Genomic DNA, 57,671 nt, shown 5'->3' with positions numbered 1-57,671 from the left:
AAAGCGAACGCGGTTTAAAACCGTATCGTAAGAACATCCAGGCCGTTTTGCAAAATCCTGCATCGGCCTTGAATCCAAAACTAAGGATAAAAGATTCACTAATGGATCCATATCTTCAATTTGGCAGCCAGGTCAATATGAAACATTTTACGTATACAGGTGAAGCGAACTTTATCAGACAGCTGCTGGAAACCGTGGAGCTTCCAAAGAGTTTTGCTGAACGTTACCCGCATGAGCTAAGCGGCGGACAAAAGCAGCGGGTGACCATTGCCCGCGCGATCAGCATTGAACCGGCCCTCATTATATTGGATGAACCGGCTTCAAGCCTGGACGTTCTGTCACAAGCGGCGGTGCTGAAATTGTTAGACGGGCTTCGGGAGACTTTGAACATTTCTTACCTTTTTATTTCTCATGATCTATCGGCTGTACAGGAGATGAGCCAACGTATCATGGTGATGAAAGGAGGGGGGATTGTGGATTCTTTCGAAAACGAACAGCTTTTTTGCAGCGATCGCCATTCATACACAAAAGAACTGATTTCGATGTTTGAATAAGTTATTATTTGATTTTTAAATCGTGATGAACGAGTTGCTTCGGCAATTCGTTTTTATTTAGGGAAAAAAAGATATTCCTATAAACTTACTTGACATTATAAACTTATTAAAATATAATAACTTACATAAAGTAACTAACAAAAGGAGAATTCATACATGAATAAAAATGATGCAGGTCAAGTTTTTTTAAGGGTGATTTTAGGTCTTACTTTTTTCATTCACGGAGTTTCAAAGTTTCAAGGGGGCATAGGGAATACGGCTGGATTTTTCGATAGTCTTGGCATTCCTGGCTTCATGGCATACATCGTTGCAGGAATCGAATTGATCGGTGGAATTGCGGTTATACTGGGTTTGGGAACACGAATCGTTTCCGTCCTATTTGCGGTCATTATGGCGGGGGCGATCTTCACGGCAAAATTACCTGCCGGTTTTCTTGGAAACGGGCAAGTGGCGGGCTACGAACTGGACTTGGCGCTGCTGGCCATGTCTGTCTATCTAGCGTGTGCAAACCGCACGGTTGTTTCTTTGGATCATTTGATTTTCAATAAAAAAGGGAAGTGACAATATGGATAAAAATTTTCATCAAAAACCAATTACTTTTGTTGGCGAAGTCAGTATAAATGTTTTGGATTTGAATAAGGCCATTCTGTTTTATCAAGAAATCATCGGTCTTCAAGTATTGAAGAAAGCCGACCGGCAAGCTGTTTTAACGACAGACGGAAAGACCCCGTTGCTGACACTTGAGCAGCCTGCGGATGTGATTCCGAAAGAAGGGCGGACGACGGGCTTATATCACTTTGCCCTTTTGCTGCCAAGCCGAGCCGACTTATCGATTTTTTTACGACATTTACTTCAAACGAAATATCCATTTGGAGCGGCGGATCATGAAGTGAGTGAAGCGCTGTACATTACCGATCCGGATGGCAATGGCATTGAAGTATACTCTGACCGGCCATCCACTGATTGGAGATGGGCCAGTGGGGAAGTCGCTATGGGCACGGATCCGTTGGATGGGAATGACCTTCTGGAAGAAAGCGATGGTGAGTGGAGCAAACTCCCTGCAGGTACTTTAATGGGGCATATACATCTGCATGTAGCGGATTTACGTAAAACGGAGGAGTTTTACATGCAGGGTCTTGGGTTTACCGTTGTGAATCGATATGGAGGAGCGCTCTTTACTTCAACCGGCGGATATCATCATCACATCGGGTTGAACACATGGAATGGCGTTGGCGCCCCAGCTCCAAAGGAAAATAGTGTGGGGCTGAACTGGTATACTCTCGTTTTTGCAGATGAAGATGCGAGAAACAAAGTAACGGAGCAACTGAAAGGAATCGGAGCTGCCGTCACGGAAAAAGAAGGGTTTTTCGCAGTAACAGATCCATCTGGCAATGAGATTCATTTAGTCGTCTGAATTTAAAGCAGAAAGCAAGGGTGAGGATAATGGGATTCTTAAGTAGATTATTTGGAAATAAAGAAACCGCGGCAGGGGAGAATGAAAAAATGACAAAAGTATTATTCGTTAAAGTGAATGATCGTCCAGCAGATCAGGCAATCAGCTCGAAAATGTATGACACATTCTTAAAAGCATATAAAGAGACACACCGTACAGATGAAGTGACTGAGCTGGATTTATTTAAAGAAGAACTTCCTTACTATGGAAATACGGCGATAACCGGGTTGTATAAACGCAACCAAGGTCTTGAACTGACAGCCGAAGAGGAAAAGGCGGCCGAACTGGTTGACCAATATTTAAATCAATTCCTGGCCATGGATAAAGTGGTATTCGCTTTCCCTCTATGGAACTCAACGGTTCCAGCACCGCTAATCACATACCTTTCCTATTTGGCACAAGCCGGTAAAATGTTCAATTATACGGCGGAAGGTCCTGTCGGGTATGCTGGTGATAAAAAAGTCATGCTATTGAATGCCCGCGGTTCTGATTATGCATTAGAAGGAATGGCTTCTGCTGAAATGGCCGTGAATTTAGTGAAAAATATCATTGGCCTATGGGGAATCAACAATCCTGAGGTCGTGGTCATTGAAGGCCATAATCAGTATCCGGATCGGACACAAAAAATCATCGCGGATGGTTTGGAAAACGTTGCAAAAGCGGCTGAAACATTCTAATTGCGAGTGGAATGAATAGCAGGCAAAGAAGGCCCTCCATATTAATGGGGGCCTTTTTTGTGCGGGAATGATGTTATTTGACCTGATACTTTTTCAAGCGATATTGAAGGCTTTGGCGGCTAATATTCAATGCCTTGGCAGCTTGGGAGATATTCATGCCATGTTCTTTTAAGATTTTCTCCAAATATTGCTTTTCAGTATTGGCGATATAATCATCAAGAGATAAGGTCGACTCCTGTAAATCTCCATTTGCATGATTCTCTTTTCTTTCGGGATGAATGTCTTCCAAATGGGCTTTCTTCCTAAATAAAGTCGGAAGGTGGGTGATGGCAATTTTTGTATCGCCAGGTTCCATTAAATTCATGGCCCCCTCAATGATATGTTCAAGTTCCCTTACGTTCCCGGGCCAGTCGTAATCATAAAAAAGCGAGTAGACCTCTTCGCTGATCCCTTCAATATTCAATTCGAACAGCGCATTGAATTTCTCGATGAAGGATTGCGCCAGCAAGGGAATATCCTCTTTCCGTTCACGAAGAGGCGGGATGAATAACGAAACGACACTTAATCGATAATATAAATCCTTTCGTAAATGATCATTTGCAATGGCATCTATTGGATCTTCATTTATCGTTGCTATGACCCGTACGTCAATATTTTTATCTTTTGTATCCCCAACACGGCGAATCGTCCTTTCTTGAAGGGCCCTTAATAATTTCGCCTGCATATTCGGATTTAAGGAATTGATTTCATCAAGAAGGATGGTCCCGCCTTGTGCCTGTTCGAATAAACCTGGCCTTTCAATCGATCCGGTGAAGGCCCCTTTCTTCGTACCAAAAAGAATTCCTTCAATAAGACTATCTGGCAGGGCAGCACAGTTTTGGCTGATGAAAGGATGTGTCGAACGGCTGCTGCCATTATGGATGCTTTGGGCAAAGAGTTCTTTTCCCGTTCCCGTCTCCCCGACAATGAGGATGGAGGATGCCGTCCTGGTCGAACGCTTGCTTTTTTCAATGACTTCCAAGAAATTCTCACTCGTTCCGATGATGCTGTCAAACGTATATTTCGTATCGCCTTTATTCAAGATATTATCTTTAATGATTCTTTCAAGATTCGTTATATCCTTTGCCACTTCAATGGCTCCGATGATATTTTGATTCTGATCCAAAATAGGAAACGTATTATTGATTGTTGTAATTTCCTGTCCGAGATTATTGAAGTAGGTCTGCTTCGAGTTTTCGGTTTTCCTTCCAGAATGAAGCGCCCGTATTAATGTGCTCTCTGTTTCTTCCTTGAATATAAAGATCTCGTGAATCTTTTTCCCTAATACCTCTTCTGAATCCATGCCTTCTATTTCAGCCATTTTCTTGTTATATATAATGGTCCGCCCTTTTATATCGATTATATGTAACCCGATATCGATTACGTCCACTAGTGAATGGAGGATGGTTTGGAAACCTTCTATTTTAATGATTTGATCTAAATGCATGAATGCCTCCCGTTTTTCTTCTTTTCTTAGAGCTATTGTAGAGGAATTGAAGCAAAGGCGCAAATAAAATTTGCACAGCAAGAATATTTTGCATTGAAGTGCAAAGATATTTTGCGGAAAAAGTGCAAAAACGCTGTTTTTTATGGTTTTTCTAGTTGGCATGAATTTTGCATTAATAAAAAGTGTAAGGTTTAAGCGACAAAAATAGGGATTAGAGCAAAAAATAATGGCATACTATGTCAATTTTGCCCCAAAAGTGCTGAATTTCATTGCATTTTAAAAGAAAAAACATTATTTTTTTCGAAAAAATGAAAAGTTGGCACGGAACTTGCTTGATTAATAAGGGAGAAGTAAAAACATAAACTTTAGGGAGATGAGCCATAATGGTCCAACCATATAAACACGAACCATTTACTAATTTTAAAATCGAAGAAAACAAAGAAGCTTTTCAAGCGGCATTGAATGATGTAGCTAATGATTTAGGGAAGAAATATCCGCTGATCATTAATGGGGAAAAAGTGTTTACTGATGAAGTCATTACCTCTGTAAACCCAGCAAATAAAGAAGAAGTTATTGGAACTGTATCCAAAGCGAATAAGGATCTTGCTGAGCAAGCTATGCAAGCGGCAGATAAGACATTCCAAACTTGGAGAAAAACTAACGCGGAAGTGCGTGCAAATATTTTATTCAGGGCTGCAGCCACCGTTCGGAGAAGAAAACACTATTTCTCGGCACTATTGGTTAAAGAAGCAGGGAAGCCTTGGAATGAGGCGGATGCAGATACAGCGGAAGCTATCGACTTCATGGAATACTATGCACGTCAAATGCTGAAGCTTAAAGACGGCATGCCAGTGGAAAGCCGTCCGATTGAACATAATGCTTTTAATTATATCCCACTTGGTGTCGGTGTCATCATCTCACCTTGGAACTTCCCGTTTGCGATCATGGCAGGCATGACGACGGCTGCTCTTGTTTCAGGTAATACAGTCTTATTGAAACCGGCCAGCACAACACCGGTCATTGCAGCTAAATTCATCGAAGTGTTGGAAGAAGCGGGCTTGCCTGCAGGAGTCGTGAACTTCATTCCAGGAAGCGGTGCCGAAGTGGGCGATTATTTGGTAGATCATCCTCGTACACGTTTCATCAGCTTTACCGGATCTCGTGATGTTGGAATCCGCATTTATGAGCGTGCTGCAAAAGTTCATGAAGGTCAAATCTGGTTAAAACGTGTCATTGCTGAAATGGGCGGTAAAGATACGATCGTTGTTGATAAAGAGGCTGATCTGGAATTGGCGGCACAATCAATCGTCGCTTCTGCATTCGGATTCTCCGGTCAAAAATGTTCTGCTTGTTCACGTACCGTCGTAGTGGAAGATGTATATGACCAAGTCTTGAATCGTGTTATTGAATTAACGAAAGAAAAAATCGTCGGGGAACCAACGGATGTAAACAACTTCATGGGTCCGGTTATCGATCAAGCAGCTTACGACAAAGTCATGAGCTACGTTGAAATCGGTAAACAAGAAGGGAAACTTGTTGCAGGGGGAGAAGGAGACAATTCAAAAGGTTTCTTCATTCAGCCAACTATCATTGCCGATGTGGATGAAAACGCACGTGTCATGAAAGAAGAGATTTTCGGACCAGTGGTTGCATTCTGTAAGGCAAAAGATTTCAATCATGCAATCGAGATTGCCAATAACACGGATTATGGATTAACGGGTGCGGTCATCTCGAACAATATTGAACATATTGAACAAGCGCGTGAGGATTTCCACGTAGGTAACTTGTATTTCAATCGCGGCTGTACTGGTGCCATTGTAGGATACCAGCCATTTGGCGGATTCAATATGTCAGGTACAGATTCAAAAGCGGGCGGTCCTGATTATTTAGTTCTTCATCTTCAAGGAAAAACAACATCTGAAACGCTATAAATTTTAGGGGGAATCAACATGACAACATTAACGGATAAATTAATCGAGCAAACAGAACAATATGGTGCAAACAATTATAATCCACTTCCAATCGTCATTTCGAAGGCTGAAGGAGTTTGGGTGGAAGATCCTGAAGGCAACAAATATATGGATATGCTTAGTGCCTATTCAGCAGTGAACCAAGGCCACAGGCATCCGAAAATCATCGACGAATTAAAAAAACAAGCTGATCGCGTAACATTAACATCCCGTGCATTCCATAGTGATAAATTAGGCCCATGGTATGAAATGGTTTCTCGCATTACGCAAAAAGACATGGCATTGCCTATGAATACGGGGGCTGAAGCTGTTGAAACAGCAATCAAGGCTGTTAGACGCTGGGGTTATGATGTTAAGGGAATCGCAGAAAACCAAGCTGAAATCATTGCTTGTGTCGGGAACTTCCATGGCCGTACAATGGCAGCGGTGTCCTTATCATCCGATGAGGAATATAGAAGAGGCTTCGGACCGATGCTGCCAGGGATCAAGCTTATCCCTTACGGCGATCTTGATGCATTGAAAGAAGCGATTACACCGCAAACGGCTGGATTTTTAATCGAACCGATTCAAGGTGAAGCGGGAATCATCATACCGCCACAAGGATTCTTAAAAGAAGCTTACGACTTATGTAAAGAAAATAATGTCCTATTCGTTTCTGATGAAATTCAGTCAGGACTTGGACGTTCAGGAAAAATGTTCGCCTCTGACTGGGATGGAGTAGTTCCGGATATGTACATTTTAGGTAAGGCGCTGGGCGGCGGGGTTTTCCCAATCTCTTGCGTAGCTGCAAACCGTGAAATCCTTGGCGTATTCAATCCTGGTTCCCATGGTTCTACATTCGGCGGCAATCCATTGGCATGTGCGGTTTCCATCGCTTCATTGGAAGTTCTTGAAGAAGAGAAGCTTGCGGAACGTTCATTGGAGCTTGGACAATACTTTATGGATAGTTTAAAAGAAATCAAGAATCCAATGATTAAAGATATTCGCGGCAGAGGCTTATTCATCGGAGTCGAATTAACAGAAGCAGCAAGACCTTATTGTGAGCAGCTTAAAGAAGAAAAACTGCTATGTAAAGAAACACATGATACAGTTATCCGTTTTGCTCCGCCATTAGTGATTACAAAAGAAGACTTGGATTGGGCAATCGAACGTATTAAAAGAGTTTTATCCTAATATACCTATGAGGTGAATTCCATTGAGTACAACTGTCAAAGAAGAAAAAGAAACTGCCAGCTTGCTTGATTCAACACAGGTCGTAATCAAGGAGGCGCTTGATAAGCTTGGCTATTCTGAAGAAGTGTTCGAGCTTTTGAAGGAACCTCTTCGGATGCTGACCGTCCGGATTCCAATTAAGATGGATGACAATACGACGAAGATTTTCACTGGATACCGTGCCCAGCACAACGATGCTGTCGGTCCGACGAAAGGCGGAATCCGTTTTCATCCCGAAGTCGATGAGGAAGAAGTCAAGGCACTTTCAATGTGGATGAGTTTGAAATGCGGAATTGTGAATCTGCCATATGGCGGAGGAAAAGGCGGCATCATCTGTGATCCGCGCCAAATGTCCATCGGTGAATTGGAAAGGCTTAGCCGTGGATACGTTCGGGCAATCAGCCAAATAGTGGGGCCGACAAAAGATATTCCGGCCCCGGATGTTTATACGAATTCACAAATCATGGCATGGATGATGGACGAGTACAGTAGAATAAGAGAACACGATTCTCCTGGTTTCATTACAGGTAAGCCACTGGTACTGGGCGGTTCACACGGTAGGGAAAAGGCGACTGCACAAGGTGTCACCATCTGTATCGAGGAAGCGGCAAAGCGTAAGGGCATAGAATTGAAAGGTGCACGCATCATCGTTCAAGGGTTTGGGAACGCAGGAAGCTTTTTGGCCAAATTCATGCATGATGCAGGTGCGAAAGTGATTGGTATATCGGACGCATATGGTGCCATTTATAACCAGGATGGTCTGGATATCGATTACTTACTTGATAAAAGGGATAGCTTTGGAACGGTAACGACACTATTCGATAATACAATCACCAATCAGGAACTTCTGGAACAAGATTGTGATATTTTAGTGCCTGCTGCCATTTCCAATCAAATCACCAAAGAAAATGCACATCTTATCAAAGCCCAAATTGTCGTGGAGGCAGCGAATGGACCTACCACATTGGAAGCAACCAAGATCTTGACGGAACGCAATGTGCTTCTCGTACCTGATGTATTGGCAAGTTCAGGCGGTGTGACAGTTTCTTACTTTGAATGGGTTCAAAATAATCAAGGTTATTATTGGGAAGATGCTGAAGTCCAAACCAAATTAAAAGAGTTATTGGTCAATTCATTTAATCAAGTATACGAAATGTCCGAGACAAGAAAAGTGGATATGAGGCTGGCAGCGTATATGGTGGGTGTCAGAAAAATGGCAGAAGCCTCAATATTCCGTGGCTGGGTATAAGCTTTAGTCAAATAATGGAGAGTGGAGGAGTGATTCCGTGTTAAAACCGATTCATACCATCGAGTGTGCTCAGGATGGGACCGTCGAACAAGTTTACGTTCAAAAGAATTCCTATGTTTATGAATGGGAGAGGCTCTTTTTAGTGAAAACGGATGATGGGAAATTGATTGATGTTTCAATAGGTGCCAGCGGTCACATTACTGAAATTAATGTTTCGGCAGGGGATCCTATTAATAGAAAGCTTCCTTTAGCTTTGCTCCAAGACGATTTTGTTATAACTGGCTCTGATTGATTATAGGAAAGAGGGTGTTCCAAAGGCGGAAGCGATTTCCGCTTTGGGATGCTCTTTTTTTGTTGTGATCATTTAAATGGTGATGATAAAGCCAGGAAAAAGTTTGAAAAGAAAAAACGCCCTGTTTCATGGTAAAATATCAGAATGATTGGACAATGCATCAAGCAGTTTCAAACCAAAAAGCTACAAAGTGAATGGACCGATCTGCGGGAATTGTCTTGGGTTGAATATGTAAAGTTGAGAGGAGGCTCGAAGGGTGAATATGGATGTGGATATATTCAGGCGATTAACCGATTTTGATAATGTTTTGGTCGTAGATGATAAAGGGATGATCATTTTTTATGATATGGCAGATTTAAATGTCCTTAAAGAGCTTGGGATAAGGCCGGAAGAATTCATGGGGAAGAGTGTCACTTCCTTTTATAAAAACATCACGAACGAAAATAGTACGCTCATGAATGTGCTAAGGACGGGAAAACCGTTATGTAATATAAAACAAGAGATGATTACCAAAACGGGAGAGGTCATCGAAACGATCAATTCCACATTTCCGATAGCCGAAAACGGTAAAATCATTGGGGCCGTGGAATTCTCTAAGCGATTCTTTTCCAAAGATGCCATCCAACATTTGGACAAATATTCGAGCCATAAAATCTTCAGGAGAAATAATACCGTTTATACGGTCGATGATATAATCACGGTTAACCCTAAAATGGAAAGCATTAAAGATAAACTTGGAAGGATTGCGCTAACGACCTCAAATGTGTTGATCGTTGGGGAAACGGGCACAGGGAAAGAACTTATCGCCCAGGCGATCCATAATTTAAGCGATCGATTTGGAAAGCCCTTCATTTCACTTAACTGCAGTGCGGTTCCTGCAAGTTTATGGGAAAGCACTTTGTTTGGTACGAATAAAGGGAGCTTCACCGGGTCGGAAGATATGCCGGGTCTATTCGAACAGGCCGAAGGCGGAACTTTATTTCTGGATGAAATCAATTCCTTGGATATTGATCTTCAGGTGAAGCTTCTGAAGGCGATAGAAGAGAAAACGATCAGGAGACTGGGCGGAAAGAAAAATATCCGCTTGGACATTAGGGTGATTTCAGCAACGAATGAGGTACCGGATATTTTACTGGCTGAGAAACGGCTGCGGGAAGATTTATTCTATAGAATTGGTGTCGTGCAGATTGACTTGCCAAGTTTGATGGAAAGAAAAGAGGATATAGAGGTCCTTGTGAATCATTATCTGAATTTTTACAACAATACGATGAATATATATATAGACGGTGTTCAGGATGAAGTGCTCCAATGCTTCAAAAGATATCCATGGCCAGGGAATATCAGGGAATTGAAAAATGCGGTCGAGACGGCATATAATCATGTCCAGTCCAGTAGAATCACTCTTGATGATATTCCTGGAAGAATCAGAGATTATACGGAAGCTCCAATGGCTGAAGACAACAATCTTAATGTGGATTCCTTAAAAGATGCGGTTCAGCAATATGAAAAAGAGATCATTGTGCGTCAATTGAAAAACACGAATGGGAAAATTGCGGAATCTGCCAGACAGCTTGGCATCTCCAAACAATTATTGAAATATAAAATGGAAAAACATAAATTACGGTAAAAATTTTTTTACGCTAGGGGGAAAAATTTCACCACTTCTTAATGGATTTGGATAATCAAAGGGTCAAGATTCTATACGCTAAATAGAATCGTGGCCCTTTTTGCCTTGTATGTAGCGTCATAGGTTAGTATGGATAAAAACTATTAAGATTGGCACGGAATTTGCTTAATACTTAATAGTAGGATAGGCGTATTAAAAGATGTTTCATTGAGTGATAAAAAAAATAGAGGTGAATGGATGAATACAAACAAGAAAAAAGTACGTGACAGCCTTATTTTTGGTTTTGCTTTATTTGCCGTATTTTTTGGGGCTGGCAACCTGATTTTCCCTCCGTCGATCGGACTTGTATCAGGGTCGGATTGGCCTGTGGCGCTAGTTGGCTTCATTCTTACGGGAATCGTACTCCCTATACTGGGAGTTGTGGCGGTACTGAATTCAAAAGGGAAATTCGAAGAACTGACAAGGCCGATAAGCCCCTGGTTTTATAAGGTATTCAATCTGGTCGTCATGATAGGGATTGCGATGCTCGTCACTGTACCCCGGACGGCCGCTACGACCCATGAGATGGGGGTTCATACATTGTTCCCGAATGTACCATCTTTCGTGACGATGATCGTTTTCTTTGGATTGAATTTTTATTTTGCCAGCGATCGATCCAATCTCATTGATAAAGTCGGACAAGTGCTAACGCCTGCTCTGTTCGCGATTCTTCTTTTTATCGTCATCAAAGGCACTTTCGACCCATTGGGGGCGCCTGTAAATACGGAAATTCAAAATCCGTTTGGCCACTCCTTTTTTAGCGCTTATCAGACGGGTGATGTGTTCACGGGCCTTCTTTGTGCCTCGGTTTTCATTGGCTCGATTGCAGCAAAAGGATATGAGGAACCTTCCAAAATGAAGAAAGTGGTCCTGAATGGAACCATAGTGGCTGGTTTTGGGTTGCTCATCATATACGGAGGGCTTCTGTATATCGGTGCTACAGGAAGCGGGTTATTCCCGGAGGACATGGAAAGTGCGCAGCTGGTGACGGGCCTGGTTTATAATCTGCTTGGTGATTACGGCACGATTGCATTGGCTATAGCAGTTTCATTAGCGTGCCTTACCACCTCGATTGGAATAACTGCTTCGATAGCAGACTTCCTTAGCGGGTTGACGAAACAAAAAGTGAGTTATCGCAATTGGGTGATCGTCGTTTGTGCCACTGGAGTGTTGATGGGGCTAATGGGTGTCGAAAAGATCATTGACTACTCCGTACCGTTATTCATGGGAATTTACCCTGTTTCGATTGTGCTTGTCTTACTTGGCGTTTTCCGCAGATACATACCAAACGCGGGAGCCTATAAGGGGTCGGTCCTGGCCACTTTCATCATCAGTTTATGCGAAACATTGGAAAGCATAGGCATCCATATGGGATTCATGAATGATTTCATTTCCATCATTCCATTCAGTTCGTATGGGTTTGCCTGGCTCATTCCGGCAGTACTGGGATTCGTGGCGGGAACGTTCATCCACGGAAAACAGGCTCAGGAAATTCCTTCAAGCCCCATGAATGGCGAAAACCATTCATCTTAAATGTTGTGAAACGGCATAAGTTTAAGTGTGGAAATAAATGGAGGGTTAAGCTTTCATCATTTGATTTTACTTATTAAGGAGAGGGAAAGTATGAATGCGAATAAACGAAATATGAATTTTATTTATATAAATGGAAAAATATTTACAGCGAATCCGAAACAACCTTATGCGAGTGCCATGGTTGTTCGTAATGGGCGCATCGAGTGGGTTGGAGAACAGTCAGAGACAGATGGAATGAATGGGGAACGGATCGATCTTCTAGGGCGGCGGGTACTTCCCGGACTAATTGATGCACATCTGCATCCGCTATTTTTAGCTAAGGCAGCCAAGCAAATTCCATGTATGCCCCCTGTCGTTGAATCGATTGAGGATTTGATCAAGGCTGTTCATGAACAGTGTAAATCCCATAATTTAGGCGATTGGATTGAAAGCTGGGGATATGATGAAGGGAAATTGACCGAAGGACGGTCCCCTTCACGCTACGATTTGGATAGGGCGACAACGGACGTCCCTGCTGTCATAACCCGGACCTGCGGCCATATTATCGTCGTCAACAGCAAGGCATTGGAATTGGCCGGGATCACGAAGGACACGCCAAATCCAGCAGGGGGGGAGATTGACAGGGATTCAGAAGGGGAGCCGACAGGGATATTACGGGAAAATGCAAAAGAATTGGTCAATAAAGTGATGCCGGTTCAAACATTTGAAGAAGAAACAGATGCTCTTGCCGAACTGAGTCCCAAATTATTATCGCATGGGATCACTGCAATCACTGAACTCCTGGCAAGGACCCAGCCGATCGATTACTTGGATATGTATAGGGCAGCAAGCGAAAAGGGCCTAAAGCAACGTACAGTTTTATACTATATTTGGGAAGATATGAAAAATGATATGATCCTAGATAAGGGTAAAACAAACAGAGAAAGCCAGAATCATATAGGTGGGGTTAAGTTATTCTCGGATGGCAGTGTGTCGGGTCAAACGGCGTGGGTCGATCCGCCATTTTTAGGGGAAGAAAAGAACCATGGCATACAGATGACATCAGAGGCAGAGTTGTTAAGTGCAGCTGAAGCAGCCAGGAAAAACAATATTCAATTGGTCATACATGCAATGGGGGAGCAAGCGATCGATTTGATCGTGAATACCTTTTATGGAAAAACGGGATGGATCGCGGATGGTCCATCGATAAGGATCGAACATGCAGCCATGCCTACAAAGCAAGCACTTCAGCGGGCAGCTGAAACGGGTATCGCTTTTGTTCCCCAACCAATCTTCTTATATGCCGAAATCGAAAGCTACCTTAATAATCTGGGTGCAGATCGCACAAGGCGAACCTACCCCATCCAATCCATGTTAGAAGCAGGCATTAAACTGGCATTCTCTTCAGATGCACCTGCAACGGCATGGGTCGATCCGGTCAATCCGTTCGTTGGAATCAAGGCAGCCGTAACTCGTGTTGCCTATGACGGTACGGACACAGGTCAGGATCAGCGTGTAGATGTGCCTACTGCGATTACACTATACACGCGGGCAGCTCAGGAGATAACGAGAATCCCGGATGTCGGCCAGCTCACTCCGGGCTATCATGCAGATTTCATTGTGCTCGACCAAGATATTTTGGCGATCAGACCGGAGGAAATCGATAGGATTACAGTGGAAGAAACCTATATGGGCGGTTCTTTGGTTTATCAAAAAGAAAAGACGATAACTAAATAGAAGAAATAGGGACGAAAAGGGGGCAGGTTTCCTTTTCGTCCCTTTCACTTTCTTGGTACGGATGTTCAATAGTAGTAAAAAAAATTTTACGCTAGAGGGTAAAATTTTTTACACTTCCATGCGAGGAAGCCTGGAATCGATGTTGCCGTTTGAGTGTATAAGGCGCAAAGGGTTTGCTGAAATCCTATTTTTCAAGGAGCGGGAAGGTTAATTGCAGGAAATTAATAATTGGCACACAACTTGCTGATTTACTGGATGGATAGATCTTATAGTTCATATTTGAGGAGGAAATGGTCATGCAAAGTTTGAAGTTATATCCGGAAATAAAAAGTGTAAGAGAAGATGTGATTGCTTGGCGACGTCATTTTCACCAGCATCCGGAATTATCTTATCAAGAAGAGAAGACATCGCAATTCGTATACGAAACCCTGTTGTCCTTTGGAAACCTTGAAGTTACACGTCCGACAAAATACAGTGTGATGGCCCGCTTGATTGGTACACAGCCTGGAAAAACATTAGGCATCCGTGCAGATATGGATGCGCTGCCGATTGATGAAGAGAACTCTTTCGATTTTAAATCCAAAACACCAGGTGTCATGCATGCTTGCGGTCATGATGGTCATACGGCGATGCTTCTTGGTACGGCGAAAATCCTTTCCGGAATGAAAGATAGCCTGAAAGGTGAAGTCCGCTTCTTTTTTCAGCATGCCGAAGAGTATTTTCCTGGGGGAGCGCAGGAAATGGTAGATGCAGGCGTTATGGAAGGTGTGGATATCGTGATTGGTGCCCACCTCATGTCCACCTTTGAAGTCGGGAAAGTTGGCATCGTGTATGGCCCGATGATGGCTGCGCCGGATGGTTTCTTTCTGACCATCAAAGGAAAGGGAGGCCATGGTTCTGCACCTCATGAAACGATTGACAGCATCGCGATCGGTGCCCAGGTCGTTACGAATCTTCAATATATCGTGTCCCGCAATACAGATCCGTTGGACAACTTGGTTCTCTCCATCGGAAAGTTCGTTGGAGGGGAAGCGGCCAATGTCATTGCAAACTCCGTAGAGATTAGCGGGACGGTTCGAAGTTTTGATTTGAAATTCCGGGAATCCATGCCAATTCTTATGGAAAGGGTAATCAAAGGCATTACGGAAGCACATGGTGCCTCTTATGAATTTAACTATCTAACTGGATATCGGCCAGTCATAAATGACAATGAAGTCACCAAGCTCATTGAAGAAACTGTCCGTGAAGTTTATGGAGAACATTCTGTCGACCATCAAAAACCGACGATGGGGGCTGAGGACTTTTCGGCTTTCCAACAGAAAGCACCTAGCAATTATTTCTTGATAGGAGCCGGGAATAAGGAAAAGGGAATCACCTATCCCCATCATCATCCGCGTTTTACTTTTGACGAAGATGCCATGGAGTACGGTGTTAACATTTTTATCCATGCTGTTCGGAAAATTTTAGGTTAGTATTAAATGAGTGGCAAGGTCTATCTGGGAGAAGGAAAATAGAACTAGATTAACGAAAGTACTTTTAACGATAAATACAAGCGCCTTCGCTGACCGTACACCCTCCTAACAGGGTATGGTTTCGCGAAGGTATTTTAATTTGGAAGGGCATATTGCCATATTCCCCTTCATAAACTGTTATGGAACAAACAAGCCAGTAGACCAAGGGCAAGAAAGGAGTTGATCATGGTTGCTCGAAACCGGTTCAACCGCTTGACTCTATCCGTGTGAGCTTTCTAGGAATTTAAGCCCGCGACTAGAAATATTATGAGATTTAGACATCAAATAAATAGTGGTTTTTCTGAATCTATCCATATTTACAATAAAGGAACATTCAGAATTCTGCCGTTTAAAAAAGGGGAGTTAAATCAGAGTATGAGAATCTCAGAATTAAAGAGGAAAGCCCTTCAGTCGTTGGGAGGTAAATGGGGAGTAACTGTTTCGCTTATGTTGCTCTTGTTCTTGATCAACCTCATTTTACCTTTAATTGTCGAAGTGATCGGAAGCGGTGGGTTTTCACAATGGCTCATGCAGGAAGAAACACCATTATGGACTGATATCTTCAGCATGGTCTTTTCCATTGCCCTAATCCCGCTTACCATTTCAACCACTTGGTTCTACCTGAATTTGGTTAGGGAAGAAAACCCTGATATTCCAGAAGTATTCGCTATCTATAAAGATGGAAAAACCTCTTTCAAGCTTATTGGGGCATCCATCTTACAAGCAATTTTCATTTTTTTATGGTCATTATTATTAATCATTCCGGGTATCATCAAGGCTATCGCTTATTCGCAGCAGTTTTTCTTATTGAAGGATCATCCTGAATACACGGTGCTTGAAGCCATTACAGAGAGCAGAAAAAGAATGAAGGGCTTGAAATGGAAGTATTTCCTTATGCACCTAAGCTTCATCGGGTGGGGCATCCTTTGCATGTTCACGCTGGGAATTGGTTTACTATGGTTGATTCCTTATGCAGGAACAACAACTGCTGCATTCTATAACGAATTAATTGTGCCTCAAGAAGATATTGACGACGATCAACAAATAGAGGGATAAAAGATCAACCGATAGCAAATAGCTATCGGTTTGAATTTGTAGACAAAAGGGGTTTTACCTAAAATTTAAAACAAAGTTGATTGGAACGGAAGGTGCGAGACTCCTGCGGGAAAAGCGCGTCGAGGGGAGACCCCGCAGGCGCAAGGCGCCGAGGAGGCTCCCGGACCGCCCGCGGAAAGCGAGTGCCCTACGTTCCAATCGACGTTCGAGGTTTTATAAACCCTCATAAAAACTGAAACAAACTTGATTTCATCGATTTTGTCTAAAGTCTGCAACCGATAGCAAATAGCTATCGGTTTTTTATTCCCGATTCTCCTTAAAAAGGTTAAATTGTTCATTTTTCCTGGTGTATAATAGAATATTGAGAATGCCATTTAGGGGGATTACATAGTGAGTGGTTTTAATATTGCGGATCTGATATACCAATTGTTGTGCCTTGTATTTCTAATCCTGATAATCGTTGGGACCGTATCTCTTTTCCGTTCCATGAAGCAACGTAAAACCAGACTGGATATCATGGAAAAGAAAATGGATGATTTACATGAACTGATTAAAAGGGGCAAAAATTGACGGCAGCATCGTTCAGACTGCAGGCAAACTCGAAGAAAAGCGAGTTTGCCTGCAGTTTTTTTATTTAAAAAACGTTCCAGTTGATTGGAGCGGGTGTTCGAGACTCCTGCGGGAAAAGCGTGTCCAAGGGAGACCCCACAGGCGCAAAGAGCGCCGAGGAGGCTCCCGGACCGCCCGCGGAAAGTGAGTGCCCTACGTTCCAATCAACGTGATTTTACAAACTCCGGTAATTATAAAATAATCTATACTGAAATAACTTAGTAAAAGCACTGTCTCCGAATTTGAAAAAGAGGATTGGATTTTGAGCATCAATTGAGAGACATAAAAAAATAGAAAAAGAAAGTAAATTGTAAAAAATAAGCAGTTTTACATAGGGGTGTTGGGATTGTGGTGCAAATTTCATGTACGGCTGCTGGTATGGAAGATGCATGGTTTGTTGCGGCTTTTTACCCTATAATGGAATAGATGTGTATTTAAGGATTCGGTGAAAAGTCTATCAGGAATGCTCGACCCTATAACAAATCGACGGAGATGGAGAATGCTGAACATTCGATCCTTTTGTTAGGTAACTTTTGAGAAGTGGGAGGAGTCGGTATCATGAAAGAAGTTATTGCAGTAAAAGAAATTACTAGGTTTAAAACACGGACGGAGGAATTTAGTCCGTACGCTTGGTGCAAACGGATGCTAGAAAATGACCCCGTGAGTTATCACGAAGGAACGGATACGTGGAATGTTTTTAAATATGAAGATGTGAAGCGGGTTCTCAGTGATTATAAATATTTTTCAAGTGTTCGGAAACGGACTACCATATCGGTTGGTACGGATAGTGATGAAGGTTCTGTGCCTGAAAAGATCCAAATCACTGAAGCTGATCCACCTGAGCATAGAAAACGCCGTTCACTGCTTGCCGCAGCATTCACACCTAGAAGTCTTCAAAACTGGGAACCTCGCATTCAGGAAATTGCAGATGAATTGATCGGAGAAATGGATGAGGACACGGAAATCGATATTGTGCAATCATTGGCGAGTCCGCTTCCGATCATTGTCATGTCGGATTTAATGGGCGTTCCCTCAAAAGATCGTTTATTGTTTAAGAAATGGGTGGATATCTTATTCCTTCCGTTTGATATAGAAAAACAAGAAGAAGTAAATGAATTAAAGCAAGTGGCAGCAAAAGAATACTATCAGTATTTGTATCCGATTGTAGTGCAAAAACGATTAAACCCGACAGATGATATCATCTCAGATCTATTGAAGTCAGAAGTGGATGGGGAAATGTTTACGGATGATGAGGTTGTCCGGACGACCATGCTGATTTTAGGAGCGGGGGTCGAGACAACAAGTCATTTACTGGCCAATAGCTTTTATTCCTTGCTATATGATGACAAAGAAGTGTATCAAGAGTTACATGAAAACCTGGATCTGGTTCCGCAGGCGGTCGAAGAAATGCTCCGTTTCCGATTCAATCTTATTAAATTGGATCGCACCGTAAAGGAAGATAACGATCTATTGGGAGTGGAATTGAAAGAAGGCGATAACGTGGTTGTTTGGATGAGCGCAGCTAACTTGGACGAAGAGATGTTTGAAGATCCTTTCACCCTTAATATCCACCGCCCTAATAATAAGAAACACCTTACCTTCGGAAATGGCCCTCATTTCTGCCTGGGAGCGCCGCTAGCCAGACTGGAAGCAAAGATTGCGCTAACTACATTCCTGAAGAAATTCAAGCATATTGAAGCGGTGCCATCATTCCAGTTAGAAGAGAATCTTACCGATTCAGCAACCGGGCAAACTTTGACATCACTACCGCTTAGGGCGTTCCCTACAGTTTAAAAAACGAAAAAACCTTGTGCACTAACCTGCACAAGGTTTTTTTCTTTTTAGTAGGGAGGCATGGCATACATGTTCCTGCCACTTCCTGAAACGTTCGACAGGAAATCTTATAGTAACCTGAAGTTGAGGTGACAATGACGAATAGAGTAATATGATAAAGTAGCAAATTTTGTGCCAGGCATGTTCCCCGAATTAGGTTGGCTGGCAATCAAGCATTTACATGCATCATGCAATGAAGAAGATATGATAAAATAGAAAGTTCCATATGAAACGGTTTTAAAAAGTGAAAGGATGTTATGATGAAATTAAAGCAGCAATTAACCATTGCCTTTATAATAAGTGTACTTTCTTTAATCGGGTTCAGTTTCATGGCATTTACCATAAGTGCAAATGAATACCTGAAATTTGATGAAGATGTGATTTCCTTGGTGCAAGGATTTGAATCTCCCCTTCTGACGGACATCATGAAGTTCTTTACCTATATAGGTTCAACCGGTTCCATATTCATCCTTTCCTTGGTCATTTTGTTTTTCTTATATAGAGTTTTGAAGCATCGTCTGGAACTAGTCCTATTCACTGCAGTCATGGTTGGTTCACCTCTTCTCAATTTGATGGTTAAGCTATTCTTTCAACGCGCCCGTCCCGATTTACATCGGCTCATTGAAATAGGGGGGTACAGTTTCCCAAGTGGACATGCCATGAATGCATTCTCTTTATACGGTATTCTCACGTTTCTGCTATGGCGTCACATTACGGCTAGGTGGGCAAGGATTCTATTGATTCTGTTCAGCATGATGATGATCCTCTCGATCGGTATAAGCCGAATATATTTAGGGGTCCATTATCCTAGTGATATCATTGCCGGATATTTGGCGGGTGGTTGTTGGATTGCGATTTCCATTTGGTTTTTCCAAAGGTATCAAGACCGGCGGAAGAACAAAGATCGTTAATAAAGAGAACAAGGTTATTGCAAGATAACCAGCCGGCAGGTAACAGGCCAGCTGTTGATTCAAAAAAGTTAGGAGCGTATTAAATGGAAAACTGGATTACGGAATTCATGAATGATTTTGGGTATATGGGAATCTTTCTATTAATAGCATTGGAAAATATTTTCCCGCCGATCCCGTCTGAGGTCATTCTTACTTTTGGCGGTTTCATGACGACAACAGCGAATATGACGATTATGGGCGTCGTGATCGCATCGACTATAGGGTCAGTGGCAGGGGCAGTCGTCCTTTATGGAATTGGTTTACTTCTTGATGTGAAGGTTATTGAAAAGTTCGTGGAAAGGTGGGGCCATATTCTTAGGTTAACGGTATCGGACGTCCACAAGGCGAATTCATGGTTTGACAAGTACGGGTCATGGACCGTGTTTTTCTGCAGACTGGTTCCGCTTATCAGAAGTCTGATCTCGATTCCGGCAGGCATGTCCCATATGAGCTTTTGGCTCTTTCTGCTTTACACAACATCCGGAACATTAATTTGGAACATCATCTTAGTGAATATCGGGGCAGCTGTTGGATCTTCGTGGGAAGATATTGTAGGGTATATGGACATTTATTCCAACATCGTTTATGCGATATTGGCCTTGCTATTCATTATTTTCGTTGTTTTGATTTTTAGAAGGAATAAAGGCAAAGTATAATTTCAGTTTAGTTGATTGGGCCGTTAGAGTCGGCACTTTCATTACATAACCGAAATGAACACCAAAGGCTGTCATTGCGACAGCCTTTTTCTTATGGAAGGAAGACAGCTGAACTCAGAATAAAGGGGGAGTGCTTTGGACAAAATGAGTGAAACGAAAAAGGAATGAGGTTCGGTGCTATGGCTTCTTTTTTCAAACAAAAGAGACAAGTTAAGCAACAAAGTGAAAAGAAAAAGGAAGATGAAAATCAATCCAAAAGCAAAACGCCTGATTATATTGAAAGTTCCATTTCTGCCAATCTGGAAATCGTGAAGAAAAAGACGGGAAACAGTCCGGACATCATTATCCGAACGCTGAAAATCGGTCAAAATCCGGAGATGAAAACAACTATCTTGTATGTGCAAGGCCTGATTGATAATCCAAGCGTTACGGACTTTTTAATTGAGTCAATCATGAAAAATCCTCATCTATCAGAAAAAATGCTTCCACAAGAAGCATTGGATATAATCTCTGAAGACGTGATTTCGCTCGGTGGTGTAGAAACCGTCAAGGATTGGGAAAAATTGTTTTTGTCATTATTATCAGGGGACAGCATCATTTTTGTTGATGGTATAAACATCGCCCTGGTTGCCAGTACAAGAGGAGGAGAAAAGCGCTCGATTCAGGAGCCAAGCACGCATTTGACTGTCCGGGGATCAAGAGAAGGGTTTACGGAATCGAATGGAACGAACATCGCCATGTTACGCCGGATCATCAATACCCCGGATTTATGGATAGAGTCGATGAAAATTGGCACGGTGACAAAAACGGACGTTTCCATCATGTATATAAATGGAATTGTCAAAGAAGGGATCGTCGAGGAGGTCAAGAAGCGCTTAAATCGAATTAACATCGATAGCATTCTTGAATCAGGATATATTGAACAATTGATAGAAGACCAGGTCATGACCCCATTCCCAACCCTTAACCATACAGAAAGACCGGATATGGTCGCAGGAAATCTTCTGGAAGGAAGAGTGGCTATATTCGTTAATGGATCGCCTTTCGTCTTGATAGCCCCGGCAATATTCGTACAGTTTTTCCAATCTGTCGAAGACTACTATAATCGCTTCGACATTGCTTCAGCCACACGTTTTTTACGGATCATCGTTTTCATTATTTCTATAGTCGGGCCAGCTCTCTATGTTGCAGCCACGACTTTTCATCAGGAAATGATCCCAACGAAGTTGCTGGTCATCGTAGCGGCCCAAAGGGAAACGGTTCCTTTGCCTGCCGTCATTGAAGCGCTTCTCATGGAAATGACCTTTGAAATATTACGGGAAGCAAGTCTTCGGATGCCAAAGGCTGTTGGTTCGACCATGTCCATTGTCGGAGCATTGGTCATCGGGCAGGCGGCTGTCCAGGCTGGTATCGTATCGCCGGCAATGGTCATCATCGTCTCGATCACGGCGATTGCCAGTTTTGCAACCCCTTCTTATTCCATAGCGATTTCTGCCCGCATTGTGCGGTTCGGATTCATCATTTGTGCCGGCACTTTAGGCTTTTATGGGATGATTTTAGCCTTTTTCATCCTTATTGTCCATTTATGCAGCCTGCGTTCACTTGGCGTTCCTTATATGACACCGCTCGCCCCTCTGAATCCGGAAGGGTTAGGCGACACATTTTTCAGAAGACCTATGTGGGCGTTCAAGGAAAGGCCAAAATTATTATCCAACGAAAATAACCTGATAAGGGAAGGCGATAATCAAAGACCTCTGCCTCCTGAATCGCGTGGAATGAAAACTTCTGACGAGAAAAAAGGTGAAGGCAATGAGTCGTAAAAAGCTACTTCTGTTCTTGATGTTGATCTCTACTACATTCACCTCCGGCTGTTGGGATAAAAAAGAGTTAAACGAAATGGCCATCGTCTCGGCAGTTGGACTCGATAGAAATAAAGAAGGAAAGCTAGTGGGAACGTTCCAAATCATTAATCCAAGCAATGTAGCGGGAGCTCTTCAGGGCGGCGGCGGAACAAATCCACCGATATCCATTTATAGGGCCACCGGCGATAATGTGCTTGAACTGGATAGTATCGCTTCAACTAAAATCTCGCGGGATATGTATTTTGCCCATGCCAACCTGATTGTCATAGGTGAGGAACTAGCAAAAGAAGAGGGCCTCAACGATATTTTCGACGCATTTGAGCGCTCACCGGAATTCAGGGCAACTACGAGGATCGTGATTGCCCGGGGTGTGAAAGCAAGGGATATTGTCGAAGCATTAACTGCAATCGATAAGGTATCTGCTGAGAAAGTCATTAAGACGATTGAAACCACTGAAAAAATTCAGGGGGGAAATATTAGCATTAATCTCCAAGAAACGATCAAGAATCTGCTTAGTACCGGGAAAGAACCGATAATAAGTGGTTTTACCGTGAAAGGAAACACAGGTAAAGAAGATAAAATGGAGAATACCATGTCCACGGATATTAAGGCAAACCCTAATGCAGCAGGGATAGGTGTTTTTAAAGATGGAAAATTGATTGACTGGCTGGATGGCAATAAGGCAATAGGGTCAATGTGGGTATTGGATAGGATCAAAAGTACCCATTTAAACATTGATTGGGAGGATAAAAAAGACGCAGTCACCTATCAGGTGATTCGTCAAAAAACCAACGTTTCGATAAAAATGGAAAATGGAAAACCTAAGGTATTTATAAAGGTCCGTGCAGAAGGAGATATCCGGGAGGTGAATGTTCCTTTGAATCTAACCGATACGCATGTTTTGATAGATATTGAAAAGAAGTTAACCAAGAAATTAAAGAAGGAGATGGAAGATGCGGTCGTTCGGGCACAAAAAAATAAAGCCGATATTTTTGGCTTTGGTGAAATCATGCACGAAAACCACCCTAAAGAATGGAAGAAAATCGAAAAAAACTGGGACGATGTTTCTTTTCCTGAACTGGAAGTAGATGTGCAGGCAGAGACTTTCATTCGCCGTACTGGATTACGTAATAAGCCGTATCTTTCGAATATAAAAAAGAATGATCAATAATGGAAGGGAAGTGGCATCCTCATGGAAAAGGCAAAAATCAGCGGTTACCAGCTGTTCGTCCTTATTTTCCTGTTTGAAATGGGCAGTGCACTTTTGGTTCCGCTTGCAGGTGAAGCCAAGCAGGCTGCTTGGCTAGTCATCCTTATTGCGATGATAGGCGGATTTTTATTATTTTTCATTTATTATGGCCTTTTTCAATACTACCCTGATCAGCTGTTAACAGAGTTTGTAAAACAGATATTGGGGAATTTTCTAGGCAGTATCGTAGCTTTTCTATACATCCTTTATTTCATCTATCTTTCTGCAAGGGTGCTGAGGGATTTCGGAGATACACTGCTTACTTTTGCCTATCCTCATATTCCGTTATTTTTTGCGAACGCTGTATTCATTTTAGTCGTGGTGTTTACGGTCCGTAAGGGGATAGAAGTATTGGCGAGGACGGGGGAACTATTCTTTGTCTTGGAGAATTTACTTTTAATGACCTTCATGCTTCTAATTATTACTTCAGGCATGATCCATTTAAACAACTTAAAACCCATTTTTGAAATTAGCGGGACAGAGATGTTGAAAATGGGTTTCACTAAAACCGTATTCTTTCCATTTGGCGAGGTCATAGTGTTTTTAATGATTTTTCCTTATTTGAAAGAACCTCAGCGATTGAAAAAAATTGGAATGGGGGGCTTGGCGACAAGCGGTATTTTTCTCGCGGTAATAATGGCCGTGAATATTGCTGTACTAGGTGTGGACCTTACAACACGTTCACAATACCCTCTTCTTACCCTCATTCAGTCCATAGAGGTCGCTGGCTTTCTTGAACGTCTCGATGTGTACTTCTTGTTTTTATTGATGATTGGCGGGTTCATCAAGATAAGTGTATTTACTTATGTAGCGGTATCGGGTACGGCGAATGTTTTCAATGTTAAACAGCCCTCCAGACTTGCTTACCCTGTTGGCATGATCATTTTATTGATTTCGATCATTATATCAAGCAGCTATACGGAACATATCTATGAAGGGCTAGGTGCCGTACCACATTACATCCATCTGCCATTTCAGGTGATCATCCCATTGCTTCTCTTGATCATTGCCTTTTTTAAGAATCGAAAAAAAGGAAAACAAGCACCAAAATAAGTTCCTAAAAGGTGGATTTGATGAGAAATGAAAATCTTTGGTATTACAGTTTTGATCCTAGCCCCTTTAGTGGTCATAACTTTAGGTATGGATATATTATTGGGATTTGATTTGGATAATTCAATGAAGCACGCCTTTAACCCATTTTTGGTGAAGGACCCCGTTGAATTTATCCTTTTTCTCATTCTTCTTGTATTCCTTTTGTTCAGCTTCTTTTATCGAAAAAAAAAGAAAGGCAACACCAAAGGACAACAATGATGCCGCAAATTCCCGGTGCTGAAATAGAGATGAACTCCGAATATGGGAGTTTGTCTTTTTGCTTTTTTACAACCCCGTAAACCCATTTCATAGTATGATGATAAAATGAGCTTATTTTTCAGCGGAATGTAAAATCACTCAACAAAAAAACCTCGGAAGGAGGACGGCGATTTGGATATCAAATTAAATCAAAAAATCATAAAAGACATGTGCGGGGCCGTCTCCTTCAAAAGAGGGGAAGCTTTTCATCGTGCCAATAAAGTGACATTTGAAAGTTACCGTCCTGATGGTTGTGAAGCAACGGTTAAAGGAAAGGAAGACTTCCATGTCACGATTGAAGTGGATGCTGTCGGCGGATTTCAGACGAAATGCAGCTGTCCTACGCTTGCTTCCTTCCAAAGGGATTGCCAGCATATTGCAGCCGTCCTGCTGTCGGTTTACGACCATCAGCGAGATGGAACGATCCCTGAGGGCCTAAATGCAGACAGTACTGATGCTTCAGCCAATAAGAAGTTGTCAGAAGGCTTGCTGACCCTTTTCAATAATCAGCCTGTACGCAAAAGCGGTCATCAGCGCCACTTTGAAATAAGAAAGATGCTTGAAGCGGAATTTACGTGTAAACCAGTATGGATGGGAACGGATCGATATATGTTAGGACTGGAAATGAAAATCGGTTCTTTCAATGTGGCGAATGTCCGTGATTTCCTGAAGCGAGTTAAAGAAGGAAAGCCTGCCCAAGTGTCCCGTTCATTTATATATGACCCGGTGCTGCATTGTTTTCAGAATGAAAATGATTCCGTGCTTCAGGAGCTCATTACAGTGATATCTGATGAAAAAGTCTATGTTGACGCCCTGACGGATAAATCTGAATATACATTGGACAATCACTTATTACTTTTGCCTCCATCTTCTTTTCGAAGGCTTGTCCCCATCCTTGAAGTAGCTCCATCGGTGAAGCTTGCCTATGGTGGCCTTACATTCAATGGCTTTCGTTTATCAAACGGACCGCTTCCTTTACAGTTTGACTTTACCGAAAGCGAGGTCAAAGGTTATCAACTGAATATTAAAAGGCTGCACGAGATGATCGTCATGAATGCATACACATTGGTTCTATTTGAAGGGGAATTGGTTCAGCTCGAAAATGAGGATTTCCACCGCCTTTCAGAGTTAAAGCAAATGATGGAGGATTCGGGGATGAATCAAATTCCAATCCATCATGACCAGCTGGAATTATTCATGGACAAAGTGGTACCAGGTTTGAAAAGACTGGGTGAAGTCCATATAGCAAGATCCATCACTGAAATGTTTTTGAAGACTCCGCTGGTTGCGAAGCTATACTTGGATCGTGTGAAAAACAGGCTGCTTGCGGGGCTGGAGTTCCATTATGAAAATATCGTGATCAACCCTTTGGAAAAACAGGAATCCAAGGTTATAAGGGATGTAGAGAAGGAGGCGGAGATACTAAAGCTGATGGAGGATAGCCAGTTTGCCAAGACGGACGGCGGCTATTTCTTGCATAACGAAGAGTTGGAGTATGAGTTTTTGTACCACATCGTTCCGAAACTCCAGAAGCTGGTACAAATCTATGCCACGACCGCTGTAAGAAACCGAATTTCCCGTGGGAATGCTGCACCGCGCATTAGGGTGAAAATTAAAAAGGAACGTACTAATTGGCTCGAATTCAAATTTGAAATGGATGATATCCCAGATAAACAAATACGTGAAATCTTAGCAGCGCTTGAAGAAAAAAGGAAATACTATCGTTTAAGGAATGGATCGCTGCTTTCCCTTGAAACAAGGGAATACGAGGAAATCAATCGATTTCTAAATGCACTGCCCGTACAGGATGAAGACTGGGAAAGCAGGCTGAACATGCCAATCGTAAAAGGGCTGCAGCTCCTTGATTCCGTTAATGACAGCCAGACATTCACAATGGAAGAATCCTTCCGGCAGTTTTTGGATAACATCAGGAATCCGGGCGCCTTGGAGTTCGTGGTGCCAAATAGTCTGGCCCCGATCTTGCGCGAATATCAAAAAAACGGCTACAAATGGATGAAAATACTTGCCCAATACGGTTTTGGCGGGATTCTTGCTGATGATATGGGTCTGGGGAAAACATTGCAAAGCATCACCTTCATTTTATCCGAGCTGCCTGACATCCGTAAGAAGAGGATTCCGGCGCTTATTGTCTGCCCATCATCATTGACCTACAATTGGCTGAATGAATTCACTAAATTCGCTCCGGATATCCAAGCCGTCGTCGTGGATGGCGACAAGACGGAAAGGACGAAGCTGCTTAAGGAAGTGGGTGACGTGGATGTAGTGATCACCTCTTATCCATTGCTCCGGAAAGACATCACGTCGTTTGAAAAAGAGGACTTCCATACGGTGTTCTTCGATGAAGCTCAGGCCTTTAAGAACCCAGTGACACAAACGGCACGAGCGGCCAAGAAGATAAAAGCGGCACATCGCTTCGCATTGACTGGTACGCCCATCGAGAATTCACTAGAAGAGCTCTGGTCCCTTTTCCACGTCGTATTCCCTGAACTATTCATGGGGTTAAAGGAGTACAGCAACCTCTCAAGGAAGCAGATTTCCCGCAGGATCCGTCCATTTTTGCTGCGGAGAATGAAAGAGGACGTACTGGCGGAACTACCGGAAAAAATCGAGTCGCTGGAATCGATGGAACTGCTTCCTGATCAGAAGAAACTGTACGGCGCCTATCTGGCGAAGCTGCGGCATGATACGCTGAAACACCTGGACAAGGACACCCTCCGGAAAAATCGGATCAGGATCCTCGCAGGCTTGACCCGGCTTCGGCAAATATGCTGTCACCCCGCCTTGTTTGTGGACGGATATAAAGGCAGTTCAGCAAAATATGAGCAACTGATGCAAATTGTCGAGGAATCGAAGCATTCTGGAAGACGGGTGCTGATTTTCTCGCAATTTACAAAAATGCTTCAAATTATCGGCAGGGATTTGGCCATGAAAGGACAACCCTTTTTCTACCTGGATGGACAAACTCCATCAAAGGAACGTGTTGAAATCTGCAATCGGTTTAATGCAGGAGAACGGGATATATTCCTCATTTCATTGAAGGCGGGCGGTACGGGTCTCAATCTGACGGGTGCTGATACAGTCATTCTATATGACCTTTGGTGGAATCCGGCAGTTGAAGAACAAGCAGCGGACCGTGCCCATCGAATGGGGCAGAAGAATGAGGTTCAAGTCATCAAACTTATTGCCCGCGGCACAATCGAAGAAAAAATGAATGAACTTCAAGAAAAAAAGAGACACCTTATTGAAGAAATCATCGACCCTGGGGACAAGTCGCCGACTGCCCTTACAGAAGAGGATATCAGGGAAATCCTGATGATATAAGGAGGGGAATCCGGTTACGCAAATCAGTAGACAGGAACAATTTATGAATTGAATAGTTTAGTCATGGAGCATTTCTTTGTAATGAGGAATGCTTTTTTTCTTTTTTTAATGGTTCTGTTAAAGGATGTTGTTGATTTTCTTGATGAACCAACGGGGCAGGTTAGTTCAACAAGAAACACAATAAAATTTATGGTGTTCACATAATGTATCTTAACGGAAGTACGAAAAACAAAATCCCTTTGCCGCACAAGCGGTTTTTGCATAGGGAAATAAAATCGATTGGCACCAGAATTATTTTGTTTGATTATATATTCTTGATTTATGGCCTCTTGTCTATCCATTGTTTTCATACCAACATATTTTATAGTAAGAGTGTTAAAAGGAGGGGATTTGAATGTTTTTTTGTGATAGAAGACGCCGTTGTGATCGATTTGATCGATTTGATCGTTGTGACAGATTTGATCGATTTGATCGTTGTGACAGATTCGGTCGATTTGATCGTTGTGACAGATTCGATCGATTCGATTGTAGAAGAAGATGTTTTTGGTGATTTAACCCTATAACTCAAATTACAAGCTCTGGTTGAGCTAATGACTGATCTATAATCTTTCAAAAAAACTACCAGATATAATTATCTCGGTAGCTCTGGATGAACACCTATTTCACAGCTTAATCCTGTTCTTGGATAGTTATCTAATACCTCTTGCACATGACGTTTCACGTCATCTATATTTATTTCAGTTAGCAGGCACCTCTGTGTCTGCTACATTATTTTTAGAATAGGTTCTTCAACTAAACTGGCCAGTTCGTTGAAGAACCTATCAATTAGTTTACATAAGAGATCTTAGAAGAAGTAACAATCAAAAAAAGTTTGTAAAGGTACACCTTTACGAACGGGTGCGTTAGTTCCATATGATGCACTAAAGAAGACCACTTATTAGGTGGTCTCTTTTATTTGTTCAACAATCAACATTAATCTTTAACAAAGCCTTTTTAAAAGAAAAGGATATTTAGGTAACAATAATAATATAATAAAAAACAACAATGTTTTATTGTAAAACGATAAATCATATGTTAAATTAAATTGACTAAAAATAAGTGAGGTGCTTTTTATGAAACTAGGAACAACACTCTTTTTAAAGATAGCTGTTATTTTTATTGGAATTCCGGTTCTTGCCTTGTGCATCTTTTTTGTGCCTGAGATAGCGAACTTTGCAGCAGAATTATATCCGGATATGGCTTATTTGAAATATCTTGTTTTTATCGATTTGTATGCATCGGCGATACCTTTTTACTTTGCTCTATATCAAGCCTTTAAACTTTTAAGCTATATTGACAAGAACAAAGCTTTCTCGGAATTATCTGTAAGAGCGTTAAAGACTATAAAAAATTGTGCAATCACAATCAGTGGCTTGTATGTGTTAGGCATGCCGCTCTTTTATCTCATAGCGGATATGGATGACGCCCCTGGTATCATATTGATCGGAATGGTCGTTATTTTTGCTTCATTGGTGATTGCAGTCTTTGCTGCTGTTCTTCAAAGGCTTTTACAAGAAGCCATCGATATAAAATCAGAAAATGACTTAATAGTCTGAGGTGAATAACTTGGCGATTATAATCAATATTGATGTGATGCTGGCTAAAAGGAAAATGAGTGTTACAGAACTTTCGGAGAGGGTTGGAATAACGATGGCCAATCTTTCCATATTGAAAAACGGTAAGGCAAAAGCGATTCGATTAACAACTTTAGAGGCGATTTGTAAAGCTTTAGAATGTCAACCCGGAGATATTTTGGAATACCGAAATGATGAAGATACCCAAGATTAAAAAAGTGGAAGAAAAGAAAGATTTCATCAAAGGGGAGTTACTCATGAATTTAACCATTAAAAAAATGGAGGCACCAATCATGAGAGCACTGAAACAACTCGTTCGTTTTGGTTGGGAGCAGGCTTTATCATGCTTGTTTCCTGCCGTTATTTTTGCCTCTTTGGCTATTACAAAATTCATACCGCTTCCCTTCCTGCCGCGGTATGACTGGCTGCTCATCATCTGCCTTCTGATGCAGTGGTGGATGGTGCGTTCCGGGCTTGAAACAAAGGATGAACTAAAGGATGAACTAAAGGTTATCACATTGTTCCACCTTATTGGACTTGCTCTTGAACTTTTCAAGGTACATATGGGCTCCTGGACTTATCCAGAGGAAGGATATTTCAAAATTTTTGGAGTGCCACTGTATAGCGGATTCATGTACGCAAGTGTAGCGAGTTATCTTTGCCAGGCGTGGAGGAGATTAAAGGTTGAACTGGTCAAGTGGCCACCGTTTTTGGCCGTGGTAGCTCTTGCCGCTGCGATTTATTTGAATTTTTTCACCCACCATTATTGGATCGATGTTCGTTGGTGGTTATCTGGACTTGTCATCATCGTCTTTTGGCGATCATGGGTCACATACGAGGTTGGCGGAACTCGTTATCGTATGCCAATCGCACTTTCATTCGTTCTCATCGGATTTTTTATATGGATAGCCGAAAATATTGCAACATTCTTTGGAGCTTGGGAATATCCAAACCAAACCGATGCATGGAGTCTCGTTCATCTAGGAAAGGTAAGTTCATGGCTCTTATTAGTGATTGTTAGCTTTCTTATAGTAGCGACGCTAAAACAGGTTAAGGGGAAAGATTCCACTAAGATGGATGCAAGTCAATTTTTATAAAAAGAAATTCGGCCTTCTCGTGAAAAACAAATTAGGTGAAAAGACGGCACATAATGAACATATATGCGCCGTCCTTGATTTTCTAAATCTTTTATAAAGAATTGTGGTGTCCTATTCCTTTTTTCTTCTGAATTTCCACGAAAAATGACCATCACTCATTCCTATGAAACAAGTTTTAATCCCACTGCTGCGCCAAGGACCATGGCTATAAAAATGACCCTTCGCCAATCTTTGGATTCCCCGTATAGGAGCATCCCGATTATCGCTCCGCCTGATGCGCCGATCCCTGTCCAAATAGCATAAGCCGTCCCCATCGGCAAGGTTTGCATGGCATAAGCAAGAAATAGGAAACTTGCTCCGAATCCGATGAATAACAGCAGCAAGGATTGCCAATTACGGTCTTTGTGCAATTTATTTATCATCGCAACCCCAAACATTTCAAATAGCCCCGCTAAGATTAAAGAGACCCAAGCCATTAAGATTCATCCCCTTTCTCAGCTTTATCATCAGTCACTAGTTTCAAGCCGATCACTCCTGATAATAAGAGGAGAATCAATAGCGTCTTGCTCAGCTTGAAGGATTCCCCAAAGAAAATGATTTCGGAAAAAACGGTCCCGGCCGTCCCCATACCGACAAAAACGGCATATACCGTTCCGACAGGAAGCTTCCTGCCAGCCATTATCATCAAATAAAAACTGATGATGATCGAAATGACCGTTCCAGACCAAGTCCAAAAGTCATCTGCATGTTTTAAGCCAATCACCCAAAATACTTCAAAAAAAGCTGCAATGAATACTTTAATCCAGTTTGTGCTCATGAATACCGCACCTCCAATTTTATTCTTTACCAAAAAAACAAAAAAAGCCCAAGAGATAACCGTTAAACAGTTTCTCCCAGGCTTTTATCCTTCCGTGGCACAGCATGCTGTGAGTTTTCTCTCGGACCAGACCAGCAATAGACGCACTGCGGAACCCTAGAAAACCTTTGACATATGCAATTACCTTTCATTATACATACTTTTTGAACTTACTCAAGGTAAAAGTTTAATGAAAAAAATGGGTGGTGAGCTTTTTGCCGCACTAAAAAATCATCAATTTATCATGACATATCAATGTAAAAAAAGAACATAGTCAGGTTCTGTTTTCATGTCGAAAAAGCCCCGATAAGATTTTGGGGCTTTTTTTGACCTGCTATTTAGGCACTCACTATCCGTTTCCGGGATGGACCTTCTTTTTTATGTGATACATAGCTATGCAGGATCATTCCTATGATGACGATAAAGATGCCGAACCACGATAACGGAGAAGGAATCGGTAAAGATAGGAACAGTAATTCGCCAGCCAGTGCAAAAAGGACCTCCATCGATTGTGTAGCTTCAACGGAAGCTAATTTCTGCATATTTCCGCTTACCAAATCGGTCGCCTTGAAAAAAAGGACCGTGGCGATGACTCCAGAAAATAGTGCTACCAAAAGGGATTGGAAACTTTGCATCTTCGTCGGCGCCCCCACTGTAAAGAAACCGTACAATGAAAGCAGAAACCAGAATGGCAGACTCGCCAAAGTCATTCCCAATACCCGCTGATATGCATCCAAACGTCCTTCGGATACTTCCATCATTTTGCGATTTCCCAAAGGGTATGCAAACGAGGCGATGACGATTGGAATCACTCCCAGCCAAAGATTGGCCATTGAAATGTGCTTGGTGTGTTCAAGCTGCATCAGGATGATTCCAAGCAGGATGATCATGGACATAAGGAGGCCTTTCACGGAAACCTTTCCTCTTTGCCTTTCGAGCCCATCTTTCGTTTGGACATTCTCAAAAAACAGCGGCGCAAGTAATGCACCCGAAATGATCGTGATTTGCCAAGTGCCGGCAATTAGCCAGCCAGGTGAGTAGGCGGATGCAAAGCATAAAGGAGCATAAAATAACCCAAAACCGACAAAACTCCAAAGCAGCCAAGGACCCGGCTTTTCTCTCATCACTCGTAAAAGGGGGCGCAGATTTTTTCTGCTCAATACGATACACAACAGAAAAGGCACCATAAAGATATAGCGCAGCGAAGCACTCCATATCCAACTTCCGCCAGACAACTCCATGGCCTGATTTAAAACAAACGTAAATGCAAAAAAGAAAGCGGAACAAATACCTAATATAATCGGACGCAATTGACTCACCTCAATCTGTTTTATGAGTCAATAAGACTCTGGAAGCATGGCGATCGTTTCGGCTTTCTGAAAAATTTTTCAGAAATATCCACTGTGTCAAAAGCGGAATGAATTTTCGGAATATTATAAGCGATCAATTTAAATTGTCCTTCAAAAGCAATAGAAAATCAACAGGATTCTTTTAAGCTAGTGAAATTCATTCTCCGTGATTCGACATGGAATGAAAAGAATGGCTTTTGGAGTTAAATGAAGACGTTTCCATTTTACCATTTCATTTAACAAAATGTACCAACAAAAAAAGCGAGAAACGCTGTTATGACACGGATTATGAAGGGATTACTAATATTTTTTATAAAAATCATATAGAGGCAGATAATATACGAAGATACGAGAATTGACGAATATGGTAGGGAGTGGTATCTTTATAAAAGTGCAAATAATGTCGAATGGTGACGAAATATTAAATGCAACATTCGCAAGAAAGTTAGTGGGGTAAATTAAATGAAATCTACAGGTATTGTACGTAAAGTTGACGAATTAGGGCGGGTAGTCATTCCAATTGAACTGCGCCGAACATTAGGAATTAATGAGAAAGACGCTCTGGAGATTTATGTAGAACAAGAGCGCATCATCCTTCAAAAATATAAACCAAACATGACTTGCCAGGTTACTGGTGAAGTTTCCGATGACAATATGAAACTTGCTGACGGTAAATTAATACTTAGCCCTGAAGGTGCCGAACTTCTAATTAAAGAAATTCAAGCCAGCATGGAAACTGCTAAATAATTAATATACTAGATACATAGCATCCAAGTGTAGGGAAGGTTTTCCCTACACTCTTTTTTATATTAAATGGAGAAAAAATAAAAATGGTTTGATTCACGGACGAAACCAATTTTTTCATAAAGTTTCTGTGCATTTACATTATCCTTGCCTGTCTCCAGTGAAACCCCTTTGGCACCTGTTTCGCGTGCAAACGTGATGGCCGCGTTCAATAACTCCTCGCCAAATCCCTTTTTACGGGCGGACTCCTTCACGAATAAATCATTCAATACCCATGACCGCATCATACTCACAGATGAAAAAGAAGGATATAATTGTACAAAACCAATAGGATTTCCTTCGTCATAGGCCATAAAAACCACAGACTCCCCATTTGTCAGCCTTTCCCTTAAAAACTCCCTTGCGCGACCAGGATCGGATGCTTGCTCATAAAACACTCTGTATAAATCAAAAAGTTCCGTCAGTGATTCCAGCTCATGTAATGTAGCCTTCTGTATACTCATAAATGGCTCCCCCTAATAGTTATAATACCCCTAATTTACCATTTATTTATGCTATCCGAGAAATTCAGGAGCACATTTTCCAGCGCCAAAAATCAGGATGGAGCTCAAAAAGGCGCCATCCTGATTTTATTTCATCATGAAAAGGGCTATTAAACCCAAGTTGGGCAGCAAACTCATGGATTATAAGCGTTTACTAGTGGAATGCAGCAGCAAACTCACGAATTATAAGTGTTTACTCGTGAGTTTAGAGCAAATACTCGTGAGTTTGTGCAATTTACTCGTGAGTTTTGGCGATTTACTCGTGAGTTTAAAGCAAATACTCGTGAGTTTGTGCAATTTACTCGTGAAAATGGAGCAAATACTCGTGAGTTTGCCGATTTACTCGTGAAAGGAGCATCATCAAATTGGGCCCTAAAATTACAAACCAAATACTTCATTACTCGAGTGGTTTAGCTTCTAAACCGCCTGTGTTAAGGATGTGAACCTTTACGTTTATATCATGTAGTGAATCCTTATCTAAGTAATCCTTCGGCTCATTTAAATGATTCTTTTGCCAGTATTTTGTCTCTTTGATATAAAGGATTTTTCCTAAGCTTAAAGGGTCTGCGTTCTTTTGAATCCCTGTCATGAATGTTGTTTGGATTTCTTTTTTTATTTGGCTTTCGAATTTTCGTTTTATTTTATCGATATCCATTTGGGTATCAAGCCCCAGAATTTTACCTGATACGTCAACGTCAATATCGAATTTGTACTTTCCATCCTTGAGAACAGGCTTTACTTGATGATGCGGATGGGAGAAAGATGCATAGATGTCTTGCTTATTCATGTTAATGTTTACGGGAGTTTTGTTGGTCCTTTTATTGAGCCAGCGTAAACCGCTCAAATCTTTTTCAGAGAACCAGGGCTGGGACACTTTATAATAAATGACAAATGCACCATCCATAAAGAGACTTTTTCTTTTTTTATCTTTTTCCTTCCATACTTTATCGTTCCAGGAAATGGAGGGCAGGATGGTTGTGGAAGCTTTTTCCCGTTGATTGGAATAATACCTTTGGACCGTAATGGGTTGGATGAATGATCGATTCCGGTAGACATCCTCTGGTAAATATAATGTCGTGTATAAAGGCGATAAATTAAAATAACCATTAATGGAGAAAAGCTCATCCATGGAACTTTTTGTCGCAAAAATATTGGCTGAGTACCTAAGTAATTGGTTTCTGTATATATAATCCACTATTTCTGTACTTTGCTGCTTCAGCACATTTTCACTGATGACAAATGTGGAAACATGCCCTATATAGAGAGACTGTTGAGTATTGCGCATTAGTTTATTAATGGCGATCGAGATGGAACGCGCTTTTTGTTTCCCTACATATACGGGCGGGGCTTGAGTGGGCTTTGCCTCCGTTTTAGCTACCGCAGAGAAGTCCACAAGTTGCGTATATACAATGTACTCCCCATCTTTGAAATCTATCCCGATGGCCGTTATATAATGAAAGTCCTGGATCGTTTTTTCATCCCAGCAGCCTGAAAGTAATAGGAATAAAGGGATGGTTAATAAAATATTGCAGATGCGGAACATGGTCTTACTGCCCCTTTCTGGTCTTATCATTAGCAGCCAAGGATCGTTTGCTCATGGAATTCCATGGTCTCATTACGAATGAATCCAGTAGTTTAGTGAATCTTGGCGGGTTCATTCCGCCAATATATGAAATCCCGAATGAATCAAGCCTGGATAGTAAAGTGACAATAGAAAGGAAACCGATTATCGTGCCGTAGATTCCATAAATACAGCTTAGTAACAGCACAAACATGCGCAGAATCGTTACGGCCCCTGTTAAAGACTGGTTTACAAGAGTATAAGATGCGACAGAGGTTACGGCAGTAACCACAAGCATGGTTTGTGAGGTCAGTCCGGCCCTTATCGCGGCATCACCGACAATGAGGCCGCCTACAACAGCAACTGTCTGTCCAACCGCTTTAGGTAACCTGACTCCGGATTCTCGAAATAATTCAAATAAAATGAGCATGAGAATGAATTCCATCGTGGCGGATAAGGGAAGTCCAAGCCTTGAAAGGGTGATGGTGGCCAATAACGGGAACGGCACCTGTTCAATGTTGAAAGCGGAAATGGATATCCAAAACCCCGGCAATAAAACGGTAATGACAAGCCCCATAAAGCGAAGAAGTCGCTCAAGACTTACAAATAGATAAGGAAGATTCGAGTCTTCTGCTGTTTTTATTTGCAATAATAATGTAGAAGGAGCCACGATTATGGTTGGCATTCCGTCCACGATTAGAATGAATCTTCCTTGATTGAGTGCTTCTACAACAAAATCAGGGCGACTTGTATAATGAGTGAGTGGAAATATACTATATTTACTATTTGAGATCAATTCCTCCAATTGCTGGCTGCTCACCAATATATCAATATCTATGGAGTTAATCTTGGACCTCACATTTTTGACCAGTTCTTTATCAATGATGTCATCCATGTACATCAGTGCGACTTTCGTTTGACTGCGCCTGCCGACAATAAAGTCTTCATAGGCAAGCGATTTTGTTTTTAGCCGCTTTCTGATTAAAGCGGTATTCATGGATAAATCCTCGACAAATCCATCTCTTGGTCCTCTTACAGAGACCTCGAAGGAAGACTCCTCAGGCTGTCTGTTCGGAACATTGGACAAATTTATTGAAAATAACTTTTGGGTTGATGGAATGAATAATAAGGCATTCCCGGAGAAAATCAGCTGCTGGACGCTATTGAAGTCGCTATCAATCGTCACTTTAGTCAAATCTACCAATGGTTTTAGCTTGTTGATTGCCTCCTCTTCATCGATTCTCTCATCCAATTCCATCATTTTGTTTAACTTTTCCAAAATCCCCTCGTTTAGTAAACTGATATCGGTCATACCCGAGCAATAAAAGATAAGGACAGGAATGGGTCTTTCGGTTTCTCCGATATAAATCGTGTCAAACATGATATCCGAGCTTGAACTGAATAACTCCCGAAATGTCTCCTCCCTTAATTCAGGCAGGGTTGGTTCATTTTTGGATCGTTTCATTCTCATGTCGGTTACCCTCCTTCGAACTAATGAACGTGCCGATAAACAAAAAGGCGGACAAAAGTAATAGGAAATAAAAAGCACCAGGATAATAAAAAGTTTGGGTCACATGCAAAAACTTGAAATTACTGAATGGTACGATGGAGATGACGACCATGAGAAAGCCGACAGCGAAAAGAATTCCTACCTTCATTTTTTCCGTTTTCCTATTAAAGATTTCGGTTATTAAGAATAATGCCAGTGAAACACGGATATAGGCACCAGCAAGCCATTGGTAAATGGAAAAGAAATCTGTATGTTCGATATATTTTCCAATAGTCAGCAGACGCCACTGTTCATAGGCAGGGTACCTCATGGCTTCGGCTAAGGTCGGTCCGAATTCAGCAAGTGCTGCTGTTAATGGACCTAGAAGTAAAAACACTAAACCGAGGCATATGAAAACCAATACTTTTCGACTGATTTTATCAGTAAGCTTTTCCTGGAAAAAAGCGATTAAAATCAGTTCGGCAAGACCATAACCAGAATACTTCAGGGCTTTAACGCCATGAAAATAGCCATTCTCGAAAAGGGGAAGGAGGTGGCTATAGTCTTTTGTCGGCATATTTCCGGTCGCAACAAAAATGCCAAGAATGACGACAATGGGTAATAATACAGAAGAGCAAATGGCGATGGAACGCATACCTGAATGGGCAAGGAAGATGCATAGTAGTGTAAACGGAATGATAATCGCTAAACTTGGGGTTTCAAAAAGGAAGCTTGTAGTGATCCAATCAATCGTTTCCTTGGTGGTGGCCAAAACAAGGCTGATCAGATAAATCACGATAAAGAATAAAACGATATTTTTAATAGGTTTTCCAAATCTATATTCAAGCCAATCCGTCAGGGATTGATTATTCATATTCTTGATTATCCTCGATAATATGTAGACCCAAATCGGTATCAATCCAATAATAAGGATAGAAAAAAACCAAGAATCCCTTCCGCCGGTGGATAGAAGGAAAGGGATCAAAATAACGTGATTAAGAAGGCCGATTGATAAAAAGAAGATGCTAAGGGTTTGTATCGAACTGATTTTCTTCAAGATGATCCTATCCCCATTTCCATTGTCTAAAGAGTGGATTGATGCACATGCCATTCTTTTGTTATGGTTGCTAAATGTGGAAATAGTATACGTGATAATGATTGGATTAATATTCCTGAGTATTAATGAAAGCATGTGCAGGCTTGCAAAACAAAGAATTGCCGGTAAAAAGGATTTGTCTCAATTAATAAAGAATATATACTGGATGCTTTTTTTATTGAACATCAGGGGGAATGAAGATGGATTTAAGATACCCGGTTGGAAAGTTTCAGTTTGAAGGGGAGATTACTAGTGGTGTAGCCGAGGGGTGGCTCAACGAGATAAAAGCTTTGCCTCGGATGCTGCGGGAAGCGGTAAGTAACATGAATGATGAACAGCTTGATACGGCTTATCGGCCTGGAGGATGGACGGTGCGTCAAGTGGTGCATCATGTTGCTGATAGTCATATGAATGCGTTTATTCGTTTTAAATTGGCCCTTACGGAAGAAAGTCCAGTCATTAAACCGTACGAAGAGGCGAAATGGGCTGAGCTGCCTGATTATGATTTGGCGATTGAAGTTTCTCTATCACTAATTGAAAGTGTACATATCCGGATGTGCAAACTTTTATCGGGTCTTGACGACATGGGCCGAACATTCATCCATCCTGATTCAGGAGAGGTGACGGTCGGTGAAAATATAGGCATTTATGCATGGCACGGACGCCATCATCTGGCTCATATTACTTCTTTATCAAAGCGCCAGGGATAGTGAATATGATTGTATCACCTGAAAGGTTGTGATTAAGTGAATGCTGAGTTGAAAATCGAACAATTAACATCAGTCCGCGACCACATTAATGAACTTTCGGATCTTTTGATGCAGGTGGTGAAAGATGGCGCGTCCATTGGTTTTTTACCTCCCATGAAACGGTCTGAGGCCATTGATTACTGGAGTGGTGTCCTAAATCCTGATGTGATTCTGTTTGTCGCTAAATTAAAGGGTGAGATTGTCGGGAGCGTACAGTTACATTCATGTTCAAAGCAAAACGGCGGCCATCGTGCGGAAATCGCAAAATTAATGACGCATACTGGTTATAGGCGAAATGGAATAGGACGTTCACTCATGCAAGAGGCTGAGAAGAGGGCCAAGCAAGAGGGACGGACATTATTGGTCCTGGATACAAGGGAAGAAGATCCTTCTAACGCCCTGTATACTTCATTGGGATATATTCAGGCAGGCAGGATTCCTGATTATGCGAAATCTGCAAATGGTGAATTCCATCCAACCATTTTTTATTATAAAAAAACGAATTGAATGGGGGAATGTATATGCAAGCTGTAATCGAAAAACGGGGTAACGGGATTATTGCAAGATTCGATCGCCTGTTCAATCATTCGGTGGAAAAGGTATGGAGTGCTTTAACGGAGAATGATAAGGTGGAAAAGTGGATGTCCAACCTGGAAATGAAGGACCTTCGAAAAGACGGGACCATCAAATTCAATTTCAATGATGGGTCAGGGGAATCTTTTGATATGAAAATAAGGGATTTCCGGGAATCCGCCGTATTGGATTTTGATTGGGGTGACGGCTGGGTTCGTTTCGAGGTATCCCCTGAAAAGGATGGATGCTCATTAGTATTGAAAGAATCCATCACGCCGATTAATGATCATACATCAAAGGATTTGGCAGGCTGGCATGTTTGCCTCGAAATGTTGAGTGATTTACTTGCTGGTCATCATCAGGACTTCCCGATGGATGAATGGGAAAAATGGCATAAGGAATATACGGCCGCCGTCGAACGACTTGATGGATGAATGGAATGCGTTGGATACAGAAGACGGCCTAAAACCGAAGTGATGCTTCTGCTATGAAGGAAGTTTTTTGTTGATATACCAGTTGGTGCCAGAGGCTACAAAAAACATTCAAGCCATCATCCAAAGCATTCTGTCGGATACAGAGGAATTGCTGAAAACGACCAATGAAACGAATCAAATCAGCAAGGATCAGAAAAATGCCCTGATCACGGTAAGTGAAGCCATGAAAGAGCTGGAGGATTCCGCAGGAGGATATCCAATTCAATTCAGGAAGAAACAAGATCCATTGAAAGCATCAATCAACAAAAAGAAACGGTAATTAAAGTGATAGAAGAAATCACCGCCGTATCACAGCAAACGACAGCTTCATCAGAAGAAATTGCATCATCGATGGAGGAACAAGCCGCTTCATCCAATGAACTTGCTGAATATACACAGCAGCTTACACAGTTAATAAATGATTTGGAGGATACGCTGGGGGAATTCCAGATAAAGAATTAGAGGAACTGAAAACATAAGCGTTGCAAAGGGGAGGCCACGAAAGTGGTTTTCCCTTTTTTTGTTAGATTGTGTAGGGACTTAACCATGATTCCTTGAACGGGGCATCTCTCTTTAGTGGATAAAATCACTAGAAGTACAAAAGTACAATTTAGAGGGACTAGGCAAGAATCCATGCTTATTTTACTAAGGGGAATAATATATAGGAATCGGACAAGTAGGGTCCAATGGCTCAAGGCCCAAAAAGGGGAGAACAACATGCATTTCGAAATTGGAATGACTATTTTTGTGTTCGTCACGACAATGATAGTTATATTATGGAGGCCAGGAGGTATCAATGAAGCATGGCCAGCTTCAATCGGTGCAATGATAATTTTATTGACTGGCACAGTATCCCATGGCGATATTTGGGATATCTTCAATAAAATCGGGGGCGCATCGATCACCATCATGGCAACGATTGTCATGGCTGTAATCTTGGAAAGTTTCGGCTTTTTTCATTGGGCGGCTGCAAGGCTTGCCATCCTGGCTAGAGGATCGGGGTACCGCCTATATTGGTACATTCAATTATTGTGCTTTTTAATGACCTTGTTATTCAATAACGACGGCAGCATCATGATTACGACCCCCATCTTAATCTTGCTTCTGAAAAATCTCAGATTAAAACCGCATGAAGCCATCCCGTATCTTTTGAGTGGAGCATTGATTGCGACAGCTTCGAGTGCGCCTATTGGCGTGAGTAATATTGTTAATTTAATCGCTTTGAAAATTGTGCACATGACGCTTTATATGCATACTGCCATGATGTTTGTACCTGCTACTCTGGGGTTGATCTTTATGTCATGGTTAATGTTCGTAGTGGTCAAGAAAAAATTGCCCAAGAAATTACCGAATAATTATTATGACATTGAGGAACGTTTCTTTACTAAGAATTTCCACCCCTTAAAGGGAAAAATGACGGTTGAAACAAAAAGGCAACGCACAAAATTCATGTTGAAAGTTTTGCTCTATGTGTTCGTGGTGCGCTGTTTACTCTTTGTAGCTTCTTATTTATCCATTCCAATCGAGTGGGTAGCTGTACTTGGTTCTTTATCTTTACTGATCTGGAGATGGTATCATTTACGGACAAATCCTGTCGATATCTTAAAAAAGACCCCATGGCACATCCTGATATTCGCATTCTCCATGTATGTCATCATTTATGGACTCCATAATGTAGGGCTTACAGCCATGCTCGTACAGATATGCGAACCGATTGTAAACCAAGGGCTACTGAGTGCGAGCTTTGTCATGGGAGGATTGGTTTCGATTCTATCAAACATTTTCAACAATCATCCAGCATTAATGATAGGTACCATTACCTTAACGGAAATGGGACTTGATCCGATCACATTAAAAACTATCTATTTAGCTAATATAATCGGTAGTGACATGGGATCCTTGTTATTGCCCATCGGTACTCTTGCCTCACTTATCTGGATGCATATCTTGAAACAAAATAAATTGGAAATAAAATGGAAAGATTATTTAAGCGTATCCCTGATAGTCATACCAATAACGACAGTGGTGACACTGCTCTTATTATATTATTGGGTGCAAATGATTTTTAGCTGAATAACCCCCTAGGAGGAGATAGTAATGAGTGATGCGTTTGCATTACTGGGTAAACAAATTGATGTTCAACTCTCAGGTAAAAAAACTTTCAAAGGAATTCTAACTGATCTGAGCACAGATATTCTAGTGTTGTTCAATGGACAGCAGTATTTGTATTTTCCAATGCTGCACGTCCATCGATTCAATCTGAGTACAGAGATAGATAACGAGATTAAATATCCTATAGAGTCCTCCATGATGGAAGACATGGCTTCCATTTCCTATCGTAAAACGCTAATGAACGCAAAAGGGGTTTTTTCAGAAATCTATGTTGAGGGGCACATTCCTTTACACGGTTATATCACCAATGTTTTCAATGATTACTTTGCGTTCTACTCGCCTGTATATAAAATGATGTATGTATCGCTGCATCACCTTAAATGGCTTACTCCGTATAATCAAAATGCCACACCCTATACCCTCGGTAAAGAGAATTTTCCCGGCAATCCTTCAGGTGTGCCAATGCTTCGTTCTTTGGAAGACCAATTAAAGAAAAATGCAGGAAAGCTTGTAGTATTTGATGGGGGAGAGGACCCTATGAAAATCGGGGTGATAAAAAAGGCTGAAAACAACTTGGTTGAGTTAACGACAGCCAGCGGGGATAATGTGTTTTTGAAGCTTGCACATATTAAAACGGTGTACATGCCATAGTTTCATAGAAACGAGGGGAAGGGCATTTAAGCTTTCCCCTTATTTTCTTTGCTAGATGATGGGTGATACCAACGGATTCGGGTTCCTGATCAAAAATCCATCGCCTTCGTAATCAATTTCCGTTTGATCTGTAAAATGGGAGTCCGATGGGTCGAGCAACATTTTTATATCATGTAAAACGAGTATTTCCTCGTGCTCTTTTTTAGAGATTGCCAAGCTTAATGTATAGTTCATCTGGTTACAGCAAGGTCTGTTTATGCCAAACCTCAAATACGTTTCCCCTACCAAACTATGCTGCATATCTTTAATTGCCTGCCGGGCTTTCTCTGTCATTTTTATCAAAATGTTCACTCCTATATCGTTATCCACTTCATAAATAGGGCAAGCCGTATATGCACGTCATGACCGGGATTCCTCTAATCTAACTTTACCCATTCTGCATAAAGAAATAAATCCTCTAGGAATTCTTCGATTCCCAACTTTTCTCGGGTGGGAGTGTTTTATTGAATCAGACTGATGATTTCATGTGAAAAAATAGGCTAAAGGTTTCGTTGGGTTCGCCGATAATATTGTTGTCATGAGCATTAAGGCACATTCATTTGGGTGGATGATAGGATAGAAGATTCATATGATGGGATTTACTTGAACATCGTAAGATTAAAAATATTTCAGCGTATAAAGGAAGGGTTAAAATGTTTAATCGAAAAATAAACTTTATGATACTTACGTTGGTATTCATGGTTTGTTTCACTTTTTTACCTGGCTTAAAGGCCGAGGCTGCAGATCCTGTGCATACTGTAATCTCTGGCGAAACGGTAGAATCGATTGCCAGGACATATGATATATCGGCTGAGCAATTAATGGAAACGAATGGTTTACCGGATGATAAGTTATTTGCGGGACAAAAGTTGACAATCATTCAAACGGCGTATACTCCTTCCATCTATCAATGGTCGGAGAGAGGAAAAAAAATTGCGAGATATGCGAAATCCTTTATAGGGTTTAAAAAGACAGCTGGAGAAGAGACGCCTGAAAAAGGGTTTGATTCGAGCGGGTTGATTCATTGGGTGCTTTCCCAGCAAAATGTGCCGGTTGACCGTTTGACAGTAGATGGTTTTTATAAGCAAGGGATGGATACAGCCACTCCGAAAACCGGGGATATTATATTCTTTCTGGAAAAAGACAGCTTAAAGGTAGTGACCGCAGGTATTTATGTCGGCAAAAACCAATTTGTCAATTCAGGATATGGCGCAGAAACGGTTCAGGTGAGATCCACTACAGAAGATTACTTTGCAATATACCAAGTGGCGTACAAAACATACACGCCAAAAGGGGAGCATATCGTCCAAACGGGAGAAACGCTTAAAAGCATATCGGAGAATTACAGCATTTCCATGAGTACGATCAAAAATCGTAACGCGTTAAGTACTGATGAGTTGATGCAAGGGCAATATCTTCAACTATACAGCAACCCGTTATATCCGTTTTATGTAAACGAGGTGGCTGCATATGATAAAGCATACGATGTCATCAAGTATGCATACACTTTACGCGGATTCCCCTATGTTTTCGGGGGAGAAGATCCGATGAACGGAATGGATTGCAGCGGCTTCATTTATTGGGTCATGAAGGAGCAGGGTCTTTCAGTTAAACGGGGTTCCGCAGAGGATTACTTCTCATTGCTGCCCAAAATCGAAAATCCAAAGGCAGGAGATTTAGTATTTTTTAGCGACACAGGAACAAGGCTAGGTGTGACCCATGTAGGCATATATCTAGGTGATGGCCGTTTTCTCCATACAACGGAAAACGCAGGCGTTCATATCTCCAACCTTTCGTCAGGTTATTTTGCCGATAAATTCGAAAGCTTCGGTGAAGTTGAAAGCCTTATGGACTAAGAAGCTCATTCAACCTGTTTATATTCAAGAGTCGCTTTTTCAATGGCGGTAACAAACCGTTTAAAAAGATCACATGGATTGTCCCTGTTCTTACTGGTAAAGTTATCACCTTTGAAAAAGCTTTTTCTAAGCTTTGTGGAAAGTTCCAATTGCACGCCTGCACCCGTCTTGGATGTGTTGGTGATGTTGTTTCCTTTCATGCCTGAAAGGTGCTGCGGTGCATGATCAGTTTGAAATCCAGCTTTGTTGAGGCATTGCTGAATAAGGTTCTTATAGGGTTCATTCCTTCCGCCAATGTAAACCAGCGCATTATGTACGTCGTAGTGTCCATGGATAGAAAGGGTGGTCTGAGCGTTCGCTGCCATTGAAACGCCGCCCGGTTCATTGAACAAGCAGGATGTTATATGGAGGACCTGGTTCCCCCTTGGTTTAAGACCTTCGAATAGATAGGTGCTTGCACAAAGTCTCTGTCCAAGTGCGGCTGCAATCTCGCTAGTTCCCGGTTCGATGTTCCCGCCGTGTATGGCTAGAATTGCGATATCAGGATTCCTGTGATGAACGATGATGCGGTAATCGATGTCTTCTTGTTCATTTTGCTGCAGTTCAATAAAATCAGTATAGCTATTTTCTTTCATGGTTATCCTCCATATCTGAAGCGTAATTAATCTTCCATATCCGATGACGGCAAAAATAAAAAAAGCGGGGATACCCCCGCTTTTTTTATTCTTCGACAGTCGTATACTGTTCTATTTTCTTTTGCTCTTCGGGTGTTAAAGTTTCTGTCCGTTTAAAGATATTCATGGTCACAAGCAGGGCTGCTATTAGAAAAACGGGTATAACCCAGCTTGTTATTTTTTTTACGATATTCATATTCTAAGTCCCCTTATCCATCGCTAAAATTCATATGATATTTAGAAAAGGAGGGGCTGGATTGCACTCTTATTGCTGGGCTTTCCAGCTTCCATTTCTTCTTTTATCCCCAGCTCCGGATACTTGTCCATTTTTCTCGTTTTTAACGAGTACTTGAACCCCGCCGTAATACATGGGGGAAATCTTCTGGATGACTTCAAATCCTGAATCTTCCAAGTCTGATATTATTTCATCCGAAAGCCTGGATTCCGTATAAATCTTCTTTCCATCAAAGACGAACCGATTACGGTCGATGATATCCTGAAATGAGCCTTCATTCTCTGTATAAGAATAAAGGACCTGCATCAATACTTGAGGAATCCTATCGCCGCCTGGTGAGCCGATTCCGATCGATTCCTGCCCTGGTTTCTTGAGAATGGTAGGAGCGGTGAACGTTCTTGACCGTTTATATGCCTCTTGGGCGTTCAAGCCGGACCGGAAATTTTTCAATTGATCGTTAAGGAAAAATCCATTCGTATAATCACCAGATCCGAAAAAGTTACTGAGCGTATTTGTTGCGGAAACGACAGTGCCATACTTGTCCATGATCACAAAATGTGTCGTACTTTCATGTTCTTCGGAACCATTCGATTCTTTATCTTCCCATTTTTCACTTTTGATCTTATTTTTAAGATTGTCCAAGTGAATGGGGGAGAGCAATTTTTCCGCCTTAGAGTGACTTATTCCATCTCCAATATTGGCGGACCGATCTTGATAAGCGGTATCTGTGATGCCCCCCAAGACCTTCATATAAGTTGATTTGCTTGAAGAATCACCGAGGTTCATTTCCTCGGCGAGCTTTAACATTTCAAGAACGGTAATCCCGGAAAAGGGCGGAGGGGCGGTAAAAGCATCATAACCGGCAAATGTTCCTTGGACCGGCTTACGTTCTTTCACCTCATAGCGCTTTAAATCCATCAAGTCGATATCTGTTTCCCTTTTAATATCCCGTGCAATTTCCCCTTTATAAAAACCATCAGGACCTTCCTTTTGAATCTGCTTCAATGTTTCAGCAAGTCTTTCTTGGACAAGGGTTTTGCCTGGTTCAATGGCATCGCCCTCAGGATAAAATAATGATGTCCCATCGGAAGATATCCTTGGCTGAGCTGCTTCTAAGCGCGATGATAAAATCTCATCCACTTTAAACCCGCCTTCAGCCAAGTCGATCGCCGGCTGAAGAAGATCAGCCATTGGTACGCTCCCATACTTATCACTTATAACCTGCATGCCGGCCACTAAGCCAGGAATCCCTGTATCGTGTCTTGAACTTGGGTCTTCCGGAGAGGATTCACGATAATCGATAAAATTGGGTTCGCCGGATTCCGGTGCAATCAGCATACCGCCGCCGCCGCCCACGCCAGATCCAAAAGGTTCAACTACACCTAATACATAAGAGACCGCAATGGCGGCATCCGCCGCCGTTCCACCATTATTTAATATATCCATCCCGACATCTATTGCGATTGGGTTTGAAGAACTGACCCCATATGATTGTTCCGTTTTACTCTCTATCGGATCATTCGTGTCAGAAATAGGGGGTGTCTTCGAACATCCAGCAATATATATTAGTATGCTTATGGGAATGAGCACTTTTCTCGTCATACGGTTAATCATCGATTATTCCCCCTTCTCGTTGAGCTTCCAAGTTGTTTCTCTTTTCACATAGTAGTATCCAATCGATCCTTACTGAATGGGCTGCATGTCCTGTTGTATAGCTTGTGTTGCCTTTTTCTCTTGTGCAGCTTTCTTTTCCTTTGCTTCTTTCGCTGCCTTTGCTACTTTTTCTTCTTGCTCACGTTGTGCCTTATGGTCGATTACCTTCTTGTGATCCATGGTAATCTCGATGCGATCCTCTTTTTTCGACCATTGGGCGTTTTCACTCGTTTCCTTCGTCAACTGACGGTATACACGTGATTTGTCGATTGAAGAGGTAGCTGGCCTTGGTGTTGCTTCTTCAATTTGCAGTGGAACGACATCGATTGTAGCTTTTCCGTCTTCCGCTAAATGGTATTGAACCATGGCTGAATCCTTTGTGCGTGTCCAGCCTTGATCGAATATGAAATTTCCTAAACTATAGAAAATGATTCCATCTTTATACACATCAAACGATTGAAGCACGTGTGGGTGATGGCCGATGATGATGTCAGCCCCAGCATCGATGATAGCTTTAGCCAAGTCCGTTTGACGGGCGGTTGTAGATGTTGAATACTCTTGTCCCCAGTGCATATTCACCACAACCAAGTCTGCATTGCCTTGCTTGGCATCCCTTGCTTTGCCGATCATTTCAAATAATAAATCAAGGTTGGAGTTCAATAGTCCGGCTTTATCACTTTTTGACACGGCATCCTTACCGTAAACATCTGTGAAGCCAAGTGTTGCGACGCGTACGCCATTAACATCCGCATAGTCGATGCTATTTTTAGCTTCCGTAGTGTTCGATCCAACACCGACATAGTGCATATCCGTACTTTTGAATTCATCAATCGTATCAAGAAGTCCTTGTTCTTCATAGTCCATCATATGGTTATTGGCCAAATTCATTACTGAGAAGCCAGCATCTTTAACAGCTTCCACACCGCTAGCATTGGAGTTTAACCGTATGGGCGTATCCGCTCCCTTGTAGTTGGATACTTCTTCTTTTAAAGCGGTATGTTCATAATTCCCACTGACATAGTCTGAATGGGCAAAATAGGGCTTCATATAACGGAAGAGGTATTCATACCCGTGCTTTTCCGCCACTTCTTCAACATAACGTCCCATCATCACATCACCGACCATGGTCATAGTCAATGGCTGATCGGATTTTGAAGCGGTTGTTTTCACTTCCTCAGCCCGTCCCATCCAAGTGGTGATGACTAAAGCGATTAGTAATATAGGTAGTATGATTCCAGTGTATTTAAGATTCTTTTTCTTCGTGCGTTTAATAAAGATAAGTGTTTTTTCTTTTGCATTTAAAGTCCGTTTCATTTTTTGCACCTCAGAATAGGTAGTACACGTTCATTAAACCGAAAGTCAAGCCGGATAATAAAAGCGTGCTGCCAAGTGTCAATGGCATTCCTTGTCTTTGTATGGTATTCGCTATCAATCCGGGTACGATTATACCGATTCCCCGAAACTCGAATATTTCAAATGGCATGACAGGGTAGACTAAGTCCAATAGGAGTTTCAAGCAAATCCCGGTCACCATCATGGCTGCGAATTTTCTTCTTCCATATAAAATCACCCATCTTGAAAGGCCGTGAGTGACGATCAAATAAGTTACGACACTAATGATCAGGATGGTCAGCATGATTTCCCATTGGTCAAATACTAATGCCAAATAACCTGGCACGATAAGTCCTGCGGGTACGACACCCGTCTTTTCTGAAAATATAAGGCTAAGCGTTACTCCCAGTACTAGGGCTACATATAAATCCGATCCAAACATTAAGGTTCCTCCTACTTAACTTGCTTTTTGCTTTGTTTTAGATTTCATGAATGCTTCAATTAAAGGTTCCGCTGCACCGTGAATATTCCCGACACCGTAGACGATGCGATTTTTCATCAATGGGCGGAGGCGGGCCACGATTTCTTCAGTTGACCAGTTTTCTAAATCCCAATATTCTTTTGTATCCAATTGACCTTGCTCGAATGCCCGAGTGATCGGTGATGTGGTTTCACCAATGGAAATGACGATTTCAGATTTTATGTAAGGCAATACATCTCTAGCAAACTGCTCGGTACGGTCCACGCGGTCGGGACGGCAATTCATGATGACGATAGGAGGTTCTGTGCTGTATCCGAACGTATTGACACGTTCCCAAATGTTCAGCGTCGATGACGCGTCATTTGCAGCAAAGCCATTGACAAAGAAAGTTGGCTGGATGGGATCCCCGAATTTGGTGATCCGCATGGCACCTGGATCGGGATGCGCATTCAACATTCCGCGAAAAGCTGTTTTTTCATCAATGCCCAAAGCTTCCGCAACGGCCAAGGCCAGTGATGCATTATCAGGAAATACCATATAGTCGAATTCGCGTAGAAAATCTTCCGAAATTCTCGAATTGTCTGCAACGATCACTTTTGTATTGCGTTCTTTGGCAATTTGCTTGAAAAAGTCCAAATATTCACTTTCGATAGTTATTAGGTGACCATTATAGGGAATAGTAGCAGTGAAAGCTTCAGCAACCTCATCCAAAGTCGGTCCCATGACATCCATATGGTCTTCCAATACATTCACGATTACGCCAATGTTTGCTTGGATCATTTTGTTTTGGAAGATTAGTTGATAGTCAGGCTGTACGGCCATGCACTCACAAACCAGTGCTTCCGTGCCTAAGTCGGCAACTTCTTTAACTACACGCCGCTGTTCTCCTATGTTGGGTCCTTCCGGGCGGCGTACAATCGGTTTTTCCTTATCGGTAAACCAATAGATCATTCTTGCTGATGTTCCGGTTGTTTTACCTACTGTTTTGTACTTAGCTTCCTGGATCACACCTGTAATTAGACGCGTTACAGTCGATTTCCCCCGAATCCCATTCACATTCACACGTACCGGGATGGAGTCGAGACGCTTCTGATGGCGTTTTTGTTCGAAAATACCATAGCCAAGCAAAAAGATCGCACAAATAAATATCGGTGCCATTTTTTAACCTCTCTTTTTTTCAAATATTTGAATTACTGAATACACACTACATGATTTTAAACTTAATAGGCAAGGGCTAATTATTTTATCGTAATATAGTTATTATCAGCTTTTTCAAATAAATGTATATTGGAGTGTAATAGTATCTAATGGGATAAATTGTTTTATGAGTACAAAGTTATGGCTGGAAATCGAGGGAATACTCGGTTATTTTACACTAAATTATGGAAAGTTTAATAAAAAACCATTTTGGTCAGAATCAAAGTAGTTTTATGAGCATTTGAACCTGATTCCTAATGGCTATATTTGAATAATATTTGTTTTTTAAAAGTGACGTTTATTACAGTTCTGTAATTGTTTATACCCATTGTTCGACATAAACGTAACAATATTTATGCATTTGTCATTCAATGTAAGATATTGCATCTAACGACTCAATTAGTTAAACTCTTTTGAATTTGGACAAAGATGAGTAAAAGAACACATCTCTTTTTTTTTATATTTTCCGGTTTTTTCCTCAGAGAATACCCACGGACTATAATTGATCTTTTACCTGAAACATGAAATAAACTAAAGTTAACCCATTTTTTTAAAAAAATACCTAGTTTCTTCTATAGATATAGTGTTTATATAAGAATGCAAAATAAAAAAAGCTCAGAAGCATATCTGAGCTTTCGGTTTATATATTGTTAATGAATGGAATGGTCACGAATCTCCGTTTATCATGGAGATTTAACGTTCGTGGGTCTTGAGCTGCAGCATTGGTAGCTGATTATGGAAGGAATCTGGTTAACTGGATTTCTTTCTGTCAGAAATCTCAAGGTTGGAGCCCTTTTTACCGCCATCAATCACATAAAATCTAGGAGCTAATCTCCTTCTTTTTCTTTGATTGTCAGGATTCATCTTCATATAATTTTCGTATTCTTTGCGAAAGAATTCTTCGGTTTCCCGTTCCAGTGCTTTTCTTTCGTTAAAATCTGTTATGAATTTGAAAAAACGTTTCATATGAATTCCTCCTTATGGGGGTTAAAAGGTCTTAGTTTAATAGTAACATATCATTAGTGAAATTTAACCTTATTTACAGATTTGGAGTAGAAATCGTGTTTTTGTGTGAATAAAGTTGTGAACGGTTAGATTCGAGAGAAAGCATGCAATGGATCCTTACTGAGTAGAAGTGCCCGTGCATGGTGTTGAAAGGAAATGTCGGGATTTGCAGTAGCGGTTATTGGAAGTGATGGATATTTAAGTTAAAATATTCCTTTAATTAATTATACACTAAATATTCTGAAAATAAAGGAAAACATTCACTTCCAGCCGCTTTTGATAGATTTGCTTTTTAATGATTTATTATTGTGTATAGTTATTTATTCCCCGAATATACGAAAATGAAACAACCTATATAATGGGAAGGAAAAGCAATTTCCCGCATTCATGTGACGGGAAATTGCTAGTGTCATAATTGGAATTTCTTAACCTGTTCAGTCAGCAGTTCTGCCGAAGATGCAAGTTCACTGGCATGATGCGTGATTTCATCCATTGAAGAGCTGGATTGCTGAGCAGAGGCGGAGACTTGTTCGATTCCAGCCGCGGACTCTTCAGAAACAGCTGCGATATCTTCGATAGCCTGATTGATATTTTTGCTATTTGTGGAGATATAGTTCAATTCGTCTGTTATATGCTGTATTTTCATTTCCATATTCCCGACAGAGTGATTGATTGTTTCAAAGGTTTGGCCTGTGAGCGTGATCTGTTTCGTGCCTTCATCCACTTGTGTATAACCATCTTCCAGGGAGTGGACGACTGTTTTTGAATCCGTTTGAATAGCGGAGACAATATTGGTGATATCCCCAACGGAGTGTGTGACCTCTTCAGCGAGTTTCCGCACTTCATCGGCGACGACGGCAAAGCCCTTGCCATGTTCACCAGCACGAGCGGCTTCTATGGCAGCATTCAGCGCCAATAGATTGGTTTGATTGGATATATCCTTGATGACCTGCACAAGCTGTGAAATTTGCTGCGATTGAGAATCCAGTCCTTTCACTTGATCTACGGCATTTTTTACAATCCTATCAATACATTGCATCTGTTGGACTGAACTGCGCATTAAAGTGGTGCCCTCCTTGGTCAAGGAAAGGATTTCGGTTGAACTTTTAGCTACATCCACTCCTTCTAGGCGGGCCAACTCGATCCTGCCGGTGAAATCATCCATCATCCGAACCATTTCAGCTGCCCGGTTGGCTTGTGACTCCGAACCTTCCGAAAGTTCATACATTGTAGTCGCTATTTGTTTGCTGCCCTGCTGAACTTCATTTGCTGATTGAGTCAGATCCTCACTTTGGTTGGAAACGGATTCGGACACAACGAGCATTTTTTCGATCGTATCACGAAGGTTTTTCTGCATTTGGTTGGCGGATACCGTTAATTCGCCCATTTCATCATGTGACTTTTGCTCCAGGGGCTTATGATTCAGCTCTCCGTCAGCCACCATTTTCATCCTGTCCCTGATTTTAAGGAGGGGGGTGGTAATGAGGTTGGCAGTCACAAGCGCCAGCAGAAGACCGATAAGGACTGCCGCAATGGATATGATGATACTTGTCGTCTTAACCGATTTCCCGCTTGCGATGACGGTTTCACCAGAAGTGACAATCAATTCCTCGCGTTCAGATGCAAGCTCCTTGAAACCCTCCATTACTTCATTGCTGATTGGTGCCACTTCATTTTTGAGTATCTCTTTCGCGCGCTCTTCATTTCCCTTTTCATATTGTGGAAATACCCGGTCTACAATCATCGTCCTCCAATCCACGCTTTTCTCGATCAATTCCTTCGCATTATCAGAATCGCTTAAAGCGAGGAGATCCTCCTGGAGGACCTTGCTGTCTTCGGTATATTGTAAGAACCTTTCTTTATAACTCTCGTCACCATATAGAATATAGGCTCGGGCGAATGCGGTTCTTTGTGCTAGATTATATAGCAGTTTTTCATCTTGGATAAGAAGCGGAAGTTCCTTTTCGATGATATCCTGGGAATATACCAGAGACTTGTTGCTGCTGTAAATGTTGTATGCTCCTAAGATGACACATAAAGATATGATGAGTGAAAATGCCAACAATACCTTTCCTTTAATGCTTTTCAAATTAATGGACCCCTTTATCGATATTTTATTCACACTATTTTATCGGACGGATAATGGGATATTTAAGCAATGAAAAGATAACCAAATTTTCCATCAGATCTAATATTCACTAAATATAATCATCTTGATTTATTATCGTTTTCAAGTTACTATTGACTTGGAAAAATATAATATTCCGCGTTAAGGCGGAAGAGGTTCTAGCTACCCTCTCAAAAAAACTAAGGAGAAACAGTGCTCTATTCTTAGGGTGCTGTTTTTTTCCGTAAAAAGGAGTTTTATAGAAATGAAGAAGAAAGAAAAGGCAGTGGTTGTATTTAGCGGAGGTCAGGACAGTACGACGTGCCTGTTCTGGGCATTGGAGAGATTTGAGGAAGTGGAAGCGGTGACGTTCGATTATAATCAGCGGCATAGCTTGGAAATCGAATGCGCTCAAAACATTGCCAAGGAATTGGGCGTGAACCATCATATCCTTGACATGTCACTGCTGAACCAGCTGGCACCGAATGCATTGACGAGAAGTGATATTGCAGTGGCGGACGGAGAAGACGGGGAATTGCCGTCGACGTTCGTACCAGGGAGGAATTTGCTGTTCCTTTCGTTTGCCGGAGTGCTGGCGAGTCAGATTGGCGCTAAACATATTGTCACCGGTGTTTGTGAAACGGATTTCAGCGGATATCCTGACTGCCGCGATGTATTCATTAAATCGTTGAATGTGACCTTGAACTTGTCGATGGACCAGTCATTCGTGATTGATACGCCGCTTATGTGGCTTAATAAAGAAGAAACATGGGAGCTTGCGGATCAGCTTGGTGCATTCGACTTTGTCCGCGAAAAGACCCTGACTTGCTATAACGGGATCATCTCCGACGGCTGTGGAGATTGTCCGGCATGTAATCTGCGGAAAAAAGGACTGGATGATTATGTAAGCAGACGGAAGGTGCTTTCATGATGTACGGTTTTACTATAGTGGATAAACTCCAAAAAATAGATGAAGATATTCAGCGCAGCCAATTGAAGTATACAAACAAGAGGGTTCTCGTGAGTAAGGAATTCACCTTTGACGCGGCGCACCATCTGCATGACTATGAAGGAAAATGCAAGAACCTGCATGGCCACACATATAAGGTCATTTTCGGATTGAGCGGGTATACGGATTCACGCGGTTTGATGATAGATTTCGGGGACATCAAGGATATATGGAAAAATGAAATTGAAATCCACCTGGATCATCGTTATTTGAATGAAACCCTGCCGCTCATGAATACAACAGCTGAAAATATGGTTGTCTGGATTTATGAAAAAATGGTCGAAGCCCTTTCATTGAAAGAATATGAGGGTGCTAGAGTCGAATTTGTTCGACTATACGAAACGCCGACAAGCTATGCCGAAGCCAGACGGGAGTGGATGGAAAGTGAGTAAACTCCCGGTTATGGAAATCTTCGGACCGACCATCCAAGGTGAGGGAATGGTCATTGGTCAAAAAACCATGTTCGTTCGGACGGCTGGCTGCGATTATTCATGTGCCTGGTGTGATTCCGCATTTACTTGGGATGGCACCGGTAAGGAAGATACCGTCCAGATGACTGCTAGAGAAATATGGGATGAGCTGAAGCGAATTGGGGGTTCTGGTTTTTCCTTCGTGACGATATCAGGCGGAAACCCGGCTCTGCTGAAAAACCTAAACGGCTTGATAGCGATCTTACATGAAAATAAAATGAAGATAGGTGTCGAAACACAAGGGAGCCGATGGCAGGATTGGTTTCTCGATATTGATGAACTGACGATTTCACCTAAGCCGCCGAGCTCTAGAATGAACACGGACTTTACGGTGCTCGACCAAATCATCTCGAACCTTGCCAATCGAAATCCGGAAAACCATGTCTCATTGAAGATTGTCGTCTTTAACGAGGAAGATTATCAATATGCCAAACATGTACATGGGCGTTACCCGGATATTCCTTTCTATTTGCAGGTCGGCAATGACGATAGCAGGACGGCGGATGATCGTCAATTGATCAGCGGTCTTTTGAAGAAATACGAAGAGTTAATAGATAAAGTGATAGCAGATGATGAATTGAATGATGTGAAAGTGCTGCCCCAGCTGCATACCTATATATGGGGAAACAAGCGGGGCGTATAAAGAAAAGTGAGCAAAAGGCAGTGTGATGGCGTAATCACACTGCCTTTTATGCTTTTTACAGCCTTTGAATGTGTGTAGCTTTGAAGGAAGATGTGTATTTGAGGCCATACCCAAATAAGCGATCCATTCCAATATGTGCGGTCCAAATTAAACCAATCATCAACAATGCATCAGAGTTTAGAAAAATGGCAAGCAATATCATGAAGATGGACAGGGTATAAGTGTGAAATAGGTTATAAACCTTTGCTCCAATTCGATCATCGATCAGATAGGCCAGCATGGAAACATCAGGAGACAAAATCAATAACAGGAAAATCCACCAGCTGAATTCATTTAACGAATAGATGTAAATCACTGCTAAAAGAACCATGAGTCCTTCAATATGAAGGAATTTCTTTACCATTTTAAACCCCCCCAATGTATATTTGACCAATGGTCAATAATGTTCGAAAAAATTATATGATGTTTCCGATGGTATTTTTTACATGAAAATAAGCTAAGCCTTTTACATCTTCATATGATAGTTCAGAATTAATATAAAAAGTGATAAATCCGTGAAGAGAAAGAAAAATCGACCATATGGATGCAGGATTCAATTTGTTGTCCGTTAGGTCCGTCAGGGACTGGATTAGCTTTTCGTATGTTTTATTAGAATCGAATTGAAGTAACTGCTGAATTTCTTTTTCCTTCGATAAAAACATGATGGAATAATGATTCTGTTGGGTTAAACCGAACTCCAAGAAGCACAATAAAATCTTTTCCATTTTTACAGAAGGGTCATTTTCCGAAATGGTGATATCATCGATTAAAGTATTTAAAACGGAAAAATCCGTTTTCACCAAACTATAAAATATTTCTGCCTTATTTTTAAAATGATAATAAATGGCTCCATGGCTGCAATCCAATGATTTAGCCAATTGCCTCATTGAGACATTCGAATACCCTAACGTTGCAAAAAGGTTTCTGGCTTCATTCAAGACCATGTCCCTGGACAATTCTTTACCTGCCGATTTCCTTGGCGACATCTTGTCACCTCCTAATTTATTGACCACTGGTTAATAAAGATGATATCTCACTGATTTACAAATGTCAATTATTAGATCATATTATAAAGTACTGTTTTTTTAGGGGGACTTTTCCATTTAATGAACTGGAATTTCACCTATGTTGCAAAGGAGAGGATGCAGGACATTGCCTAAGGAATATTCAGGCAACCAGTTAGCTTACTAATGGGTACAATGTTCTCTAACCCATAGCAACTCAATGAAACAGGTACGGAAATATTTATGTCCTGAAACAGAAAAAAGGAACCAACTATATATGCGCTTGACGTATTTAAGTACCATTAATACCCTAATATGGTACTATTATGGTATTAATAGAGCGTTGGAGGGGATGAATAAATGAAAAAGAAATTCGGTATTTTGGTTTCAATTATCATAGTCTTGACCGGCCTTTTTTTATTCACTAAACCGTATAAAGATAAAACAAAACCTGTAGAAGACATTTTTAAAGTGAATCAACCAGATCAGGTAATAATAAATGAAATGATAACGATAGAAGGTATTGATGAGGTCAATCCAGGTGATATCGATTTGAATGATGAAGAAGAAATAATAAAATTGGTAAAAAAGCAATATGAGCAAAGTGAAAAGGGGGAAATAATTTTTACAGAAAAAAATCAATGAAATCACCTACCTGCAATGTGTAAACTAATGGGGGAGGCGGAAGTTATTGATAGTTTTGGATAGTATCTATGGGAAACACATTATAGAGGGAGTTCTTGAAGAGCTGATTCTAAGCAAACCCGTCCAAAGATTGAAGGGGATACATCAAGGC

59 protein-coding genes and 2 riboswitches (2 of these 61 only partly in view) are annotated in these 57,671 nt (G+C 41.6%); of the genes, 40 read left to right on the top strand and 19 right to left on the bottom strand.

Translation table 11 applies throughout. The features are described 5' to 3' along the window. The 4 genes from AC3ISB_RS21495 to AC3ISB_RS21480 all read left to right on the top strand — a co-directional run. On the top strand, window positions 1-554 hold the 3' portion of the coding sequence (locus tag AC3ISB_RS21495) for an ABC transporter ATP-binding protein (RefSeq protein WP_141994847.1). 211 nt of this gene lie to the left of the window's left edge; only the last 554 of its 765 coding nucleotides appear in the window; its start codon lies off the left edge, out of view; it ends in the stop codon at window positions 552-554. A 156-nt stretch (window positions 555-710) separates the two neighbouring features. Next, the gene (locus AC3ISB_RS21490; RefSeq protein ID WP_489274203.1) at window positions 711-1,115 is read left to right on the top strand and encodes a DoxX family protein; all 405 of its coding nucleotides are present in this window, start codon (window positions 711-713) and stop codon (window positions 1,113-1,115) included. Between the two features lie 4 nt (window positions 1,116-1,119). Further along, window positions 1,120-1,968, top strand: coding sequence for a VOC family protein (locus AC3ISB_RS21485; RefSeq protein ID WP_098373600.1), 849 nt, complete (start codon window positions 1,120-1,122; stop codon window positions 1,966-1,968). Window positions 1,969-1,997: 29 nt separating this feature from the next. Next, window positions 1,998-2,684 (top strand): FMN-dependent NADH-azoreductase, encoded by a 687-nt coding sequence (locus AC3ISB_RS21480; protein WP_098373601.1) that lies wholly within the window; start codon window positions 1,998-2,000, stop codon window positions 2,682-2,684. 73 nt (window positions 2,685-2,757) lie between these two features. Here the strand turns inward: AC3ISB_RS21480 and AC3ISB_RS21475 are convergent, their stop codons facing one another. After that, window positions 2,758-4,155 (bottom strand): sigma-54 interaction domain-containing protein, encoded by a 1,398-nt coding sequence (locus AC3ISB_RS21475; protein ID WP_377408674.1) that lies wholly within the window; start codon window positions 4,153-4,155, stop codon window positions 2,758-2,760. Between the two features lie 398 nt (window positions 4,156-4,553). Here AC3ISB_RS21475 and pruA point away from each other — a divergent pair, with 398 nt between their 5' ends. The 22 genes from pruA to AC3ISB_RS21365 all read left to right on the top strand — a co-directional run bounded on the left by pruA (window position 4,554) and on the right by AC3ISB_RS21365 (window position 30,936). Beyond that, window positions 4,554-6,101, top strand: a complete 1,548-nt coding sequence (gene pruA, locus AC3ISB_RS21470) for an L-glutamate gamma-semialdehyde dehydrogenase (protein WP_489274200.1) — start codon at window positions 4,554-4,556, stop codon at window positions 6,099-6,101. Window positions 6,102-6,119: 18 nt separating this feature from the next. Continuing rightward, complete coding sequence (locus AC3ISB_RS21465) at window positions 6,120-7,313, top strand: ornithine--oxo-acid transaminase (protein ID WP_098373604.1); 1,194 nt, start codon at window positions 6,120-6,122, stop codon at window positions 7,311-7,313. A gap of 22 nt (window positions 7,314-7,335) precedes the next feature. After that, window positions 7,336-8,601: a Glu/Leu/Phe/Val family dehydrogenase gene (locus AC3ISB_RS21460; RefSeq protein ID WP_098373605.1), complete on the top strand. Its 1,266-nt coding sequence runs from the start codon at window positions 7,336-7,338 to the stop codon at window positions 8,599-8,601. Window positions 8,602-8,638: 37 nt separating this feature from the next. Beyond that, window positions 8,639-8,893 (top strand): biotin/lipoyl attachment domain-containing protein, encoded by a 255-nt coding sequence (locus tag AC3ISB_RS21455; protein ID WP_098373606.1) that lies wholly within the window; start codon window positions 8,639-8,641, stop codon window positions 8,891-8,893. Between the two features lie 262 nt (window positions 8,894-9,155). Continuing rightward, window positions 9,156-10,520 (top strand): sigma-54 interaction domain-containing protein, encoded by a 1,365-nt coding sequence (locus tag AC3ISB_RS21450; protein ID WP_480339770.1) that lies wholly within the window; start codon window positions 9,156-9,158, stop codon window positions 10,518-10,520. Between the two features lie 237 nt (window positions 10,521-10,757). Next, window positions 10,758-12,092, top strand: coding sequence for a branched-chain amino acid transport system II carrier protein (brnQ, locus tag AC3ISB_RS21445; protein ID WP_489274197.1), 1,335 nt, complete (start codon window positions 10,758-10,760; stop codon window positions 12,090-12,092). Between the two features lie 90 nt (window positions 12,093-12,182). Then, the gene (locus AC3ISB_RS21440) at window positions 12,183-13,808 is read left to right on the top strand and encodes an amidohydrolase (protein ID WP_489274196.1); all 1,626 of its coding nucleotides are present in this window, start codon (window positions 12,183-12,185) and stop codon (window positions 13,806-13,808) included. 296 nt (window positions 13,809-14,104) lie between these two features. Continuing rightward, window positions 14,105-15,280: a M20 family metallopeptidase gene (locus tag AC3ISB_RS21435; RefSeq protein ID WP_452449650.1), complete on the top strand. Its 1,176-nt coding sequence runs from the start codon at window positions 14,105-14,107 to the stop codon at window positions 15,278-15,280. A gap of 414 nt (window positions 15,281-15,694) precedes the next feature. After that, entirely contained in the window at window positions 15,695-16,375 is a 681-nt protein-coding gene (locus AC3ISB_RS21430) for a DUF975 family protein (protein WP_098373610.1), read from the top strand. A gap of 390 nt (window positions 16,376-16,765) precedes the next feature. Then, the gene (locus tag AC3ISB_RS21425) at window positions 16,766-16,945 is read left to right on the top strand and encodes a DUF4083 family protein (protein WP_489274193.1); all 180 of its coding nucleotides are present in this window, start codon (window positions 16,766-16,768) and stop codon (window positions 16,943-16,945) included. A 594-nt stretch (window positions 16,946-17,539) separates the two neighbouring features. Continuing rightward, window positions 17,540-18,778: a cytochrome P450 gene (locus AC3ISB_RS21420; RefSeq protein ID WP_489276987.1), complete on the top strand. Its 1,239-nt coding sequence runs from the start codon at window positions 17,540-17,542 to the stop codon at window positions 18,776-18,778. Window positions 18,779-19,074: 296 nt separating this feature from the next. Then, on the top strand, window positions 19,075-19,728 hold the full coding sequence (locus tag AC3ISB_RS21415) for a phosphatase PAP2 family protein (RefSeq protein ID WP_489274191.1): 654 nt from the start codon (window positions 19,075-19,077) through the stop codon (window positions 19,726-19,728). An 83-nt stretch (window positions 19,729-19,811) separates the two neighbouring features. Further along, window positions 19,812-20,423: a DedA family protein gene (locus AC3ISB_RS21410; protein ID WP_098373612.1), complete on the top strand. Its 612-nt coding sequence runs from the start codon at window positions 19,812-19,814 to the stop codon at window positions 20,421-20,423. Window positions 20,424-20,602: 179 nt separating this feature from the next. Further along, on the top strand, window positions 20,603-22,243 hold the full coding sequence (locus AC3ISB_RS21405) for a spore germination protein (protein ID WP_489274189.1): 1,641 nt from the start codon (window positions 20,603-20,605) through the stop codon (window positions 22,241-22,243). Beyond that, entirely contained in the window at window positions 22,233-23,456 is a 1,224-nt protein-coding gene (locus tag AC3ISB_RS21400) for a Ger(x)C family spore germination protein (protein ID WP_141994840.1), read from the top strand. The genes AC3ISB_RS21405 and AC3ISB_RS21400 overlap by 11 nt, the downstream gene beginning before the upstream one ends. 21 nt (window positions 23,457-23,477) lie before the next feature. Next, a complete protein-coding gene (locus AC3ISB_RS21395) occupies window positions 23,478-24,587 on the top strand; it encodes a GerAB/ArcD/ProY family transporter (RefSeq protein WP_141994839.1) in 1,110 nt (369 codons plus the stop codon). Window positions 24,588-24,614: 27 nt separating this feature from the next. Beyond that, on the top strand, window positions 24,615-24,845 hold the full coding sequence (locus tag AC3ISB_RS21390) for a YczF family membrane protein (protein WP_098373616.1): 231 nt from the start codon (window positions 24,615-24,617) through the stop codon (window positions 24,843-24,845). 171 nt (window positions 24,846-25,016) lie between these two features. Beyond that, window positions 25,017-28,226: a DEAD/DEAH box helicase gene (locus AC3ISB_RS21385; protein WP_489274186.1), complete on the top strand. Its 3,210-nt coding sequence runs from the start codon at window positions 25,017-25,019 to the stop codon at window positions 28,224-28,226. 422 nt (window positions 28,227-28,648) lie between these two features. Next, window positions 28,649-28,789 carry a hypothetical protein gene (locus tag AC3ISB_RS21380; RefSeq protein ID WP_489274184.1) on the top strand — a complete coding sequence of 47 codons (141 nt, stop codon included), beginning with the start codon at window positions 28,649-28,651 and terminating at the stop codon, window positions 28,787-28,789. A 549-nt stretch (window positions 28,790-29,338) separates the two neighbouring features. Continuing rightward, window positions 29,339-29,821, top strand: a complete 483-nt coding sequence (locus AC3ISB_RS21375) for a DUF2975 domain-containing protein (RefSeq protein ID WP_144526458.1) — start codon at window positions 29,339-29,341, stop codon at window positions 29,819-29,821. Window positions 29,822-29,831: 10 nt separating this feature from the next. After that, window positions 29,832-30,053 (top strand): helix-turn-helix domain-containing protein, encoded by a 222-nt coding sequence (locus tag AC3ISB_RS21370; RefSeq protein WP_063232556.1) that lies wholly within the window; start codon window positions 29,832-29,834, stop codon window positions 30,051-30,053. Window positions 30,054-30,132: 79 nt separating this feature from the next. Continuing rightward, the gene (locus AC3ISB_RS21365; protein WP_489276985.1) at window positions 30,133-30,936 is read left to right on the top strand and encodes a DUF817 domain-containing protein; all 804 of its coding nucleotides are present in this window, start codon (window positions 30,133-30,135) and stop codon (window positions 30,934-30,936) included. Between the two features lie 161 nt (window positions 30,937-31,097). Here AC3ISB_RS21365 and AC3ISB_RS21360 read toward each other — a convergent pair whose 3' ends face one another. The 3 genes from AC3ISB_RS21360 to AC3ISB_RS21350 form a co-directional block, all read right to left on the bottom strand. Beyond that, the gene (locus AC3ISB_RS21360) at window positions 31,098-31,412 is read right to left on the bottom strand and encodes a DMT family transporter (protein WP_098373619.1); all 315 of its coding nucleotides are present in this window, start codon (window positions 31,410-31,412) and stop codon (window positions 31,098-31,100) included. Next, complete coding sequence (locus AC3ISB_RS21355; RefSeq protein WP_063232562.1) at window positions 31,412-31,753, bottom strand: DMT family transporter; 342 nt, start codon at window positions 31,751-31,753, stop codon at window positions 31,412-31,414. The genes AC3ISB_RS21360 and AC3ISB_RS21355 overlap by 1 nt, the downstream gene beginning before the upstream one ends. Before the next feature lie 71 nt (window positions 31,754-31,824). Beyond that, window positions 31,825-31,924: riboswitch (guanidine-I (ykkC/yxkD leader) on the bottom strand. Window positions 31,925-32,130: 206 nt separating this feature from the next. Continuing rightward, window positions 32,131-33,102 (bottom strand): DMT family transporter, encoded by a 972-nt coding sequence (locus tag AC3ISB_RS21350; protein ID WP_133350631.1) that lies wholly within the window; start codon window positions 33,100-33,102, stop codon window positions 32,131-32,133. A gap of 501 nt (window positions 33,103-33,603) precedes the next feature. On the opposite strand from AC3ISB_RS21350, the gene abrB reads away from it, so the two are divergent. After that, window positions 33,604-33,888, top strand: a complete 285-nt coding sequence (gene abrB / locus AC3ISB_RS21345; protein WP_053536026.1) for a transition state genes transcriptional regulator AbrB — start codon at window positions 33,604-33,606, stop codon at window positions 33,886-33,888. 62 nt (window positions 33,889-33,950) lie between these two features. Here abrB and AC3ISB_RS21340 read toward each other — a convergent pair whose 3' ends face one another. The 4 genes from AC3ISB_RS21340 to AC3ISB_RS21325 form a co-directional block, all read right to left on the bottom strand. Next, entirely contained in the window at window positions 33,951-34,388 is a 438-nt protein-coding gene (locus tag AC3ISB_RS21340) for a GNAT family N-acetyltransferase (protein ID WP_098373622.1), read from the bottom strand. Between the two features lie 436 nt (window positions 34,389-34,824). Then, on the bottom strand, window positions 34,825-35,970 hold the full coding sequence (locus tag AC3ISB_RS21335) for a Ger(x)C family spore germination protein (RefSeq protein ID WP_489274179.1): 1,146 nt from the start codon (window positions 35,968-35,970) through the stop codon (window positions 34,825-34,827). A 4-nt stretch (window positions 35,971-35,974) separates the two neighbouring features. Then, on the bottom strand, window positions 35,975-37,459 hold the full coding sequence (locus tag AC3ISB_RS21330; RefSeq protein WP_141992910.1) for a spore germination protein: 1,485 nt from the start codon (window positions 37,457-37,459) through the stop codon (window positions 35,975-35,977). Beyond that, window positions 37,434-38,588, bottom strand: coding sequence for a GerAB/ArcD/ProY family transporter (locus AC3ISB_RS21325; RefSeq protein ID WP_489276984.1), 1,155 nt, complete (start codon window positions 38,586-38,588; stop codon window positions 37,434-37,436). The genes AC3ISB_RS21330 and AC3ISB_RS21325 overlap by 26 nt, the downstream gene beginning before the upstream one ends. Before the next feature lie 185 nt (window positions 38,589-38,773). Here AC3ISB_RS21325 and AC3ISB_RS21320 point away from each other — a divergent pair, with 185 nt between their 5' ends. From AC3ISB_RS21320 to AC3ISB_RS21290, 7 genes are all read left to right on the top strand, one after another. Continuing rightward, a complete protein-coding gene (locus AC3ISB_RS21320) occupies window positions 38,774-39,283 on the top strand; it encodes a YfiT family bacillithiol transferase (protein ID WP_489274177.1) in 510 nt (169 codons plus the stop codon). 108 nt (window positions 39,284-39,391) lie between these two features. Further along, entirely contained in the window at window positions 39,392-39,829 is a 438-nt protein-coding gene (locus AC3ISB_RS21315; RefSeq protein WP_489276982.1) for a GNAT family N-acetyltransferase, read from the top strand. A gap of 14 nt (window positions 39,830-39,843) precedes the next feature. Next, window positions 39,844-40,329, top strand: a complete 486-nt coding sequence (locus AC3ISB_RS21310) for an SRPBCC family protein (protein WP_144526465.1) — start codon at window positions 39,844-39,846, stop codon at window positions 40,327-40,329. A gap of 70 nt (window positions 40,330-40,399) precedes the next feature. Next, window positions 40,400-40,648, top strand: coding sequence for a hypothetical protein (locus AC3ISB_RS21305; protein WP_339200598.1), 249 nt, complete (start codon window positions 40,400-40,402; stop codon window positions 40,646-40,648). A 5-nt stretch (window positions 40,649-40,653) separates the two neighbouring features. Beyond that, window positions 40,654-40,830, top strand: coding sequence for a hypothetical protein (locus tag AC3ISB_RS21300; RefSeq protein WP_489274174.1), 177 nt, complete (start codon window positions 40,654-40,656; stop codon window positions 40,828-40,830). A 255-nt stretch (window positions 40,831-41,085) separates the two neighbouring features. Continuing rightward, the gene (locus AC3ISB_RS21295; RefSeq protein ID WP_141992904.1) at window positions 41,086-42,441 is read left to right on the top strand and encodes an arsenic transporter; all 1,356 of its coding nucleotides are present in this window, start codon (window positions 41,086-41,088) and stop codon (window positions 42,439-42,441) included. A gap of 24 nt (window positions 42,442-42,465) precedes the next feature. After that, window positions 42,466-43,131 carry a DUF2642 domain-containing protein gene (locus AC3ISB_RS21290; RefSeq protein WP_141992903.1) on the top strand — a complete coding sequence of 222 codons (666 nt, stop codon included), beginning with the start codon at window positions 42,466-42,468 and terminating at the stop codon, window positions 43,129-43,131. Between the two features lie 51 nt (window positions 43,132-43,182). Here AC3ISB_RS21290 and AC3ISB_RS21285 read toward each other — a convergent pair whose 3' ends face one another. Continuing rightward, window positions 43,183-43,464 (bottom strand): HesB/IscA family protein, encoded by a 282-nt coding sequence (locus tag AC3ISB_RS21285; protein WP_489276980.1) that lies wholly within the window; start codon window positions 43,462-43,464, stop codon window positions 43,183-43,185. A gap of 359 nt (window positions 43,465-43,823) precedes the next feature. Here AC3ISB_RS21285 and AC3ISB_RS21280 point away from each other — a divergent pair, with 359 nt between their 5' ends. After that, window positions 43,824-45,026, top strand: coding sequence for a C40 family peptidase (locus tag AC3ISB_RS21280; RefSeq protein WP_489274171.1), 1,203 nt, complete (start codon window positions 43,824-43,826; stop codon window positions 45,024-45,026). A gap of 5 nt (window positions 45,027-45,031) precedes the next feature. On the opposite strand, the gene AC3ISB_RS21275 is transcribed toward AC3ISB_RS21280, so the two are convergent. The 8 genes from AC3ISB_RS21275 to AC3ISB_RS21240 form a co-directional block, all read right to left on the bottom strand. After that, entirely contained in the window at window positions 45,032-45,661 is a 630-nt protein-coding gene (locus tag AC3ISB_RS21275) for a poly-gamma-glutamate hydrolase family protein (protein WP_347940189.1), read from the bottom strand. Window positions 45,662-45,746: 85 nt separating this feature from the next. Further along, window positions 45,747-45,896, bottom strand: coding sequence for a CapE family protein (locus tag AC3ISB_RS21270; protein WP_179891205.1), 150 nt, complete (start codon window positions 45,894-45,896; stop codon window positions 45,747-45,749). A gap of 69 nt (window positions 45,897-45,965) precedes the next feature. Continuing rightward, on the bottom strand, window positions 45,966-47,549 hold the full coding sequence (locus AC3ISB_RS21265; protein ID WP_489274169.1) for a gamma-glutamyltransferase family protein: 1,584 nt from the start codon (window positions 47,547-47,549) through the stop codon (window positions 45,966-45,968). A 69-nt stretch (window positions 47,550-47,618) separates the two neighbouring features. After that, window positions 47,619-48,902 carry a CapA family protein gene (locus AC3ISB_RS21260; protein ID WP_489274166.1) on the bottom strand — a complete coding sequence of 428 codons (1,284 nt, stop codon included), beginning with the start codon at window positions 48,900-48,902 and terminating at the stop codon, window positions 47,619-47,621. A 10-nt stretch (window positions 48,903-48,912) separates the two neighbouring features. Continuing rightward, window positions 48,913-49,362 carry a poly-gamma-glutamate biosynthesis protein PgsC gene (pgsC, locus tag AC3ISB_RS21255; RefSeq protein ID WP_048687555.1) on the bottom strand — a complete coding sequence of 150 codons (450 nt, stop codon included), beginning with the start codon at window positions 49,360-49,362 and terminating at the stop codon, window positions 48,913-48,915. Window positions 49,363-49,377: 15 nt separating this feature from the next. After that, window positions 49,378-50,559: a poly-gamma-glutamate synthase PgsB gene (gene pgsB, locus AC3ISB_RS21250; protein ID WP_076364471.1), complete on the bottom strand. Its 1,182-nt coding sequence runs from the start codon at window positions 50,557-50,559 to the stop codon at window positions 49,378-49,380. Between the two features lie 789 nt (window positions 50,560-51,348). After that, complete coding sequence (locus AC3ISB_RS21245) at window positions 51,349-51,564, bottom strand: hypothetical protein (RefSeq protein ID WP_098373637.1); 216 nt, start codon at window positions 51,562-51,564, stop codon at window positions 51,349-51,351. Between the two features lie 448 nt (window positions 51,565-52,012). After that, window positions 52,013-53,692, bottom strand: a complete 1,680-nt coding sequence (locus AC3ISB_RS21240; RefSeq protein ID WP_141992898.1) for a methyl-accepting chemotaxis protein — start codon at window positions 53,690-53,692, stop codon at window positions 52,013-52,015. Window positions 53,693-53,877: 185 nt separating this feature from the next. Further along, window positions 53,878-53,920, top strand: a riboswitch (PreQ1 riboswitch). A gap of 55 nt (window positions 53,921-53,975) precedes the next feature. Between AC3ISB_RS21240 and queC the strand changes: the two genes are divergently transcribed. The 3 genes from queC to queE are packed head-to-tail and all read left to right on the top strand — an operon-like array spanning window position 53,976 to window position 55,832. Further along, the gene (gene queC / locus AC3ISB_RS21235) at window positions 53,976-54,641 is read left to right on the top strand and encodes a 7-cyano-7-deazaguanine synthase QueC (protein WP_141992897.1); all 666 of its coding nucleotides are present in this window, start codon (window positions 53,976-53,978) and stop codon (window positions 54,639-54,641) included. Then, on the top strand, window positions 54,641-55,111 hold the full coding sequence (gene queD / locus AC3ISB_RS21230; protein ID WP_489276979.1) for a 6-carboxytetrahydropterin synthase QueD: 471 nt from the start codon (window positions 54,641-54,643) through the stop codon (window positions 55,109-55,111). Before queC ends, queD begins: the two co-directional genes overlap by 1 nt. After that, on the top strand, window positions 55,104-55,832 hold the full coding sequence (gene queE, locus AC3ISB_RS21225) for a 7-carboxy-7-deazaguanine synthase QueE (RefSeq protein WP_144526475.1): 729 nt from the start codon (window positions 55,104-55,106) through the stop codon (window positions 55,830-55,832). Before queD ends, queE begins: the two co-directional genes overlap by 8 nt. A gap of 55 nt (window positions 55,833-55,887) precedes the next feature. Here the strand turns inward: queE and AC3ISB_RS21220 are convergent, their stop codons facing one another. Both AC3ISB_RS21220 and AC3ISB_RS21215 read right to left on the bottom strand, forming a co-directional pair. After that, window positions 55,888-56,235, bottom strand: a complete 348-nt coding sequence (locus tag AC3ISB_RS21220) for a DUF4260 domain-containing protein (RefSeq protein ID WP_489274162.1) — start codon at window positions 56,233-56,235, stop codon at window positions 55,888-55,890. Window positions 56,236-56,287: 52 nt separating this feature from the next. Further along, the gene (locus AC3ISB_RS21215) at window positions 56,288-56,857 is read right to left on the bottom strand and encodes a TetR/AcrR family transcriptional regulator (protein WP_489274160.1); all 570 of its coding nucleotides are present in this window, start codon (window positions 56,855-56,857) and stop codon (window positions 56,288-56,290) included. 378 nt (window positions 56,858-57,235) lie between these two features. Between AC3ISB_RS21215 and AC3ISB_RS21210 the strand changes: the two genes are divergently transcribed. Together AC3ISB_RS21210 and AC3ISB_RS21205 are read left to right on the top strand one after the other, a co-directional pair. Continuing rightward, complete coding sequence (locus AC3ISB_RS21210) at window positions 57,236-57,520, top strand: hypothetical protein (RefSeq protein ID WP_480340167.1); 285 nt, start codon at window positions 57,236-57,238, stop codon at window positions 57,518-57,520. A gap of 46 nt (window positions 57,521-57,566) precedes the next feature. Continuing rightward, window positions 57,567-57,671: the beginning of an HD domain-containing protein gene (locus AC3ISB_RS21205; protein ID WP_489274158.1), read on the top strand. The gene runs 867 nt beyond the window's last position; only the first 105 of its 972 coding nucleotides appear in the window; the start codon lies at window positions 57,567-57,569; its stop codon lies off the right edge, out of view.

The sequence above is a fragment of the Peribacillus sp. GL_122 genome, from assembly GCF_057835005.1.
Note: the sequence above shows the minus strand (reverse complement) of the source record. Positions and strands in the feature narration are given on the sequence as shown.

Coding starts and splice junctions, on each gene's coding strand:
- AC3ISB_RS21490 (WP_489274203.1), top strand. CDS start 711: ATGAATAAAAATGATGCAGGTCAAGTTTTTTTAAGGGTGATTTTAGGT.
- AC3ISB_RS21485 (WP_098373600.1), top strand. CDS start 1,120: ATGGATAAAAATTTTCATCAAAAACCAATTACTTTTGTTGGCGAAGTC.
- AC3ISB_RS21480 (WP_098373601.1), top strand. CDS start 1,998: ATGGGATTCTTAAGTAGATTATTTGGAAATAAAGAAACCGCGGCAGGG.
- pruA (WP_489274200.1), top strand. CDS start 4,554: ATGGTCCAACCATATAAACACGAACCATTTACTAATTTTAAAATCGAA.
- AC3ISB_RS21465 (WP_098373604.1), top strand. CDS start 6,120: ATGACAACATTAACGGATAAATTAATCGAGCAAACAGAACAATATGGT.
- AC3ISB_RS21450 (WP_480339770.1), top strand. CDS start 9,156: ATGGATGTGGATATATTCAGGCGATTAACCGATTTTGATAATGTTTTG.
- brnQ (WP_489274197.1), top strand. CDS start 10,758: ATGAATACAAACAAGAAAAAAGTACGTGACAGCCTTATTTTTGGTTTT.
- AC3ISB_RS21440 (WP_489274196.1), top strand. CDS start 12,183: ATGAATGCGAATAAACGAAATATGAATTTTATTTATATAAATGGAAAA.
- AC3ISB_RS21435 (WP_452449650.1), top strand. CDS start 14,105: ATGCAAAGTTTGAAGTTATATCCGGAAATAAAAAGTGTAAGAGAAGAT.
- AC3ISB_RS21430 (WP_098373610.1), top strand. CDS start 15,695: ATGAGAATCTCAGAATTAAAGAGGAAAGCCCTTCAGTCGTTGGGAGGT.
- AC3ISB_RS21415 (WP_489274191.1), top strand. CDS start 19,075: ATGATGAAATTAAAGCAGCAATTAACCATTGCCTTTATAATAAGTGTA.
- AC3ISB_RS21410 (WP_098373612.1), top strand. CDS start 19,812: ATGGAAAACTGGATTACGGAATTCATGAATGATTTTGGGTATATGGGA.
- AC3ISB_RS21405 (WP_489274189.1), top strand. CDS start 20,603: ATGGCTTCTTTTTTCAAACAAAAGAGACAAGTTAAGCAACAAAGTGAA.
- AC3ISB_RS21400 (WP_141994840.1), top strand. CDS start 22,233: ATGAGTCGTAAAAAGCTACTTCTGTTCTTGATGTTGATCTCTACTACA.
- AC3ISB_RS21395 (WP_141994839.1), top strand. CDS start 23,478: ATGGAAAAGGCAAAAATCAGCGGTTACCAGCTGTTCGTCCTTATTTTC.
- AC3ISB_RS21390 (WP_098373616.1), top strand. CDS start 24,615: ATGAAAATCTTTGGTATTACAGTTTTGATCCTAGCCCCTTTAGTGGTC.
- AC3ISB_RS21375 (WP_144526458.1), top strand. CDS start 29,339: ATGAAACTAGGAACAACACTCTTTTTAAAGATAGCTGTTATTTTTATT.
- AC3ISB_RS21365 (WP_489276985.1), top strand. CDS start 30,133: ATGAGAGCACTGAAACAACTCGTTCGTTTTGGTTGGGAGCAGGCTTTA.
- AC3ISB_RS21360 (WP_098373619.1), bottom strand. CDS start 31,412: ATGGCTTGGGTCTCTTTAATCTTAGCGGGGCTATTTGAAATGTTTGGG.
- AC3ISB_RS21355 (WP_063232562.1), bottom strand. CDS start 31,753: ATGAGCACAAACTGGATTAAAGTATTCATTGCAGCTTTTTTTGAAGTA.
- abrB (WP_053536026.1), top strand. CDS start 33,604: ATGAAATCTACAGGTATTGTACGTAAAGTTGACGAATTAGGGCGGGTA.
- AC3ISB_RS21340 (WP_098373622.1), bottom strand. CDS start 34,388: ATGAGTATACAGAAGGCTACATTACATGAGCTGGAATCACTGACGGAA.
- AC3ISB_RS21335 (WP_489274179.1), bottom strand. CDS start 35,970: ATGTTCCGCATCTGCAATATTTTATTAACCATCCCTTTATTCCTATTA.
- AC3ISB_RS21330 (WP_141992910.1), bottom strand. CDS start 37,459: ATGAGAATGAAACGATCCAAAAATGAACCAACCCTGCCTGAATTAAGG.
- AC3ISB_RS21325 (WP_489276984.1), bottom strand. CDS start 38,588: ATGGCATGTGCATCAATCCACTCTTTAGACAATGGAAATGGGGATAGG.
- AC3ISB_RS21320 (WP_489274177.1), top strand. CDS start 38,774: ATGGATTTAAGATACCCGGTTGGAAAGTTTCAGTTTGAAGGGGAGATT.
- AC3ISB_RS21315 (WP_489276982.1), top strand. CDS start 39,392: ATGCAGGTGGTGAAAGATGGCGCGTCCATTGGTTTTTTACCTCCCATG.
- AC3ISB_RS21310 (WP_144526465.1), top strand. CDS start 39,844: ATGCAAGCTGTAATCGAAAAACGGGGTAACGGGATTATTGCAAGATTC.
- AC3ISB_RS21295 (WP_141992904.1), top strand. CDS start 41,086: ATGCATTTCGAAATTGGAATGACTATTTTTGTGTTCGTCACGACAATG.
- AC3ISB_RS21290 (WP_141992903.1), top strand. CDS start 42,466: ATGAGTGATGCGTTTGCATTACTGGGTAAACAAATTGATGTTCAACTC.
- AC3ISB_RS21285 (WP_489276980.1), bottom strand. CDS start 43,464: ATGACAGAGAAAGCCCGGCAGGCAATTAAAGATATGCAGCATAGTTTG.
- AC3ISB_RS21280 (WP_489274171.1), top strand. CDS start 43,824: ATGTTTAATCGAAAAATAAACTTTATGATACTTACGTTGGTATTCATG.
- AC3ISB_RS21275 (WP_347940189.1), bottom strand. CDS start 45,661: ATGAAAGAAAATAGCTATACTGATTTTATTGAACTGCAGCAAAATGAA.
- AC3ISB_RS21270 (WP_179891205.1), bottom strand. CDS start 45,896: ATGAATATCGTAAAAAAAATAACAAGCTGGGTTATACCCGTTTTTCTA.
- AC3ISB_RS21265 (WP_489274169.1), bottom strand. CDS start 47,549: ATGATTAACCGTATGACGAGAAAAGTGCTCATTCCCATAAGCATACTA.
- AC3ISB_RS21260 (WP_489274166.1), bottom strand. CDS start 48,902: ATGAAACGGACTTTAAATGCAAAAGAAAAAACACTTATCTTTATTAAA.
- pgsC (WP_048687555.1), bottom strand. CDS start 49,362: ATGTTTGGATCGGATTTATATGTAGCCCTAGTACTGGGAGTAACGCTT.
- pgsB (WP_076364471.1), bottom strand. CDS start 50,559: ATGGCACCGATATTTATTTGTGCGATCTTTTTGCTTGGCTATGGTATT.
- AC3ISB_RS21245 (WP_098373637.1), bottom strand. CDS start 51,564: ATGAAACGTTTTTTCAAATTCATAACAGATTTTAACGAAAGAAAAGCA.
- queC (WP_141992897.1), top strand. CDS start 53,976: ATGAAGAAGAAAGAAAAGGCAGTGGTTGTATTTAGCGGAGGTCAGGAC.
- queD (WP_489276979.1), top strand. CDS start 54,641: ATGTACGGTTTTACTATAGTGGATAAACTCCAAAAAATAGATGAAGAT.
- AC3ISB_RS21220 (WP_489274162.1), bottom strand. CDS start 56,235: ATGGTAAAGAAATTCCTTCATATTGAAGGACTCATGGTTCTTTTAGCA.
- AC3ISB_RS21215 (WP_489274160.1), bottom strand. CDS start 56,857: ATGTCGCCAAGGAAATCGGCAGGTAAAGAATTGTCCAGGGACATGGTC.
- AC3ISB_RS21210 (WP_480340167.1), top strand. CDS start 57,236: ATGAAAAAGAAATTCGGTATTTTGGTTTCAATTATCATAGTCTTGACC.